Raw genomic sequence first — 55243 nt, forward strand, 5'->3', positions numbered from 1 at the left:
TCCCCCGTGCAGCGGGCGGTGCCGGAGCAGCACCCCCGCACCGAGGCGCCCTCCCGCGCCAACTCCGGTTCCGGCGCTTCCCGTCCCGGCGGGGACGCCCCGTCCGCCCCCGGCGCCGACGCGGCGCCGCACACGCCGGTGCAGCGGGCCGTACCCCGGTCCGGCAGCGCACCGAGCGGCGCCGGCGACCTCCCGGTGCAGCGAGCGGTGCCCCCGGCCACACCCGCCTCCGCCGGTTCCCGCTCCGCCCCCGCGTCCCGCGCCGACCGCGCTACGACCGGCGGCTCCGCACAGCGCGCCTCCTCCGCCCCGGCCAACCCCGCGCCCCGGACCGGCGGCACGCCCACGCCCACGGCGTCCCCCTCACCGGAATCGACCCCGGCGAGCGGCGGCCCGGCGCCCGGGGCACCGGCCCAGCGGAGCACCGCCCCGCAGGACCGCCCCTCCGGCGCCACCGACCGCACGCCGTCGGCACCCGAGCGCACCGCGCCGAGCGGCACCCCGGTCCAGCGAGCCGTCACCCGGCCCGCCCCCGCGGCACCCGCCGCCGCGCCCCCCGCCCCACCGGTCCAGCGTGCCGCGGGCCCCGTCAACCGCGCGCCCGGCAAAGGCAGTACGGCAACACCCGCCGCCGCACGGCCGACGGGCACCGGCGACGGGCCCACCGCGGCCCAGCGGCCGTCCCCGACGCCCCCGCCCGCGAACCGGCAGCCCGAGCCCGCCGCCCGTCCCAGCACCCCGACCGGCGCCCAGCAGCCTCCCGTCCAGCGGAGCGCGGCGGCCTCCGGCAGCCCCACGGCACCCAGAACCGAACAGCCCGCCCAGCCTTCCCAGGCCGTCCCCCCGGTCCAGCGCGCCACGAACACGTCGATACCGTCCGGCACGACGCAACCCCCGGTGCAGCGCGCCCTCGGGACACCGCAGCCGCAGACTTCCGCCGGGGACCCGGCGCCCGCGTCGGCCCCGGGCCCGCGCTCCGCGACGAGTTCCACCGGCCAGGCCGGATCGCCCGGCCCGTCCGCCCCCGCGACGCCGGCCCGGCCCGGGACGACCCCGCCGGTGGCCACCGCCCGCCCGGTGCAGCGCAGCGCCACCACGCGCCGTCCGGGTCTCGGCGCCCCCACCATGGCCAAGCCCGCCGATGCCGTACGCCCGGGCGCGCTCCCCTCCACCGCCCCGCAGGCGCCCGCGCCCCCCGCGGCCCAGGGCCCTTCGGCTCCCTCTCCGTCGGTCCCCGTCTCGCGTCGCTCCTCCCTCGGCGCGCCCCTCACCACGCCGCCCTCGGACACCACCCCGATCACCCCGGCCCCGGCACCGGCCTCGAACGCCCCGCTCACCGGCGGCCGTACGGACCCGCCGGTCCAGCGGGCCGTCGCCCCGCTCGCGCCGCCCATCGTCACGACGACCGCGCCCGTCACCACGACGACCGCGCCGACGTTCACCACGCCCCCTCCGGCCGTGACCGGGGCCGCGCCGATTGTCGCCGCGCCGACGCCGACGCCCTTCCCGACCACCGCCTCCCCGCTCCCCTCCCCGGGCTCCTCGTCCCCGGCCCCGGCACCGGCCGCCCCCGCCCCCTCGTCGCCGTCGCTGCCCGTCGCGGCCGGCCCGACCGTCCAGCGCGCCGCGGCCGGCCGCCCCGTGCCCGCCAAGGCGGTCCCGCTGCGCCGGCCCACGGCGCCCGCGGCCACCGCCACCGCCACGCCGCTCCCCGTGGCACCCCTGACCCCTCCCCCGCCGGCCCCGGCCACCCCGCTGCACGCGCCCGCCCCGCAGCCGGCCCCGGCCACGGACACCACCTCCGCTCCCCCGGTGCAGCGCCTCTTCGGCCTCAGCCGGGGCCGCACCACCCGCACCCTCGCCGCCGCGGCCGCGCACGCCGCGATCCTCCCGCTCAACCGGACCCAGGGATCGTCACAGCAGGCACCGCCGGACGACCCGCCCCCGGCCTACAGCCCCACGCCCCCGCCGAACGACCCGCCCGCCCAGTCGGCCGGTTCCGCCCGGCGTCCGGAGGCGTCGGAGCCGCCGCCCGGATACACGAGCGTCCCGGAGGGCGGGCTCGACCCGAACCAGCTCACCGAGTTCCAGCTCGACGCGCTGGTGAACCGGATCATCGGCCGCGTCACCCGCCTCGTGCGCACCGAACTGCGCATGGACCGTGAACGGATCGGCAGACTGCGCGACCCCCGCTGACCGGCGACCTCCCCAGCACACCCGACAGAAAGGCCCACTCGCGATGTCCCGCAAGGATCCGGGCTCCACGGTTTTCTTCAGCCTCGCCATCGACGGCGAGAGCCTCGGTTACTTCAACGGGTGCGAGGGCCTGTCGTCCCAGGTGGAGATCGAGCAGCGGCAGGAGGGCGGCAACAACGGCTTCGTGTGGCAGCTGCCCACCCGCGTGTCCTTCTCCAACATCCGGCTGACCCGGCCCATCACGCCGGACACCGCCAAGGTCGCCAAGTGGATCTCCTCCGTGCAGACCGGCATCAACCGGCCCACCGCGCAGATCTCGGCGCTGCGCGCGGACGGGTCGCTGGTCGCCCGGTGGGGGCTGATCGACGTACTGCCCGTCAGCTGGCAGGGCCCGAGCCTCGACCCCAACAACCCGGCCGTGGCCAACGAGGTCCTTGAGATAGCCCACCACGGCTTCACCGACTGACGGCGCCGAGGGACTGAGAGGAAGACCCATGGCAAAAGGCAGCAAGGGCGCCGGCAAGAGCCTCGTACGCGCCAACCTCGCCATCCACGAGCCCCCCACCGGCACGAGCACCACGCCCGGTGCGCTGATGCGGACCTTCGGCTTCGAGTTCAACCCGGCCCAACTGTCGCTCACCCAGCGGACCCAGTGGCAGGCGACCCCGACGGCGGCGGTGCGCAAGGCCGCGAAGCCGCAGTTCATGGGCGCCGAGCCGCGGGAGATGACGCTGGAGATCTTCCTGGACTCCTCCACCAAGCCCAACGGCAACACGGTGCTGAAGAAGGTCGAGTCGCTGCTCAAGTGCTGCGAGGTGACCGCCAAGAGCCTCGCCGCCGACCAGCCGTCGCCGCCCTGGGTTGTCTTCGAGTGGGGGTCGTTCTCCACGGCCCGGTTCACCGCGTACGTCGCCTCCATCGAGGCGTCGTACACCCTCTTCGGCACCTCCGGCATCCCCATCCGCGCCACCTGCCAGGTGCACCTGGTCGAGATCCCCGGCCCGACCAAGGGGCAGAACCCGACCTCGGGCGCGCTCACCGCCCAGCGCGTGCACCGGGTCGTCGCGGGCGACTCCCTCCAGTCGCTGGCCTGGCGGGAGTACGGCAGTGCCAACGCGTGGCGCGCGATCGCCGAGGCCAACGGCATCGACGACCCGTCCCGCCTGCCGACGGGCACCGAACTCATGCTGCCCGCCACCGAGGAGGTGCCTCACTGATGGTGCGTCCCGCGTTCTCCAGCATCGTCCAGGTGCGCATCGGTGCGGCGAAACTGCCCGACGACATCGCCCTGATGCTCGTCGACGGCTGGGTCGACCAGGGCATGAACGTGCCCGCGGCCTTCCGCCTCACCTTCCGCGACCCCGACCACCTGGTCCTCGGCAAGCTGGGCGTGAAGTTCGGCACCAGGGTGGTCATCACCCCGGTCGCCGACGGCCAGGGCGTCGGCAAGCCCCTGCTGACCGGCGAGGTCACGGCGATGGAGGCCGACTACGACGGCACCGGCAGCTACACCGTGATCCGCGGCTACGACTTCGGGCACCGCATGGTGCGCCAGCGCCGCGTGGCCGCGTACCGCAACCAGAAGGCCTCCGACATCGCCCGCAAGCTCGCCGCCATGGACGGCGTCTCCATCGGCCGGATCCAGCCGACGAAGGGCACCTACGGGTTCATCAGCCAGTCCAACGTCACCGACTGGGACTTCCTGTCCCGGCTCGCGGACGAGAACAACATGGTGATGTCCGTGGACGCCAAGGGGAAGTTCCGGTTCGTCAAGCCGAACCCGTCGGCCGGTGCGCCCTCCCCGCAGACGGACGGCGACAAGAGCGCCTTCGTCCTCCAGGCCCGCCACGACATCAAGCGGCTGCGGGCCGCGGTGACCGCCGCCGACCAGGTCGGCAAGGTCGAGTCGCGGGGCTGGAACGTCACCACCAAGAAGAAGATCACCGAGGTCGCGCCCGCCACCACCGACCCGGGCATCAGCATCGGCTCCACGCCGGGCGAGGCGGCAGGCAAGTTCAAGACCGCCAAGCTCGTCGAGACCGCCAACCCCTACGACAAGCAGGACGAGGTCCGGCACGCGGCGCAGGCCCTCGCCGCCGACGTCACGTCCTCCTTCGCCGAGCTGGAGATCGCGGTGACGGGCAGCCCCGACCTGCGGCCCGGCGTGCCCGTGGCGCTCAGCGACGTCGGCAAGCCCTTCGAGGGCAAGTACACCGTCACCTCGGTGCGCCACCACTTCGGCGACAGCGAGCCCTACCAGTCCTGGGTCACGGTCAGCGGACGCCAGTGGCGCTCCCTGTACGGGCTGGCCTCGGGCGGCGCCGGTGCCGCGGACCCCGCGAGCGCGCTGCGGCTGCCCAGCGTCGCCAACGCCCTCGTCACCGACGTGCAGGACCCCCTCAAGCAGGGCAGGGTCAAGCTCCAGTTCCCGTGGCTGGACGACACCTACGTCAGCGACTGGGCGCGCAGCGTGCAGCTGGGCGGCAAGGGCGGCGGCGGCGTCTTCCCGATGGACGTCGGCGACGAGGTGCTGGTCGCCTTCGACCGGGGGGCGCTGGACCACCCCTTCGTGATCGGCGGGCTCTACAACGGCCGCGACCTGCCGACCAAGGTCAACGACGTACCGCTGCACGACGGTCTGAAGAAGCAGGCCACCCGGCACACCCTCTCCGACCGCCAGGGCAACCGCGTCGACCTGCTCAGCCAGCGGACCGGCATGCGCAAACAGGGCGTCCGGATCGCCAGCGGCAACGACAAGCTGACCATCAACCTGGACCGCACCAAGACCGAGATCACCGTCGACAGCAAGGGCTCGGTCAGCATCACCGGCAGCCGCTCGGTGTCGGTGGAGGCGGGCATGGACCTCACCCTGGAGGGACGCCGCTCGGTGACGGTGAAGAGCGGCGGACCGCTCCTCCTCCAGGGACGGGGCCTGGTCAACCTCAAGTCGATGGCCGGCACGGTCAACGTGAGCGCGATGGGGGCCCTGCTCATGAACGCGACCGGCGCCATGACGCTCACCGCCACGGGACTCGTGTCGGTCACCTCCGTGGCCAACGTGAACATCAAGGCGATCAAGGTCGACCTCATGGGTGCCGTCTTCGTCAACACCATCAAGTACCCGCTCCCGGCATGACCGGACGCACCGCAAGAGGAAGGCAGGAGGCCCTCTGATGGCCGAACAGTTCGTCGGCTCCGGCTGGTCGTTCCCGCTGCGCATCGGGCCCACCGGCGGCATCGCCCTGGTCAGCGGGGAGCGGGAGATCGAGGAGGCCATGCAACTGGTCCTGGCCACCGCCCCGGGCGAGCGGCCGATGCGCCCCGAGTTCGGCTGCGCCATCCACGACCTCGTCTTCGCGCCGGTCAACGAGCAGACCGCCGGCCGCATCCAGCACGAGGTGTACACCAGCCTGGACCGCTGGGAGCCGCGCATCGAGGTGCACGAGGTCGAGGTCACCACCGGCACCGACCAGAGCGTGCTCTACATCGACGTGCGCTATTCGATCCGCGGCACCAACAACCCGCGCAGCCTGGTCTTCCCGTTCTACGTCATCCCCTCCCACGACGAGCCGGATCTCCCCGACAGTCCGGCCGGCCCCGCCGGCCTTCCCGGCTCTCCCGAAAGCGGCCTCTGATGTCCCTGCCCTCCCCGAACCTCGACGACCGCCGCTTCCAGCAGTTCGTCGACGACGCCAAGCGCTACATCCAGCAGCGCGCACCGGAGTGGACCGACCACAACGTCTCCGACCCCGGCGTCACCCTCGTCGAGACGGTCGCCCACATGGCCGACCAGATCGTCTACCGCCTCAACCGGGTGCCGGAGAAGAACCACCTCGCCTTCCTCGACCTGGTCGGCATCACGCTCTTCCCGCCGTCCGCCGCCCGCACGGAGGTCACCTTCTGGCTGTCCGCGCCGCAGGAGGACACCATCCTGGTGCCGGTCGGCTCCGAGGTCGCCACCCTGCGCACCGAGCGGGACGAGGCGGTCGTGTTCGCCACCGAGGGCGACCTGGCCGTCGTGCCCTGCTCGCTCAGCCGGCTCGCCGTCCAGCACCAGGGCGAGGCCGTCACCGACCGGACCACGGACCTCGCCGAGGGCAAGGACCTGATGTGCTTCGCCGAGGCCCCCCGCCCCGGCGACTGCATGCTCATCGGCCTCACCGCCGCCACCCCGCACTGCGCGCTCGCCCTGGAACTCGACAGCCGCGTCGACGGTGTCGGCGTCGACCCCCGGCAGCCGCCCCTGGTCTGGGAGGCCTGGACGGAGGACGGCTGGCAGCCCTGCGAGGTCGACCGGGACGGCACCGGCGGTCTCAACCGCCCCGGCGACATCGTGCTGCACATCCCCGGCGGGCACGTCCTGTCCCGCAACGGCGGCCACGAGGCGGGCTGGATACGCTGCCGGGTCACCGACCCGCTGCCCGGCCAGCCCTTCTACACCACCTCGCCGACCATCCACGCCGCCGAGGCGTACACCATCGGCGGCACCACCGGCGTCGTGCACGCCGAGTCCATCCTCGACGAGGCACTCGGCGAGTCCACCGGCCTGCCCGGCCAGCGGCTGCGGCTCGAACACTTCCCCGTCGTCGCCGGCGACCCGCCCGTCCTCCTCCAGACCGCCGACGACGACGGCTGGCAGGACTGGCAGGTCGTCCCGCACTTCGCGGGCTCCCGCCCCGACGACCACCACATCACCCTGGACGCCGCCACCGGCGAGATCGCCTTCGGCCCCGCCGTGCGCGAGGCCGACGGCACGCTGCGCCAGTACGGCAGCGTCGCTCCCAAGGGCGCCGTCATCCGCGCCCTGCGCTACCGCACCGGCGGCGGCAGGGCCGGCAACGTGGCCCGCGGCGCCGTACAGGTGCTGCGCACCTCCATCCCGTACGTCTCCGAGGTCGTCAACCGCGAGGCCGCCCGCGGCGGCGTCGACGGCGAGACCGTCGAGGAGGCCAAGCTCCGGGCGCCGATCACCCTGCGCGCCCAGGAGCGCGCCGTGACCCTGCGCGACTACGAGGAACTCGCCCGCCGCGCAGCCCCCGAGACCGCCCGCATCACTTGTCTGGAGGGCGAGGAGGGCGACCACGGCGCCTACGCGGTCCGGGTCCTCGTGGTCCCGCAGGCCGTGCCCGACCCGGGCGGACGGCTCCGCTTCGAGCAGCTCGTCCCCGGCGACGCCCTCCTCGGCCGCATCACCCGCCACCTCGACGAACGCCGCCTCATCGGCACCCGCCTGGCCGTCGGCCCGCCCTACTACCAGGGCGTCACCGTCGTCGCCACGGTGCACGCCTTCCGCGGCGTCGACACCGACCGGGTGCGCCGCCAGGCCCACGACGCCCTCTACCGCCACCTCGATCCGCTCACCGGCGGCGCCGACGGCAGGGGCTGGCCCTTCGGACGGCCCGTGCAGACCGGCGAGGTCTTCGCCGTGCTCCAGCGCGTGCCCGGCGTCGAACTCGTCGACGAGGTCGTCCTGCACCCCGCCGACCCGCTCACCGGCAAGCGCGGCGACCCCACCGACCGCATCGACCTGCAACCGCCCGCGCTGGTCTTCTCCTTCGACCACCGGGTCCGCGTGATCGGGGACGGCGCGTGACGGCCGCCGTGTCGCACCGGGGTTCCGTCGACGGACTCGGCTCCTCGCTGCCCATCGCCACGATGCTGCCGGCCGTCTTCGCCGACGACGACCTCGCGCTGCGCTTCGTCGGCGGGCTCGACGACGTCCTCGCGCCCATCCTCAACGTCCTGGACTGCCTGGACACCTACTTCGACCCCGCCCTCACGCCGGCCGACTTCGCGCAGTGGCTCGGCAGCTGGATCGGCGCCGAGACCGACGGCACCGAACCCGAGCCCATGCTGCGCGCGGCCGTCGCCGCCGCCGCCCGGCTGCACCGCGTACGGGGGACCCGGCAGGGCCTGTCCGAGGCCGTGCGGCTCGCGTTCGGCGTGGAGCCGGACATCAGCGAGAGCGGCGGCGCCGACTGGAACGCCCGTCCCCTCGGCCCGTTCCCCGGGGCTCCCCGCCCCCACCTGCACGTCACCCTCCGGCTGCCCGCACCGAGACCCGGCGACACCCATCGCCTGGACACCCTGGTCGCCGCCGCCCGCCCCGCCCACATGCCCTACACGGTCGAAGTGACCGCCTCCGAAAGGACCCCGGAGAGATGACCACGCAGAACTGCGCCGAGTGCGGGACACCCGCGGAACCGGGCCAGTCCTTCTGCGACGCGTGCGGCGCCGTACTCCGCTGGGACCAGGCCGGCGCCCGCACCGCGCAGCCCGCGACCGCCTCGGCCGCCGGCCGGGACGCCGCCGCACCGCCCGCGGCCCCCGCCGGAGGCGGCCACCAGGCCACGGCGACCGCCCCCGGCGGCGCCGACGCGCCGTCCGGCGAGGCGGAGGACGGCCCGACCGTGCCGCAGCCGCGCCGCGCGGCGAGCGCGCCCGCCCCCGGCACGCCGGACACCGGCGCGGCGGCAGCGGGCACGGCAGGAGCGGGTGCGGCGGCAGCGGGTGCCGCGGGAGCCGGCAGGGCCGCCGACGCGGACGCCGCCCCGGCCGCCTCCACCGCGTCCTCCCCCTCGGCCCCGGCGCCCTCCCGCACCCCCGACACGGACGAGACCGCCCCCACCACCCCGGTGGCACCGGTGCCCGCACCGAACGCGCTCACCGACACCATGTCCGACCGCGCCCGCTCCCTCCTCGTCCCCGTCGCCGACCCGGAGGCGCAGGCTCCGGCGCCGCCCCCCGGCATCGCCCCCGTCCTGCCCGGCCGCCCCGACGCGGACCGGCCCCAGGTCCGCGCCCCCGGCCACGTGGACATCGCCAACGGCCCGCCGTGCCCGTGGTGCTCCACGCCCAACCGCCCCGACCGCCACTACTGCGCGCGCTGCGCCATGCCCCTGATCGCCGGCGGCGACCAGGCCGCCGTACGCGCCCCCTGGTGGCGCAGGCTCTTCGGCGGCACCCGCCGCGAGACCCCCTGGGCCGGCGACCGGCCGCGCCTGCGCCGGGTCTTCGACCGCATCGGCACCTGGATCACCATCGTCGTGGTCGTGACCCTGACCGTCCTCGGCTTCATGTACATCCCGGACGGCTACCAGGCCACCCGCGACCACTTCGCCAAGCGCGCCCCGGTCTCCCCGGACCGGATCACGGCCTCGCACTCCTACGCCGGCCACAAGCCCGAGCTGGTCATCGACCAGCTCAGCAACACCTGGTGGGGTCCGGGCATCTCGCAGTCCGGCAAGGGCGAATGGCTCGAGGCCACCTTCACCGAGCCCACCCGCCTGCTGGACGTCATCATCACGCCCGGCGTCTCCACCCGCGCCGAGAAGAACAAGGAGAGCGCCCTCCCGCACCGCGTGAAGGCGACGATCACCCTGAAGGACGGGTCGACCACCACCCGCGACCTCACCCTGGACCAGGGTGCGGGCGGCCAGCGACGCCCGTTCCGCGTCGGCGAGGTCACCAAGGTCCGCTTCACCATCGAGTCGGCCCACGCGGCCTCCGCGGACAAGCAGGTCGCCATCGCGGAGATCGAGTTCTTCGGCCGGTCCAGCGCCAACCGCTCCTGACCCCCGGCGGGACCCACAGCAGGCCGAAGGCCCCGACACCGCGCGGTGTCGGGGCCTTCGGCCTGCTGCTTCTCCGAGCCCCCTGTCGGATTCGAACCGACGACCTTCGCTTTACAAGAGCGGCGCTCTGACCAGCTGAGCTAAGGAGGCACTCGCGCGACGGCACGCGCGCGCGGGTCGGTCCACTGTACACAGAGCCCGGTGAACGGTGGGATTCGAAAATTTCGGCGAAGTTCACAGGCCCACAGGTACTGACAGACCAGGTGAACGCCGGGTACCGTCCTGAGCCAGCTACACCCGTGTGGACTACACCACCACCTTCCTACAACGGATCGTCCGGCACGTTCCTGCCGGTAGAAGGGGGCCCATTCACCATGGCCACAGTTACGTTCGACAAGGCGACCCGCATCTACCCGGGTTCCACCAAGCCCGCCGTCGACGGTCTCGACATCGCCATCGAGGACGGCGAGTTCCTCGTCCTGGTCGGCCCCTCCGGTTGTGGCAAGTCCACCTCGCTCCGCATGCTCGCGGGGCTCGAGGACGTCAACGGCGGCGCCATCCGCATCGGCGACCGCGACGTGACGCACCTGCCGCCGAAGGACCGGGACATCGCCATGGTGTTCCAGAACTACGCGCTCTACCCGCACATGTCCGTCGCCGACAACATGGGCTTCGCGCTCAAGATCGCCGGCGTCAACAAGGCGGAGATCCGGCAGAAGGTCGAGGAGGCCGCGAAGATCCTCGACCTCACCGAGTACCTGGACCGCAAGCCGAAGGCGCTCTCCGGCGGTCAGCGCCAGCGTGTGGCGATGGGCCGCGCGATCGTGCGTGAGCCGCAGGTGTTCCTCATGGACGAGCCGCTGTCCAACCTGGACGCCAAGCTCCGCGTCTCCACCCGCACCCAGATCGCCTCGCTCCAGCGCCGTCTCGGCATCACCACCGTCTACGTCACCCACGACCAGGTCGAGGCCATGACGATGGGCGACCGCGTGGCGGTCCTCAAGGACGGTCTGCTCCAGCAGGTCGACACCCCGCGGAACATGTACGACAAGCCCGCGAACCTGTTCGTCGCCGGCTTCATCGGCTCCCCGGCCATGAACCTGGTCGAGGTCCCGATCACCGACGGCGGCGTGAAGTTCGGCAACAGCGTCGTCCCGGTCAACCGCGACGCCCTGAAGGCCGCCTCCGACAAGGGCGACCGCACGGTCACCGTCGGCGTCCGCCCCGAGCACTTCGACGTCGTCGAGCTGAACGGCGGCGCGGCCAAGACCCTGACGAAGGACTCCGAGGACGCTCCGGCCGGCATGGCCGTCTCGGTGAACGTCGTGGAGGAGACCGGCGCCGACGGCTACATCTACGGCACGGTCGACGTCGGCGGCGAGTCGAAGGACCTCGTGGTCCGCGTCAGCAGCCGCTCGGTGCCGGAGAAGGGCGCGACGGTCCACGTGGTGCCGCGGCCGGGCGAGTCCCACGTGTTCTCGTCGTCCACGGGCGAGCGCCTCTCCGACTGAACGTTCTCGCGCGGGTGATTTTCACCCGCGTTGACGAAAAGTGCCCCGCGGCCTGCTGCGGGGCACTTTCCGTTGTCGACAAACACCCGGGCAGAACGGACTTTTCACTCCCCGCGCGTCAACCCCCTACCCACTTCGGGGCTTCTCTTCATCCCCCGAAAGGGTGACTAAATGTCGCCAAATCATTACCGGGCGCTACCCTCACTCGCGTGAAGCACTCCGTGAAGCACTCCACCACCCGACAGACGCGACGCGGCCGGGGCCCCGCCCACCGGATCGGCCGCTCTCTCGCCTTCGTCCTGCCCGTCGTCCTGGTGCTCTCCGGGACCCTCGCGGTCACCAGGGTCAACTGGTCCGGGGACCCCTCGGACTCGGTGCTCGCCGCGTCGGAGGCCTCCTCGGCCAAGGCATCCTCCTCCCGGACCGTCGCCCGCGCGCCGCACGAGGTGCTGCGCGACCGGCTGCTGACCGAGCTCCAGGAGGAGGACCCGGGCGTCGCCCTCACCCACCTCCAGGAGGCGGTGAACGAACGCCCGTCGCTGGCCGGCCACTGCGCGTCCATCGCCCGCGCCCTCGGCCGCGCCGCGGTCAAGGTGTACGGGCCGACGCGTGCCCAGTCGTACTCCCGTCCCGTCTGCGACACCGCCTTCGCCTCGGGCGTGCTGGCCGCGCACGGCTGACGAGGCTTCGGGGGCCGGTGGGGCGCCGCGTACAGTTCGGGCATGACCGATCCGAACGCCGCGTCCCGCCGCCCCGTTCAAGCCGTCGTCCTGGCGGGCGGACAGGGTTCCCGGCTGCGCCCGTACACCGACGACCGGCCCAAACCGATGGTCGAGATCCCGGGCACGGGGACTCCGATCATCGGCCACCAGCTCGCCTGGCTCGCCGACGAGGGCGTGACGGACGTCGTGGTCTCCTGCGGCCATCTGGCCGAGGTGCTCCAGAAGTGGCTGGACACCGCCGACCTGCCGCTCTCCGTCACCACGGTCGTCGAGACCGAGCCCCTCGGCCGCGGCGGCGGCCTCAAGTACGCCGCCGCGCACCTGCCGCACCCGGACCAGCCCTGGTACGCCACCAACGGCGACATCTGGACCCGCTTCTCGCTGCGCGACATGGCCGACTTCCACGCCGAGCGGGACGCCGTCGCGACCCTCGCCCTGGCCCGCCCGCGGCTGCCGTGGGGCGCCGTGCAGACGGACGGCTTCGGCCACATCACCGACTTCATCGAGGCCCCGCCGTCGACCTTCGAGATCAACGCCGGGGTGTACGTCTTCTCGTCCGCCTTCGCCGCGATGCTCCCGGAGCGCGGCGACCATGAGCGGACCACGTTCCCCAGGCTGGCCCGTGAGCGCCGGCTGTCCGGCTTCCCGATCCCGCAGGGCTCCTACTGGCGCGCGATCGACACCGCCAAGGACCTGACGGAGGCGGCCCGCGAGCTGGCGGCCCTGAGCGGCCGCTGAGCGCCCCCGCCACGGGCGAACGCCGAGGGGCCCCGCACGGTGATGTGCGGGGCCCCTCGGCGTGTCCACGGGCCCGTGGGCCGCGTTCCGGCCGCTGTCCTACCCCAGGAGGCCGCCCACGAGGCGTCCGCCCGGCTGGCCGGTGGAGGACGAGCCGCCGCCCTCCTCGCTTCCGGAGCCCCCGGTGGAGCCGCCGGTGGTCCCGCCGGAGCCTCCGGAGCCGGTCGAGGTGCCCCCGGCGGTCGGTCCGGCCGAGGTGGTCGGCGCCTGGTTCTGGCCCGCCGGGGACGACTGCCGCGGCGGGGCCTGTCCGCCGGTGTCCTGGGAACGGCTGGGCGTGCCGCCGCCGGTGGTGCCGCTCTCCCGGGTCGCTCCCGGTGTGGTCGCGGCTCCCGTGGACGGGGTGGTGGCCCCGCTGGTCGCGCCCTGGGTGGGCGAGGCGGAGGCCTCCGGGCTCTTCGGCTCGCGCGTGCCGGGCTCCTGCGGGAGCGGGGCGCCGGGCAGTTCGTTGCGCGGGGCCTCGCCGGGGCCGGGGACGACCACGCGGTCGGCGTCCCGGACGGCACCGCCGAGCAGCGAGCCGACCAGGAGGGTCGCACCGGCGACCAGGAAGGTGACGAGGGCGCCGCGGCGCAGGACGTAGCGGCGCAGGTCCCAGATGTCGGCGCGCGGGCCGAGCCGGCGCCAGGCGCTGCCGGCGAGTCTGCCGTCCACGGAGTAGACGGGCGCCCCGGCGATGATCAGCGGCGACCAGGCGGCGAGGTAGATGATGTCGGGCGCGTCGTAGACGGGGACGCTCTTCCAGCTGACGGTGACCAGGAGCGCGGCGGACAGGCCCGCCCCGATGACGGCGCCCACGCGCTGCCAGCAGCCCAGCACGGTCAGGACGCCCACCAGCACCTGGAGGAAGGCGATGACGAGCCCGGCGCCGACCGGGTGCGCCAGGGCGAACTGGCGCAGGGGCTCGGCGACGTCCCAGGGGTGCAGGGTGTTGAGCCACTTCACCATGGAGCCGCGTTCGCCGCCGTCGAAGTAGACGGGGTCGCAGAGCTTGCCCATGCCGGCGTAGATCGAGATGAAGCCCAGGAAGACGCGCAGCGGCAGCAGCACGACGCCGAGGTTCATGCGGCGGCCGGGGAAGTACGCGTGCCGCGCCGGGTCGTCGGAACGGCGCCTGCCGCGCGGCTCGTCCGCGTCCGAGTCGTCGCCGTAGCCGTCGTGGCCCTCGTGGTCTTCGCCCTCTCCGTGGCCGAAGTCCTGGGCGGCGTAGGCGGGTTCGTCGTAGGCGCTGCCGACGGTGCGCATGGCGGGCAGCAGCCGGGTGCCCTCGGGGACGGGGCCGCGCTGGGCGCCGACGAGGGGGGTTTCGAGGGTCTCGGTGGCGGGGCCTCCGTCGTAGCCGTCGTAGTCGTCGTAGCCCAGGGGGCCCCCGCCGAGATCGACCCTGGGGATGACCTGGGTGGCTCCGGCGTCGGCCCCCGGGTCCTCGACGTGGTGCCCGGCTCCCGCCCGCACCGCCTGGAGCAGCCGGTGCGCGCCGGTGTCGTCCGGGTCGGACCGTCCGCTCCACACCACGGCCCGGCGACGGCCCGGGGCGGCGGGGATGCGTGGGGTGGTCTGGGTGGCGCTCAAGTGCTGTGCGATCCGCGGCGACTGGGTCCGCCGGGCGGAGGCACCGAACTGCACGCGGAAGCTCGCGTGGTTGACGATGACCTGGGCCGGATCGCTCGGCACCTTCACCATGCTCAACGCGGGAGCGTCGTCGTATCCCGACGAGCGGTCCCCCGTGGGTGTGCGGGGTGTTCTGGTGTCCACACTCATCTAACCGAGTGATGTGTCGTTAGGACACTGCCTTGACCGCCCGGATCTGTCCGGACCGCGTCAAACCAGCCCGGACCACCCGGAACACCCCGTGTGGGGGACGGCCCCGAACACCCATCCCCCGCCCGAAGCACCGATCACCGGCGTCAGCGGCGTCGCCGCGCCGCCTCGTACAGCACGATCCCCGCCGCCACACCGGCGGCCCCTCTTCTCTGCCGCACTCGCGCGCTGCGCGGCTTCGCACGGCTGCGCCGGCCTCCGACCGGCGGGACACCGTGCCCCGCGCCGACCGGACGTCAGCGGCGTCGCCGCGCCGCCTCGTACAGGACGATCCCCGCTGCCACACCGGCGTTGAGCGACTCGGCGCCACCCGGCATCGGGATCCGCACGCGGAAGTCACAGGTCTCGCCGACCAGGCGGGACAGTCCCTTGCCCTCGCTGCCGACCACGATGACCACGGGCCCGTCCAGGGCCTCCAGGTCGCCGAGTTCGGCCTCGCCGTCGGCGGCGAGACCCACGACCGTGATCCCCGCCTTCTGGTACGACTCCAGCGCGCGCGTGAGGTTGGTGGCGCGGGCGACCGGCGTACGCGCGGCCGTACCGGCGGACGTCTTCCACGCACCGGCCGTCATCCCGGCCGCGCGCCGCTCGGGCACGACGACGCCGTGGCCGCCGAAGGCGGAGACGGAGCGGACGACGGCTCCGAGGTTGCGCGGGTCGGTCACTCCGTCGAGCGCGACGATCAGCGGGTCCGCGCCCTCGTCGTGGGCGGCGGCGACGAGGTCCTCGGGGTGCGCGTACTCGTACGGCGGGACCTGGAGGACGAGACCCTGGTGGTTGAGTCCGTTGGTCATCCGGTCCAGCTCGGGACGCGGCGCCTCCATGAGGTTGATGCCACCGCGCTCGGCGGCGAGCTGGAGCGCCTCGCGCACCCGCTCGTCGTTGTCGATGAACTGCTGGACGTAGAGCGTCGAGGCGGGCACGCCCTCGCGCAGGGCCTCGTAGACGGGGTTGCGGCCGACGACGAGTTCGGACGTCGACCGGCCGCCACCGCGCCGCTGCTGCGGCCGGCCCGTGGCGCGGCGCGCCTTCGCGTTGGCGGCGCGCTGCTTGGCGTGCCCCTTGCGCATCTCGGCGGGAGGCGTCGGCCCCTTGCCCTCCAGGCCCCGGCGCCGCTTGCCGCCGCTGCCGACCTGCGCGCCCTTCTTGCCGGACATGCGGCGGTTGTTCGCGGCCATGAGTTACCTGTCTCCGCTCTCTACGGGAGTGTGCGTGAAGCTTGTGTTCTATGCAGTGTGCCGCCCGGAGGGCCGGGCGGCACAATCGATCTACGGGACGGACCTCGCCGACCGGCCGGGTCAGCGCGACCCGAGACTCCAGCGGGGCCCCTGCGGGCTGTCCTCGATGACCAGCCCGGACTGTCCGAGCTGGTCGCGGATGGCGTCCGCGGTGGCCCAGTCCTTCCGCCCCCGCGCGGCCTCCCGCTGGTCGAGCACCAGGCGTACGAGGCTGTCGACGACGTGCCGCAGGTCCTCGCCCTGCTCCTGCTCCCCCGCCCAGTGCGGGGCCAGCGGGTCGAGACCGAGGACACCGAGCATGGCCCGCACCTCGGCGAGCCGCGCCACGGCGGCGTCCTTGTCGTCGGCGGCCAGCGCGCTGTTGCCCTGCCGGACGGTGGTGTGCACGATGGCGAGCGCCTGCGGGACACCCAGGTCGTCGTCCATCGCCTCGGCGAAGGCGGGCGGCACCTCGGCGGCCGGCTCGACGGTCTGCCCGGCCAGCTCGGTGACCCGCTGCACGAAGCCCTCGATGCGCGCGTACGCCGACTCGGCCTCGCGCAGGGACTCCTCGCTGTACTCGATGGTGGAGCGGTAGTGCGGGGTGCCGAGGTAGTACCGCAGCACGACCGGCCGCCACTGCTTGACCATCTCGGAGACGAGCACGCTGTTGCCGAGCGACTTCGACATCTTCTCGCCGCTCATGGTGACCCAGGCGTTGTGCACCCAGTACCGGGCGAAGGCGTCGCCGAAGCCCTCGGCCTGGGCGATCTCGTTCTCGTGGTGCGGGAAGATCAGGTCGATCCCGCCGCCGTGGATGTCGAACTCGCTGCCCAGGTACTTGTGCGCCATGGCGGAGCACTCCAGGTGCCACCCCGGCCGCCCACGCCCCCACGGCGTCTCCCAGCTCGGCTCCCCGGGCTTGACCGCCTTCCACATGGCGAAGTCCCGCGGGTCCCGCTTGCCGGTCTCGCCCTCGCCGGAGGGCTGGCGCAGGTCGTCGAGGTCCTGGTTGGACAGCGACAGGTACCCGGGCAGGGACCGCACGTCGAAGTAGACGTTGCCCTCGGCCTCGTAGGCGTGCCCGCGCACGATGAGCCCGCGCATCATCTCGACCATCTCGGTGATGTGCCCGGTGGCGCGGGGCTCGTAGGTGGGCGGCAGGCAGCCGAGGGCGTCGTAGGCGTCGTTGAACGCCCGCTCGTTCTCGTACCCGATGGACCACCAGGGGCGGTTCTGCTGGGCTGCCTTCCAGATGATCTTGTCGTCGATGTCGGTGACGTTGCGGATGAACGTGACGTCGTAGCCGCGGTACGCGAACCAGCGGCGCATGATGTCGAAGTTCAGCCCCGACCGGATGTGCCCGATGTGCGGGGCCGCCTGCACGGTGGCACCACACAGGTAGATCGAGACGCAGCCCGGCGTGAGGGGGGCGAAGTCACGGATCTGCCGGGCGCTGGTGTCGTACAGCCGAATAGTCACGAGTCCAGGGTAGTAGGCCCCGAGCAGTGCCACGGGCACACGGCCGACGTTGGTACCCCGCTTCTTGCCCGACCGAGCCGGACGATCGTGGCGAGTCCAGCCTCTTGCCCGACCGACTCGGACGATCGTGGCGAGTCCAGCCTCTTGCCCGACCGAGTCGGGTGGTGGGTGGGCACAGGCCGGGGTCCAGGGGCGGAGCCCCTGGCGGGGCGCGGGGCGGAGCCCCGCACGGTGCGTCAGCCCACCCGGACGACCAGCGCCGTCGCCACCGCCATCAGCCCTTCCCCCCGCCCGGGGAACCCCAGCCCGTCCGTCGTCGCCCCCGACACCGACACCGGCGCCCCCACCACCTCGGACAGCACCTTCTGCGCCTCGTCCCGCCGCTTGCCGATCTTCGGCCGCGCCCCCACCACCTGCACCGCGACGTTCCCGATCCGGAACCCCGCCGCCCGCACGATCCGCGCCGCCTCCGCCAGCAGCGTCACCCCGGACGCCCCGGCCCACTCCGGCCGCCCCGTGCCGAAGTGCTGCCCGAGGTCCCCGAGCCCGGCCGCGGAGAACAGCGCGTTGCACGCCGCGTGTGCGACGACGTCCGCGTCGGAGTGCCCGGCCAGGCCGTCCCCCTCGCCCTCCCACTTCAGCCCGGCGCACCACAGTTCCCGCCCCGCCTCGAAGGCGTGGATGTCCGTACCGATCCCCACCTGCGGCAACACCGGCAGCGCCTCCGCCTCAGAAGCCATCGTTGAGCCTCCTGCGCGCCAGTACCGCCTCCGCGAGGACCAGATCCAGCGGCCGCGTCACCTTGAACGCCTCCTCATGCCCCGGCACGACCACCACGGCCGGCCCCATCCGCTCGACCATGCTCGCGTCGTCCGTGACGTCGTCGGTCACCGTCGCGTGGGCCCGCACCAGCGTCTCCCGGTCGAAGCCCTGCGGCGTCTGCACCGCCCGCAGCAGCGCCCGCTCCGGCGTCGCCACCACGGGCTCCGGCACGCCGGGGACCTCGGCGGGCTCGACCTGCTTGACGGTGTCGGCGAGCGGCACGGCCGGCACCACGGCGGGCGCGCCCTCCCGTACCGCCTCGATCACGGCGTCCACCGTGTCCACGGGGACCAGCGGCCGGGCCGCGTCGTGCACGAGGACGATGCCGTACTCGGGCGGCAGCGCGTCCAGTCCGAGCCGTACGGACTCCTGGCGCGTCTCGCCGCCGGGGACGACGAGGAAGTCCGTCCGCTCGGGCAGCGCGTGCGCGTCCAGCAGGCTCCTGACCTCGGCCGCGCCGTCGGGCGGGGCGACGACCACCACGAGGGAGACCCCGCGGGAGGCGGCCATCGCCCGGACCGCGTGGATGAGCATGGGCGTGCCGCCCAGCGCCCGGAGGGCTTTCGGGGCGCCCGGCCCGAGCCGTACGCCACGGCCGGCGGCCGGAATGACCGCCGCGGTCCTGGCGTTGGCACGGTCGTCGGCGGCCCTGTCGGCCGACGGCGGGACGGGCGAGGGACGCGAATCGTCAGACATCGGTTCCTGTCAGGTTTGTGTGCTCGACCTAGTTGGGTATGGCCTCACCGTGCCGGGCGCGACGCCTTGACCGGACCCTTCCGTGACCCTGGTCGAGTCAGCAGTCCGGGCCCGGCACACCAGGACCCGGGGAAAGCCTCCCGGGAGGAGCGTACGAGGATCATCGGCATCCGGACCTGCGGATGCGCGAATTCACATCCGGGTACGAACATGCCGCAGCGCCCGGCGACGGCAAAGACGTCATCGGGCACCACGGCATTTCAGTGCGCTGAACCGAGCGGGCGGCGGTCCGCGCCTCGCCTCAGGAGGCGAGCACCTCGTCGAGCAGGGCCTCCGCCTTGTCCTCGTTGGTGTTCTCCGCGAGAGCCAGCTCGCTCACCAGAATCTGGCGGGCCTTGGCGAGCATGCGCTTCTCACCTGCGGAGAGTCCGCGCTCGCGCTCACGACGCCACAGATCGCGCACGACTTCCGCGACCTTGATGACGTCGCCGGAGGCGAGCTTCTCCAGGTTTGCCTTGTAGCGACGCGACCAGTTCGTGGGCTCCTCGGCGTACGGCGCGCGCAGCACCTCGAAGACCCGGTCCAGCCCGTCCTGACCAACCACATCACGCACGCCGACGAACTCCGCATTGTCCGCTGGCACACGTACCGTCAGGTCGCCCTGAGCGACCTTCAGCACCAAGTAGGTCTTGTCCACGCCTTTGATCTGGCGAGTTTCGATAGCCTCGATCAGCGCGGCCCCGTGATGGGGATAGACCACGGTGTCGCCAACCTTGAACGTCATGTGACAGGTACCCCTTCCGTGGCTATCCAGGGTAACACGGAAACGGCGGGTTCTGAATGGCGTTTTCGCAGGTCAGGGCATATCTCGGGGCTTGACAACAGCAACAGGAACGTGCTGCGCGAGGCGAGCGGAAGAAAGAATTCGCAGGTCGGAGCGGCTCTCCAGGCCGGGCGAAACAGGCCCGTCACACACAACCGGAGCGCCATCCACCGGGCTGAACATCCCGATATGTCCGGTTCCAGGCGTGCGACTTCCGCTACTCCGTTCGGTGGCCGTGCCGGGGTTCCGGCCGATTCCGGAATTGATCACGAGCCACGCCGATGGGCCCTCGGTGATCAATTTCCGGCGCTCCGCGCATTCCTTCACCGAAATTTCGCGCACCGATCGACAACCCGTATGGCGGACCGGCTCTTATACGAATGGCGGACGGGTGCGAGCCGCAAAGCGGCCCCCGAAGAGGGCCGGGACTGCCGCCTGCCGGGCGAAGCCCGTGGTCCTTCGGGGAGGGTCGGGTGCGGCGGCCCGGGAACGGCTCGGTAGCCTAAGGCCGCTGACAGTCACTTAGGGCGGCTTTATCCGTTGCCGCCACCCCGCTCGAGTCCAAGGAGTTGCCGCCGCCGTGAGCAGCAGCCTTCGACGCGGTGCCCTCGCCGCCGCCGCCATCGCGTTCTCGATCGCCTCGCTCGCCGCGTGCGGTGCCGGTCACAACGCCCAGTCGCTGGAGATCAAGCCGGACAACGCCGCGACGACGGTCGGTGACATCCAGATCCAAAACGCCGTCGTCATCACGCAGCCGGACCTGGAGTCGACGGGCCCGGCGGTGGTCTCCGCCACGCTGTTCAACAACGGCAGGTCGGACCAGACGCTCGAGTCCATCACCGTGGCCGGCACCGACAAGACCGCCGAGCTGAAGCCCGCCGAGGGCCAGAAGGGCGGCCTGACCGTCCCGGCCGGCGGCTCCCTGGTCGTCGGCGGCAAGGACAACGCCGCCGCCGTCCTGCCCAGCAGCCGTGAGGCGGTCCAGGACGGCAACGCGCAGAAGATCACCTTCACCTTCAGCAAGGCCGGTGAGGTGAGCCTGCGCGCCTTCGTCGTGCCCGCCGAGAGCTACTTCTCCGGCTGGGGCCCGAGCGACGTCCCGGCGACGCCCGGCGCGTCCGCACAGCCCTCCGAGGGGGCCTCCGGGGAGCCCTCCGACGGCGAGAACTCGGGCAACCCGGGCGAGCCCACCGGCGAGGCCTCGGGCGAGCCCTCCGGCTCGGCGAGCGAGACCGGAACGGCGACCTCCGGCACCTCCCAGGGCACGGACACCGGCACGGGCACCGACGCCGGCCACTGAGCACCGTACGGACGAAGGGCGGGACCTCCGGGAGGTCCCGCCCTTCGCCGTGTCCCGAGGGACGGCGTCCGGTCTACGGCTCGAACTTGTACCCGAGCCCGCGCACCGTCACGAGGTACCGCGGCGCGCCCGGGTCGGGCTCGATCTTGGCGCGCAGCCGCTTGACGTGGACGTCGAGGGTCTTGGTGTCGCCGACGTAGTCGGCGCCCCACACCCGGTCGATCAGCTGCATGCGGGTGAGGACGCGGCCGGCGTTGCGCAGCAGCATCTCCAGCAGGTCGAACTCCTTGAGCGGCAGGTCGATCTTGGTGCCGCCCACGGTCACCACGTGCCGGTCGACGTCCATGCGGACGGGGCCGGCCTCCAGCGCGGCGGGAGCGACCTCCTCCGGCTCGCCGCGGCGGCGCAGTACGGCGCGGATGCGGGCGACCAGCTCGCGGGAGGAGAAGGGCTTGGTGACGTAGTCGTCGGCCCCTATCTCCAGCCCGACAACCTTGTCGATCTCGCTGTCCTTGGCGGTCACCATGATCACGGGAACGTTCGAACGGCCGCGCAGCTGGCGGCAGACCTCGGTGCCCGGCAGGCCGGGCAGCATCAGGTCGAGGAGGACGAGATCGGCGCCGTTGCGCTCGAACTCGTCGAGTCCGTCGGGGCCGGTGGTCGCGACGGCGACCTCGAAGCCCTCCTTGCGGAGCATGTACGACAGGGCGTCGGAGAAGGACTCCTCGTCCTCGACGACGAGCACACGGGTCACGGAAGGACCTCCGGGGCGGGAAGCGTTTCGTACGGGGATGTTTGGGGGGATGAGGGGGACCGTTCGGCGTCGTCGGTCTCGTCGCTGAGTCCGGCGTGGTCCGGGCGTCGCGCCGCTCGGTCGCGGGACAGGCCCGATTCCGGCAGTCGCAGGGTGAAGGTGGAGCCCTGGCCTTCGGCACTCCACACCGTGACCTCCCCGCCGTGCGAGGCGACCACGTGTTTGACGATGGCGAGACCCAGACCGGTGCCTCCGGTGGCCCGGGAGCGGGCCGGGTCGACGCGGTAGAAGCGTTCGAAGACGCGTTCCTTGTCCCGCTCCGAGATGCCGATGCCCTGGTCGGTCACGGCGATCTCGATCAGGTCGCCGCCGGGGGCGTTGACGCGGCGGGCGGCTATGCCGACGCGGGTGCGGGCGGGCGAGTAGTTGACGGCGTTCTCGACGAGGTTGCCGAGCGCGGCGGCGAGCTGGCCGCGGTTGCCGCGTACATGCAGATCCGCCGTTCCTCCGGCGGCCATGGTGATCTGCTTGCTGCCGGCCGCCTGCCGGCAGCGGTCGATGGCCTCGGCGACCAGCTCGTCCACCCGGACGGGCTCGGCGTCGTCGAGGGGGTCGTCGTTCTGCACCCGGGACAGGTCGATGAGCTCCTGCACCAGGTTGGTGAGCCGGGTGGCCTCGATCTGCATCCGCCCGGCGAACCGTTCCACGGCCTCCGGGTCGTCCGCGGCGTCCATGACGGCCTCGGACAGCAGGGAGAGCGCCCCGACCGGGGTCTTCAGCTCATGACTCACGTTGGCGACGAAGTCGCGCCGTACGGCCTCGATGCGGCGGGCCTCGGTGAGGTCCTCGACCAGCAGGAGCACCAGCCGGGACCCGAGCGGCGCGACGCGCGCGGAGACGGCCAGGGCCTCGCCCCGTCCGTTCCCGCGCCTGGGCAGGTCCAGCTCGACCTGCCGTATCTCCCCGTCCCTCCGGGTGTCCCGGGCCATCTGGAGCATCGGCTCCACGGCGAGCTTGCCGCCCCGGACCAGGCCGAGGGCGTACGCCGCCGAGCTGGCCTTGACCACCCCGTCGGCCTCGTCGAGGACGACGGCGGAGGAGCGGAGCACCGACAGAACGGTGTCCACCCCGGGTGGAAGGACGGGGTCCGTGTGCAGGGAGGTGCGGGTGGGGCGTTTCTGGTCGCGCTCGCTCCAGCGGAACGCCAGCACGGCGATGACGCCGGTGAGTACTCCGGCGATCGCTGCCACTGCGGCGACCGCCGCGTTCACGTCCATGTCTCCAGGTTAGGCATGCCGTACGTCCTCGCCCCAGCCATCGGGGTGCGACCTCGAACACTCGTCGCCCAGAGTTCACCTTGGAGCCAGTGACGGTTCATTTGTGGTGCCGGAAACGGACGCGTACAGGCCGGAACGTGTAAGCGTGGGGGCACGGCGAGGGGTGCGAGCCGGTGCGAGCCATGTGCGAGCCAGTTCTTTGAGCCCCCTAAACGGACGTACGAGAGGGAACCCTGATGCGGGACGCGTACCACGAGGAACTTGATTCGATCGGTGACGGTCTGGTGGAGATGGCCCGGCTGGTCGGGTCGGCCATCGGACGCGCCACGACCGCGATCCTCGACTCCGACCTGAAGCTGGCCGAGGCCGTCATCGAGGGCGATCAGCGGGTCGACGAACTCCAGCACGAGCTGGAGGCCCGGGCGATAACCCTGCTGGCCCGGCAGCAGCCGGTGGCGACTGACCTGCGGATCGTCGTCACCTCGCTGCGGATGTCCGCCGACCTGGAGCGCTCGGGCGACCTGGCCCAGCACGTGGCCAAGCTCGCCCGGCTGCGCTACCCGGAGCGCGCCGTCCCGCACGACCTGCACGCGACCATCCTGGAGATGGGGCAGCTCGCGCAGCGCCTGATGGCGAAGGCCGCCGAGGTGATCATCACCAAGGACGTCGACCTGGCCCTCCAGCTGGAGCAGGACGACGACGCGATGGACCTCCTGCACCGCACGCTCTTCCAGCACCTGATGGACGACCGCTGGAAGCACGGCATCGAGACGGCCGTCGACGTGACGCTGCTGGGCCGCTACTACGAGCGCTACGCCGACCACGCCGTCGCGGTCGCCAAGCGCGTCGTCTACCTGGTCACCGGCGAGCACGCGGACGACCTCCAGGCGGACATCCAGCCGACCACGCAGGTCGAGGGCGCCTGACCCCCACGGGAGCGTACGGGCGGGGCGTACGGACCGGGGCGCGCGGCGAAGCCCCAATGCGCCGTTGATACGGCGGCCGCCCCGGGCGTGCAATGGAGGCGGACACCGGCCTCCAGACGGAGGCGGGCAGCAGCTTCCAGGAGGATCCATGGCCGATTCCCCCAGCACGAAGCCCGACCCCGCCCGGGAACGCCGCACCGAGCGGCCCACCGAGATCCGCGCCCTGCCCCTGATCGCCGCCTGCGGCTGCGGCTCGGGGTGCGGCTGCGGCTGCCAGTCGGGCAATCCCTGCCAGTGCGGCTGACGGCACTGCGATGGTGCGTGGGGCGGCCTGGGATGTGGCCGGCCGCCCCAGGCTTCCCGTGGGTGTCGCGTCGTTCGACTTGAGTACGGGTACTCAGGCTCCGGAGCCGCCTGCGTCCGACCCTGGAAACAGGAAGAAGACGTAGACGCACCCGACACCCGGGGAGATCGAGATCCCATGAAGACCAGCCCGATACGCAACTTCGCCCGCCTCGCCGTCGCCAACCGCGTCTCGGGGATCTACCTCGCCCTGGTCGGCGGCGCGATGGCCGTGGCCGCGTTGGTGCCCCTGTTCGCGGACAGCCCGGACGCGTCCCTGATCTGGGTCTGGCCCGCCCTGTTCACCTTCCCGGCCTTCGGCTTCGTGGCCTGGCTCGGCGAGGGCGGCTGGGGCGGCGACGCGCCCGCGTGGTTCTTCATCGGCGGCATCGTGCTCGCGGCCCTGGTCCAGTCGCTGGCGCTGGGTGCGGTCTGGAACGGCCTGCGGGGCCACCGCGGCAACCTCGGCACGGCGAACTGAAACACGGCCGGGCCGGCGCGACTCGGCTACGTGTACCCGCCCCGCCGGGGGAGATTGTGCTCATCTCTGAGCATCTCCTCCGTGACCATGCCGAGGTTCTTCGTCCGGTGCAGCCTGGCCGACGACTCGGTGCCGGACACGGTCGCCTTCTCCTCCTCCTGGTCCTCCCTGGTGCCGAGGTCCGCGACGTTGATGCCGTGCTTGTTGTGCTGGGCGTGGATCAGCTCATGCCCGTAGACCGCGAAGACGGGGGTATGGGACTCGCCGTCCTTGGCGACCTCGCTGTCCCTGAACTTGTGCGGCACGGAAACGGTGCTGGTGGAGCCGGTGTTGGGCTTCTGCGCGCTCTCCGCGAGAGCCGACGGTCGGTCGTCCGCGTCCGCCTGCGCCGCGAGATCGGTCTTCCCGATCATCTTGACGACCTCGGGGTGATACGGCACGACCTTCACCGTGGGCTTCGTGGAAGCGGAGTCCGAGGCCAGATCGGACACCAGGCCGCGGCCGTGCTGCCTGGAGAGCAACCGGGCGTGACTGGAGAGCATCTCGGTGTCGAACCCCTCCAGGGCCGCCGGGTTGGGGTCGTCTCCGGCAGGGAGCGGCTTCGTCGACGTCGCGATCCCCCGCCCGCTCGCGACCCGCGACCAGGTGTCGGAGAGTTTCTGGGCGCCCTCGGTGTCTCCCGCGGCGAGGTCCATCCCGACGGGCCGCAGCCCGGAGGTCTTCCGCAGGATCCTGACGTACGAGAAGTGCCGCTGCTGGATCTCGTCCAGCAGCGCCTTCAGCCCGCGGTTCCTCGCGTTGTCGGCCTTCCCGGCGGGATCGCCACGGAACTGGCCGTAGATCATGTGCTCGGCCGTGTCCAGGACGGTTCCGAGCTCGTCACAGAGCTTCTGCTTGTCTGCGAGGGATTTGAACGACCAACGGAACGACTCGGCCTGAGCGATCAGCTTGTCCGCCGACGCGAGTGCCTCTTTCGCGAAGTCGTGGAGGTGCTGGACCTCGGGATCCGCGGCGTCCACGGCCGCACTCGCCGCGGGTGCGCGCTGCACCACCGCGAGGGACGGGGCGACGCCGGTGTGCCGCTGTTCTCCGACCGCGCGAGCCACCGCGTCGTTGCCCGCAGCGTGCCCCAACGCGAGCAGCCCCTCGGCCCGCCGGCCCACCGGAGGCACCCGCCGGGCTTCGGCCTCCTGCCCAAGGCCCGCCTTGTCGACCTGCCCCGGCCCCTTCTGCGCCCGCACGTCACTCCCGCGATAGCTGCTACGAACCTGAATTCCAGCGCCGGATCGAGGACGGGCACCAGGGCCGCGAGGGCAGGCCTGGGGGCAGTATCGAGGCCGTCCTCCGACGATCGGTAGTCGGCGGTCGGAGGGTGCGAGACTGGCGCCATGACGGCACCTGGGGCCACGGCCGTGGCGGTCGACGAACTCGAGGAACTCGCGGTGGACGCGCTGCGATGGCTGATCGGTGCGGCACGGGAGGCGCCCGGAGGCGGCCTTACCTGGCCCGACCGCCCCTCGGACGCCGAATCCGAGCCGATGCTCTACAACGGTACGGCCGGCAACATCCCCGTACTCCTGGAGGCGTGGCGCCACTTCGGCGACGACGCGTACGCCGACACCGCCCTGCGCGCGGCCCGGTCCCTCGCCCGCTCCGTGGACGACATCGAGGACGACTCCCTCTACTTCGGCCGCACCGGACTGGCGCTCGTCCTGCGGACCGTGCGGGAGCAGCTCGGCGACGAGGCGTCCGGCACGGCGGCCGACCGCGCGCTGGAACTGGTGCGGACCCGCTTCGACGGGACCCGCTGGGGCGCGCTCTTCGAGCTGATGGGCGGCAACGCGGGCATCGGCCTCGGCGCCCTGCTCGCCGGTGACGCCGACCTGGCCGTCCTGGCCATGGAGCCGTACCTGCGCACCGCGGAGCCCACGCCCGACGGCGTCCAGTGGGCCCACCGCCCGGACACTGAGGCTCGCTTGCACCACGTCTCCCACGGCAGCCTCGGCATCGCCCTGGCGCTGGCCCGGGTGGGCGCGGACACCGGCCGCGCGGACCTGACGGAGCTGGCGCTGGCCGGTGCGGCGGACTTCGTGGCCCGTGACGAAGCGGGCCCGGAGGACCCGGACGGCTTCCTCGTCCGCCACTCCACACCCCAGTTCCTCCCCGACCTGATCGAGCCCTTCAGCTACGGCTGGTGCCACGGCCCCGCCGGCGACGCCCAGGCCTTCCGGCTGCTGCGGGACGTCACCGGCGATCCCGCCTGGTCCGCCCTCGCCGACCGCTGCTGGCACACGGTCACCCACTCCGGCCTGCCCCGGCGGCTGCGCCCCGGCTTCTGGGACAACAACGGCCGCTGCTGCGGCACCGCGGGCGTCCTCGCCCTGGCCTGCGACCGCATCGCCGAGCGGCTCGACCCGTACGCCCCGGACGGCTTCGCCCACCTCCTCGCGACGGACCTGGCCGCACACGCGACCCGGGACGAGGACGGCGCCCGCTGGTCCAACGTCGAGCACCGCGCCACCCCGAGCACGCTGGAACCCCGCGTCGGCTGGGCCATGGGCAACGCGGGCATCGTCCGCGAGCTCCTGCGCTTCGTACGCCTGGCCCGCGGCGGCGACCCGCGCTACGCCTTCACGTGGCCCGACCAGCCCGCCGTACCCGCGTGAGCCGGGCCCCCGATCGCACCGGACCACAACGATCGGGCGCCGCGGGGCCGCCCCTGCCACGGTTGACGCAGGAAGGGAGGCCCCGTGATCTCGGCACTGAACAGACTCATCGACCTCGTCGAGGAGCACCTCACCGAGGAGCTGGACGTACCCGCGCTGGCCGGAACGCTCGGCACGACCGAGTACCACCTGCGCCGGATGTTCTCGTCGCTGGCGGGCATGCCGCTGTCGGAGTACGTGCGCCGGCGCCGCATGACGGTCGCCGCCGCCGACGTCGTACGGGGCGAGGACGACCTGCTGAGCATCGCCGTGCGCCACGGATACGGCTCGACGGAGGCGTTCGGGCGCGCGTTCCGGTCCGTGCACGGCGCCGCCCCGCGCGAGGTACGCCGTGCCGGAGGCCCCCTTCAGTCACAACCGCAGCTCAGGTTCCGCCTGACCGTCGAAGGGAGTACTCCTATGGACACCCGTTTCGCCGACCGCCCCGCGTTCCGCCTGATCGGACACGCGACCCGCGTCCCCCTCATCCACGAGGGCGTCAACCCGCACATCCAGGAGCACATCGCGGCCCTCCCCCCGCAGGAGCACGCCCGCCTGAAGTCCCTGAGCGACACCGACCCTGCGGGCCTCCTCCAGGTCTGCGACGACCTCGCCCCCGACAGCGCGGAGGGCACCGACCTGACCTACCTGCACGGTGTCGCGGTCACCCGGGACACACCGGCCCCCGACGACCTCGACGCCATCGAGGTCCCGGCGGGCATGTGGGCGGTCTTCCGCACCTCGGGCCCCCACCCGGAAGCCCTCCAGACCGCCTGGGCGGCGACGGCGACCGAGTGGTTCCCCTCCAACCCGTGGCGCCTGCGCCCCGGCCCGTCGCTCGTGGCCGTCCTGTCCCGCACGGACGACTTCACCACGGCGACGTGCGAGCTGTGGCTCCCGGTGGAACCGGCGTAGCCACCATCCGCCCGGCCACCGATGAGTTCGGTGGCCGGGCTCGGTCCTACCCCTGACGACGGACGCACGAAGACCTCCCGAACAGGCGGTACGGACGATGGACGCACAATTCACCGCGACCCTGCGGAAGAGCCCCGCCAAAGGCGGCTGGACCTACGTGGTCTGGCCCGAGTCGGCCGCATTCTTCGGCACCCACGGCCTGGTGAAGGTCCGCGGCACGATCGACGGCCACCCCTTCCAGAGCTCCTTCATGGCCCTGGGCGACGGCACCCACAAACTGCCGGTGAAGGCGGAGGTGCGGAAGGCGATCGGGAAGGGGGAGGGGGATGTGGTGACGGTGCGGCTGGTGGAGCGGGTGGGAACGTGACGTAGTGGTTCCAGGTGGGGTGCGGACCGGCCCGGCGGGGGTTCGGCTCGGCCACGACTCGGTCTCGGCGTGGTGAACCGTGGCGCGGTGCGCGACGGGACGCGCGAGCGTGTGACCATGCGATTCGAGCCGAGTTCGCACGTACCGCGCCCACCGGGGGAAGGCGGCCGCACCGAACGGCCTTCGGACACGAAGGGGGACGGGTTCGCGGGAGGCTGCATAAGCCTGATACTGCTGCTCGTCGAAATCCCGATCGGGCTCCTGCTCGGGCTGACCGCGGCCCTGAGCGGCTTGCGCCCTCCGGGCGAGCCGGCCAAGGCACTCCCGATGGACTGGGCTCCCATCCTCCTCTTCGGCGGGTTCACCGTGACCGTGCTTGTGATCGGCGTGCTCTTCGTGCGCTCGGCGCATCCGTTCGCGGGAACGGTCCAGTTGCTCGTGGCAGCCATGGCCTTGGTCGCCACGATCGCCGCTTGGCACGACCAGTACGAGCGCGCACACCCGTCTCCCCCACCGCCGAAGTCCGGTATGCCACACGCTCCTCCGCACCCCGTGACCGACCTGTAGGACCAGCGTCGGCGCCCCGGGGGCGCAGGGCGTTCAGGCGCCGGGAGCGCGGAAGGCGACCTGGCGGCGGGCGGCCTCGTCGATCTCGTCGAGGGTGAGGAGGGGGGTGGCCCGGGTGTGGAGGGCACCGCTGGCCTTCACGGTGAGGCTGACGGCGGCCATGGAGATCGGGTCGGGGAAGTCGACGATGATCACGACGTCGCTCTCCCCGAAGGCGAAGTACATGGCCTCGACCCGCCCGCCGAGGCCGGTGACGACCTGCTCGACCGCGGCGCGACGACCGCTGGCGCCTTCCTTGAGCAGCCCCTTCGTGCCCTCGTGCGTGTAGGTGGCCTGGATGAGGTACTTGGGCATGGTCGGCCTCCTGCGCCTCGCTGGTGCCGGCGCGCGAACGGCACGGCCCGGTGGTCACTGCCGCTGGGCCGGCCTGATGTTCTGGTTGGCGTGCAGGATGTTGTCCGGGTCGTAGGTCCGCTTGACCTGTGCGAGCCGGTCGTAGTGGTCCCGATAGGTGGCTCGGACCCGCTCCTGGCCCTCGCCCGTCCCCATGAAGTTCACGTACGAGCCGCCCATGGAGTACGGGTGCAGCTCCTCCCAGTAGTCGACGCACCATTGCCTGATGGCCTCGGCGTTGGCCGGGTCGGGGTCGACGCCGGCCAGGACGCCGGACCAGACGGCGTCACGGTAGCTCCACGCGGTGTCGTCCGGGCCCACCCGGTGGGCGGCCCCGTCGACGGGGTAGAGGTGCATCAGCGAGAGCGGGGTGGGGAGGTTCTCGCCGTACTTGAGGTGTACGTCCATGGCGGCGTCCGGGATGCGGTCGAAGAAGTCGCCGCGCCAGTACCACTGGTACCCGGAGGGGATCACGTCGTCGAGCATGCCCTGCAACGCGGGGTAGGGCATCGGTGCCGCGAAGTGGAAGGCCGGCGGTCCGGGCTCCCGCACGGCCGTGAGCGTCTCTTCGAAGCGGCTCGGATCACCGGTGTAGCACCACACGACGCCGCACATCTTCCGCCCGTGGATCTCCTCGGGGAACGGTGGGCCGGGCGGGATGACGAAGAGCGAGAAGAATCCGTACACGTCCTCGGGCGCCTGCGGGAGGAAGTCGCGGTACCACGCCAGCACTTCGCGGGTGCGATCGACCGGCCACACGGTGATCGCGCCTCCGACCGTGTCCACCGGGTGGAGCCGGTAGGTGAAGGAGGTCACGATGCCGAAGTTGCCGCCGCCACCGCGCAGGGCCCAGAACAGGTCCGGATGTTCGCTCTCACTCGCGGTGACGAAGCTGCCGTCGGCCAGCACGACGTCTGCGGCCAGCAGGTTGTCCACGGTCAGGCCGTACTTGCGGGTGAGGTAGCCGTGACCGCCGCCGAGCGTCAGCCCTCCGACTCCGGTCATCGAGATGATGCCGGTGGGGGTGGCCAGCCCGAAGGCGTGGGTGGCGTGGTCGAGGTCGCTGAGCCGGCTTCCGCCGCCGGCCTGGGCGGTCCTGGCGACGAGGTCGACGCGTACTCCGCGCATCGGCGAGAGGTCGATGGTGACGCCGCCGTCCACCAGACAGAGGCCGGGTCCGCTGTGTCCGCCACCCCGGACGGCGACCTCCAGTCCGGCGTCACGGACAAAGGTGAGCGCGGACATGACATCAGCGGCATCCCGGCACGGCACGATGGCGGCGGGACGCCTGTCGATCATCGCGTTGTAGACCCTGCGGGCCTGGGAGTACTCAGCGTCCTTCGGACCGATGACGGGCCCGCGCAGGGCGGTCTGCATCGCTTCCAGCGTTGCACTCTGCATGACGTTCTCCTTGGAGGAGGCGAGGGCACCCCGCCGTCCCACCCGGCCTCCGCCTGTCCAGTCGGAGCACCGGCCGCCGATTGCCCATCCGGCCGCCGAAAGGCTGACGTTTCCAGCGTCCCGCCGATTACCAAGCCCTGCAATTCCCAGGGAGCACCAAGGCATGCGAATGCCCCTCCCCCGCGCAGGTGAGGGGCTCGCCAGGGCCGCACGGGCTCACGCGTCGAAGTCGTACTCCAGGATGTACGAAGCGGCGTCCAGGGTCATCTCGTTGACCTCGACCGCGCGGCCGTCGTCCGTGAACGCGGTACGGCAGACAAGGATGACCGGAGTACCCGGGGAGATCTCCAACTGGGCCGCCTCGTCCTTCGACGGCATGCGTGAGCGGACCTCTTCACGGAAGTGCACCGGCTCGTGGCCGAGTTCGGCGAGCCTGGCGTACGTCCCGCCCGGTCCGGTGTCCTCCTCGGTGATCCGGGATCCGGCAACCAGTGACATGGGGAGGTAGCTCGTCGCGAGCAGGACCGGCTTGTCGTCGAGGACGAAGCGCCTGCGCCTCACGCATGCCGAGTCCTCGTCGGCCAGATTCAGGACCGCGCCGACGCGTTCCGGCGGCGCTTCCTCGGACACCGAGATCCGGTCGACCTCAAGTGCGCGGTCCTCGACGTCTGCCGACCAGACGGAGCGACCATTCCCCCACTGGTCGCGGGCCAGTCGGTCGATGCCCCGACGTCGGATGGGGCGGAACTCGCGGACGAAGACACCGGCGCCCTTGCGGGCCTCGGCGAGGCCTTCGTCCCGGAGGACACTCAGGGCCTGCCGAGCCGTCATGCGGGCCACGCCGTACGTGTCCATGAGGTCGTTCTCGCCCGGGAGCCGATCGCCGGGACCGTACTCGCCCGCTTCGATCGCCTCGCGCAGGGAGTCCGCGATGCGCTGGTACTTGGGCCGACGGTCGTCGTCGGTCTTGGCCATCCCGGGACCCTCCTCGCTCGCCTCTCTAGACACCTTAGGCCACGGGTTGGGTGGGCGCTCGCTGCGTGTAGTCGTATGCGCCTCGTCGGGATGACAATCCAGCGCTTCGCTTGACATCTCTAGAGAGGTGGCTTCAGCCTCAATCCTGAGATGTCTAGAGAGGTCTCGTGGCCGTCATGAAGGCGATGACAGTGGGGGAAGTGAGTGCGGATGTTCTTCTTGATCGATCGGTATCCCTGTGAAGAGTCACCACGGCTCGGGATGATGGCATTGCCGCCGACTCCGGAGTCCGTCCCCCGAGCCCGTCGCTGGTTCCGGAGGTTCATCGCCGCATACGAACCACGCTGCCCGATCGACGACTGCGTGCTGATGCTCTCGGAACTCGTGACCAACGCGATTCTCTACGGGAGTACGGAGTACGCGTGGCTCGTACGGGTCGAGTGGTTCCGTGACGGGACCTCCCTGCGCGTAGAGGTGCACAACCCGGGCCTTCCGGCGAACGTACGCCTCCGCCGGCCGGATGCAGGCGACGCCCATGGGCGAGGGCTGCTCCTGGTCGACGCCATCGCCGCGTCCTGGCACTCCGGCCCCAGCCGCCTCGGAGGAACGGCCGTCACCTTCGTGATGGCCGAGGCCTGGCCCCCGTAAAAAGAGCAGCGGACAGACGTCCTCGATGGCGGGGCTTCCACCAGAAGGGGGCCAACTGGCTTTGCGTCGAACCCCGGTAGGCACCTCTGTCAGCGCCCCATCAGTGAGTCCACGCACCCGTAGCCGCGACGACATGCACCTGGCACCATGCCGACATGAGCCCGACATCAGCGCTGGCGCAGCAGACCCTGGCCGAACGCGGCTTCCGCGGATTCGTGCCATTCCGTGAGCTGCCCGACAGCGACGTCCCACCGGTCACGGAATCTACGTGGTGATCCGCCGGGACACCCGGCCTCCGTCGTTCCTCACCGCCAGCCCTGCCGGGCACCTCAAAGGCCGCAACCCGTCCGTCACGGCCGACAGACTCAGCGCCGCCTGGGTGGACGGGGCGACGGTCGTGTACATCGGCAAGGCCGCGGGACGGGACGGTCTGAGACAGCGCCTCGCCGAATACCGCCGCCACGGCGCCGGTCTACTGTCCGGCCACTGGGGTGGTCGCTACATCTGGCAGCTGGCCGACTCGGACGCGCTGCTCGTCGCCTGGCAACCGATGGCCGGGGAGGACGCGGCGGGTCTGCCGCACGATCGGGTGACATCTGAACTGGCTTGCCCTGTGGGTGGGTGGGAAGGATGTCGCTGTGCCCAAGCCTTATCCGGAAGAGTTCCGTAAGGACGTCGTGCGGGTCGCGAGGAACCGCGGGCCGGGTGTGACGGTCGAGCAGGTGGCCACCGACTTCGGGGTGCATCCGATGACGTTGTGGAAGTGGATGCGTCGCGCGGATATCGACGACGGGAGCAAGCCCGGGACGACCAGCCAGGAGAGCGCCGAGCTTCGGGAAGCTCGGCGGCGGATCAAGCTGCTGGAGCAGGAGAACGAGGTTCTGCGGCGGGCCGCGGCCTATCTGTCGCAGGCGCATCTGCCGGGAAAAGGATCTACCCGCTCGTGAAGGAGCTGGCCGGGGACGGGGTGCCCGTCACGGTTGCGTGCCGGGTGCTGAAGCTCGCCAGACAGCCCTACTACCGCTGGCTGGACCAGCCGGTGACCGATGCCGTGCTGGAGGAGGCGTTTCGCGCGAACGCGCTGTTCGACGCGCACCGTGACGACCCGGAGTTCGGCTACCGCTTCCTGGCCGACGAAGCGCGCGGCGCCGGAGAGGTGATGGCGGACCGGACTGCATGGCGGATCTGCCGGGACAACCGCTGGTGGAGCGCGTTCGGCAAGAAGCGCGGCAAGGGCAGGAACGCCGGCCCGCCGGTGCACGACGACCTGGTCCGCCGTGACTTCACCGCAGCCTGTGCGAACCGGCTGTGGCTCGCCGACATCACCGAGCACGCCACCGGGGACGGCAAGCTCTATCTCTGTGCGATCAAAGACGCCTTCAGCAACAGGATCGTGGGCTACTCCATCGGCGAGCGGATGAAGTCTCGCCTGGCCGTGACCGCCCTGGACAACGCCGTGGCCCGGCGTGGAGACGTCGACGGCTGCATTCTGCACAGCGACCGCGGATCGCAGTTCCGCTCCCGGAAGTTCGTCCGGGCCCTCGACCGGCACCGGATGGCCGGATCGATAGGGAGAGTCGGAGCCGCCGGCGACAACGCGGCCATGGAGTCCTTCTTCAGCCTGCTGCATAAGAACGTCCTCGACCGCCGTGTCTGGGCCACCCGCGCAGAACTCCGGACCGCGATCGTGACCTGGATCGAGCGGACCTACCACCGACGCCGCAGACAAGCCTCACTCGGCCGGCTGACCCCCATCGAATTCGAGACCGTCATGACCACGCTGGCCCTGCAGGCCGCGTGACCGAACCTGTCACCCGAACTTGCACCAGACCCGCTCGATCTGGTGCGTTTGTGGTGCAGCGGCGTTGTCAGCGCTCGCCCGTACCCTACGAAGCGTTGGGTCGGTCTGCTGCCGTTCTACGGAGCGCGATCAAGGGGGTGGCTCAGAAGGGGTCCCCCGAGCCACGTCGGTCCGGGACTTCGTGAAGCTCCGACACCACCCTGACGTGCACGCTTTCCAAGTCTGTTGGTGGGGCGGTGGGCGTCGTACGCGGCCGTTCACCTGGGTTCATGGGTGGCCCGATCGCGGCCCGTCTCTGCGTCTAGGCCTCGTCTGAACGGCCGTGAACGGAGCTGAATGAGACGGAAACTGAGACGGTCTGGGATACAGAGTCTTACTCGATGACGTCGGCCCGCCCTCGCACCTGGTCGTCCAGCTTGCCTTCCTCGAGGTCGCTCAACGCGGTCGCGTACCCGGCCATGACCGCCTCGTGTATGACGTCGTGGAGGTCGACCGGGATCGTGCTGAAGACGCCGGAGCAGATGTTCGCGGCTGCGTCGTGCGCGGCTTGGTAATGCGCTTCGCGGATGCCGACGTCCAAGGCGTTGACGAGGCTTCGTAGGTCTTCCTTATTGTCTTCGCTCACGTCGCCGTCACTACCCTCGTGCAGAGGTCAAGAACCATGCGTGGGCCTCAGCCGAAGACAGTCAGCCACAGCGGCGGGGCAGCCGGCTGACAGGGCGCGCGTCTGTCCCCCTGCACCATTCCCCGGTGTCAGCCACGCTGCCATGCTGTCGACCAGAGCAAGCCGCGACAGCGGACGCCCGATCGCTATCCTCTGCCGTGCACGTGAGCCAAGGTGCCATGCGCGTGGGTCAGCCGGAACGTTGATCACTGAAGATTGCTCCTGCCATCGTTAATCAGCGCAGGAGAAGACTCCAACGAGAGTGCCTGTCAGAGCAGTCGCGAGAGTGAGAACCGCAGTGAACGCAGCGGCAGCTCGCGTCAGAGCAGCCGGGTAAGTGGCACCGTCCAAGCGGGCGAGCTTGCCCGTCCCTGCGGCGGCCAGCAGCGCGAGGACAACCACCAGCGCAGCGGTGAACAGGACAATGACGAGAGCGGGCACGACAAGCTCCTTGCAGTCGGTGAGGTGCTGACGTGCTCGAAGGTCGCGGAAGAGAGGTTCGCCAGGGCGTGATCGGACGATGATGAACACCGGCGAACACACCAACTCGGGGGTTGGATAGGTGCAGGACGAGCAGGAGGACCGGGACCGTGCCGCGGCGCTCATCGCGCTACGCAAGAGACTGAGCGACGGGCTGGCCCGCGTACGTCTGACCAAGACCCAACTCGCTGCCCAGGCAGGATTGAGCCGCACGACCGTGCAACTGGCCTTTCAATCAGATGCCCCTATCCCACCCTCGGCCGAGACGGTCGCAGCCCTGGCCCGCGTACTGCGCCTTCCGGACAACGAACTGCTGGCCCTGCGGCGGACCGCTGCCGGAGACAGCGCCCCAGTCCGTGCACAGGGTCAGGGGCCGGGCAAGATGATTAGCGAGTGGAACCCTCACGATTTGGAGGTCCACCCCGCCGGCCCGGCCGTCCGCGGACACGCGATTGGTGGCATGCGGGAGCGAGTAATGCCCGGCTACGTGTTCCGAGCCCATGACCGCGTCCTGGCAGAGATAGTGCAGGAGGCCGCTCAGGGCCAAAGCCGGATGGTGGTCCTGGTCGGATCGTCCTCGACTGGCAAAACCAGGTCTTGCTGGGAAGCCGTCCAACCACTCGCTAAAGAGAGATGGCGGTTGTGGCACCCCTTTGACCCGACACGAGCCGAGGCCATACTCGACGGTCTCGAACATGTAATGCCCCGCACAGTGGTATGGCTCAACGAGGCACAGCACTACCTCGGCCACCCCCGAATGGGCGAGCGAGTCGCGGCTGCTATCCATGCCCTACTCACCCAACCCGGACGCGGACCAGTGTTGGTTTTGGGCACCCTCTGGCCCAACTTCGCCAACGAGTACGCAACCCCGCCAACATCTGGCAAGGAAGATCCACACAGCCGAACGCGGGAACTGCTCGCTGGACGGACCCTAACCGTCCCAGAAGCCTTCGACCAGGAAGCGCTGCGCATGGCATCCATCCTCGCCAAAGGCGGCGACAGGCTGCTGGCCGAAGCCCTCACTCGAGCCACGAACGGGCGGGTCACGCAGGACCTTGCTGGCGCCCCCGAATTGCTGCACCGCTACGCGAACGCCACCGCGGCGGCCAAGGCCGTGCTGAATGCGGCGATGGACGCACGCCGCCTCGGGGCGAAGCTGCATTTCCCGCAAGCCTTCCTCATTGACGCAGCTGTCGACTACCTCAGTGATCAGGACTTCGACGAGCTCACCGAGGACTGGGCGCAATCGGTGTTTGCGGACCTCACTCGCCTTGTGCATGGCAAGCAGGCGCCACTGCGGCGCACCGGCGATCGCCCGAAGCGTCGGCCTCCTGCTAGCCCGAGGCGATCCACTGTCCGTGTCCCAGAAGCGGCGACGATGTTCCGACTCGCCGACTATCTCGAACAGCACGGCCGCAACACCCGCCAGGCCCAGTGCCCGCCAGCCTCGTTCTGGCACGCTGCGTACACCCACCTCACCGACCCCGATATTCTCTGCAGAATTGCCGATGAAGCCCAGTCCCGACATCGCTTGCAGTGGGCCCATTATCTCTATCATCGGGCTGCCGACGCCGGCAGCAAAGACGCTTTCTGCAGCCTGGCGTGGATACGCGAGAACTCCGGGGATCACAATGCTGCCGAGGAGTTGGCTCGGCAGGCCGGCAGGATCGGCGACGCTCGCGCCCTGATCGAATTCGGGTGGTCAAGGGAGCTGTCTGGGGACGATGACAGCGCCGAAGCCTTATATCAACAGGCCTTCGCCAGTGGTGACGTCCGCGGCTTGACCAGCCTGGCTTTGATGCGACAGAAGGTTGGGGACCACGACGGCGCCGAGACACTGGCCCGGCAAGCCACCGAAGCCGGCGACACCTATGCCCTTGCCCATCTGGCAACCATGCGGGAGATGTCCGGGGACTACGAGAGCGCCCAGGCACTTCGCGAGGAACATGGGATTCAGGACGAACGCGAAGCCTTTACCCGGAGTGCGTCCGGGCTTGCCGTTGTCTGGAGCCTCCTGAGGCTGCTTGCGAAATCCGGTGATCTTGATGTGGCCGAGCCCCACGCCTGGGAGGCTGCCGCAGCAGGCGAGGATCAGATCTTGGTCGATTTGGTGTCGATACAGACGGAGTCCGGGGACTATGACGTCGCAAGCGCCCTCGCGCTGCGGGCCGCCGACGCGGGCTACGCCAGGCCTCTGCTCAAGCTGGCGCAGATGCGGGAAGAGGCCGGGGACCACGCCAGTGCTGAAGCCCTCTACTGGCACGCCGCCAGCGCCGGTAAGGCATATGCCCTGGCTGAACTGGCGCGGTTACGGCGGGAGTCCGGCGACCTCGACAGCGCGCGAGCCCTCGCCCTGCGGGCCGCGGACGCGGGCTACGCCAGCCCCTTGGTCGAATTGGCACGGATGCAGGAAGAGGCCGGGGACCACGATGACGCCGAATCCCTGTACCGGCACGCCACCGACGCGGGTGAAGACGGGGAGTTTCTTAGCGGGCATCTTAGAGACCGCTGGCCCTATGGGCTGGATCCGGACGGCACGCCAACACCCCCCTGGTCCTGATCGGACCTCGCCACGCGGTCCGATAGACTGCAGTGAGTATGTCAATGTGGTGAGCGAGTGAGCATGCGCCTGACCCAGTGAGACTGGGCCCGGCCTTCGATCACGGCAGTATCACAGGCCAGCGGGTTGATCACGCTGCGCTCCCAGAATTCGAGCCTGCGACACCCGCTTTAGGAGTTCGATACTCCTTGGCACTGCCAGGGAGCCGCCTCACCCCGCCGGCCGTGCAGGACCGCCCAGGAGTGCTGGCGTCCGGGGTCGTTGATGTCACCTATGGATGTCAGAACGGTGCAACCACGTGCGCTCGCTGGCACGATGCTCCTGTGGTTGACCTGGAGCGCATCAAGGCGAAGAGCGTGGCGTACTTCCGATCCCTTGATGAGGGGTCCACCCTGCGACACCACTTCCGCCACGCCGACGAGGACGGCGGCTTGTGGTACTTCGAGGCAGTCTCCGACCGTGGTGAGTTGATCGCCATCAAGCAGGCCGAGCTGACTCCGGCTGGCCGACTCCACCGGTACAGCTGGGAGCACCTGGAGGACGAGCACGGCTTCCTGATAGACCAGGCGCTCGCCCCGGAAGAAGACCCGCTGGAAGCCATCCCGGCCGAAGAGTTCCAGCGTGTGTGGGCTCAGTGACCGGAGTGGACAACCACTGCAGGAGAGAGGCTGGGTGATCTGCGGGCTGAACTGCTGCTTCACCGGCCTAGGAAGAGAGCGGGTGCTCGACCGCAGGAGCACTGGTGTTGACCGTGGCTGACCCCTGCATCTGGCACGGTTGTGGCACGAACCTCAGCCGACGACAGTCAGCCACGATGGCGGGCGCGCCGACCGGTCAGGCGCGCGTGTGTCTCGCTTCACCCCCACCGGCCTTAACCACGCTGCCAGTGCTGTCGACCGAGACAAACCACGAAGGCCGACGCATACTAACCGCGCTTGAGTCCTCAACTTGTGAAGCCGCGATCGCCTGAAGCCTGTAGGGGACTTACCTCTCTGTCGACTTTCGGAGATCGGCAAGATCTTCTCGAGCTAGCTTGACATGGGGGTGAGAATTACCTAACACTTTTTCTGCCTGGGCGAGGTAATCTTCATAAACGGAGATCGCCCGCTCCGGATCCCTGATCTCCCCATACGCATATGCAAGATTGCTTTGAATTATGAGAGTGTAAGGGTCTTCTTCGCCCAGCGATCTCACGGCCAGGGCGAGCACTTCTTGCAGCATTGTAAGTGCTGTTGCAACGTCACCCTCTTTCATGTACGCGCATGCTAGGTTGGTCCGAGCGATGAGTGCATCCGTGTGGGTGACCCCCAGTACGCGATCGGCATGAGCGACGACTTCTTCATAAAGAGGGATGGCACGCTTCCGGTCGCCGATTGCTTCATAGGCGCCGGCGAGGTTATTCCGCGTGTTCAAGGTGTCCGGGTGGAATTGCCCCAGGGATTTCACGGTTTGCCTTAGCGTCTCTTCATAAAGAGCGACTGATCGGCGAAGATCGCCACTCTCCTGGTAAGCGTAAGCGAGGTTGTTGCGCACTGCCAGCGTGTCGCGATGCGTCTTCCCCAAATCCCTCTCGCGCCGAGAAAGGCTAGCTTCATAAAGTGGGATTGATTTATTCGTATCTCCGCACATCGTGTAAGCGTATGCCAGGTTGTTGTAGACAGATAGAGTAGTGGGGTGGTCTTCCCCCAGTACTTGCTCACACGCAGTCCTGCTGCTTTCCCAGATGGATATTGCGTCAGCCAATTTCCCAGCAGCTACGTAAGTACCAGCGAGGTTATTGCAGGCTGTCAAGGTGCCCGGATCGGCTTCGCCCATCTCTTGCGTGAGTCGATTTCGCACGATTTCCCAAAGCGGTATGGCGCGAGAATTCTGCTTGCATTCGTGGAAATAGTCACCGAAATCACAAAAGAGATAAATTAAGGTTGCAGATTTGTGGCTAGGTGGCGTATTTTCGGCGAGGGCTACTACGTGTGGAGCCAGGGAATCCCATGTAGGGTTACTCACGGCCTCGGTGAACTCTGAAGAATTTGCGGCTTCAGTCAAAATCCACTCAGCTTCTGTGAGCCCAAAAGGCACTTCGTCTTCGCAAGATTGAATCATGACGCGTTGACGCAGCACGGTCTGCAGAAGCCGATGAACGCTCACGGTCTGCTGGTTTAAATAAACCATGCTATAAGCGCGCAGGATGCCCAGAGCCTCATCTAGCTCAATGGCGTCAGGGGTGAGGGGTGTTAGCAGGGTACGCGTACACTGATCTGGGGCGATCCAGGCTAGGGTATGCAGAATGGTTACTGCCAACTCATTGCGGGCGGCGATGGCCTCCAGGGTTAGGTCCCAAATGCGGGCGATGGTCCGCTCAGGATCGATGCCATCGGCGGCTCTGTCTAGCATTAGCCCGAGCCGTTGGCGGTAGGTGACAAAATCAATGCCAGTTTGGTATAGGTACGCGCCAGCCTGTTCTAGAGCCAACGGCAGGTACCCCAGGTCTGCGGCTAGGTCTCCCGCTTCTTGCCGCTGTTGGTCTGTAGGAGGCTGGCCGCCCAGGGCCAGAGTGCAGAGCAGCTCAACCGAGGCATCCGGAGCGAGGACATCTAGAGGAAAGGTAGGCGCAATGCTGTGCCATCCGACGGCTATACGGCTGGTGGCCAGGTGATGTCCGCCGTTTAGAGTGCCCAAGTATGGGCGCAGGTGCTCAGGTTTTTCGACGTTGTCGTAGACGAGCAGCCAATCAGGGTGCCACTGCAACCAGGTGATCGCCCAGTTCGTGCGCTGATCCGGTTGAGCGGTGGCCGCCCACTGTGGATGCAGTCGGACTGCCAGGGCTGCTAGGGAGGCGTCGATCTGTTCGGGAGAGGCGGCAGTGATCCACCACACCAGGCTGTAACTGCCACGGTAGCGATGGGCGTAGTGCAGGGCCAAGGTACTCTTGCCGATTCCGCCCAGGCCGTGCACGGCCTGGGCCTGGGTAACGGCTGCTTCACCTTGCCGAGCTAGAGCCACACGCAGTCGCTCCAACTCCATGCTCCGGCCCACGAACACGCCGTGGGCCGGACTTGGCAGATAGCCAGCGCCCAGCGGCACCTGGATATCCTTGGCTGCCTGCACCTCCGCAGCAGACAACACCACCTGGTGAACCTGGTTGTTGTCGCCGGTCACTGCGATGTTGATACTCCGCCCAGCGATTGACCGTTCACCCGAGGCGGCGGTCTGCCCTGGCTCCCTCGATGGCGATGCTGCGTTCACTTGGTGACCTGGTTGTGATCACCGGTCACCACGACGTCGATGCGCTGGGCGGCGACTGCCCGTGTCCCGGATGCGGTGTTGGTCACTGGCCCGACAGTGGGTAGCAAGGCGGTCACCTGTTGCAACAATTCGTCCTCCCGCAGCGCCCGCTTGATCTGTTGGCGCAGTGCAGCGGCAGCGTCCTCGTCCTCCAAGGCAGCTGCGGCCTCCTGCACGGCCTCCTCGAACGCAGCCTGTTCTGGCTCGTCGCGGCGGCGCCACAGCAGATGCAAAATACGGCGCCCGACATTGGCCGTGGCATCTACCGCCGCACTCTCCGTCCTGACCAGCACCGCGCCCCCGTATGCAGCCAGCGCTGCTGAGAGGTACGGCCAGGCCTGCTGCACCACCGGTACGATCTCGGTACTCATCTCCGCCTCACCTCGCCCCTTTCCCCCGCGTCGCGGTTGACTCAGTGTATGGATTCGCTAACCGCTTGTGGGTGGAGTCTTCAAAGCCCGCCTCCAAGGCCCGTCATCTCGAAGCATTGATGGCGGTACGCCGCCCGGACGCAGCGGTATCACGCGGTGATGGAGGTCGCCGCAGGGGTTCCGGTCACTCAAGTCGCCGCCCGGTATGGGGTGTCGAGGCAGTCGGTGCACTCCTGGGTGCGCAAGTACAAGCAGTCGGATTTGCCGGGGCTGACGGACCGGTCGCACCGGCCGGACTCGTGTCCGCACCGGACAGCGCGTCCAGCTCGGCCGCGGCTATGCCCACCAGGTCGTCACCGTCCACTTGGACGAGACATCGATCCGGGTCTTCCACGGCCAGGATCTGATCACCACCGTCCCGCGTGTCACCAGGAAGGAGGTGGTGGTCCGCAAGTCCGGCGAACACAACCGCCGGAAGATCGTCTAGGGAAGACGTCAAGCATCACCCGACGCCAACCTGTCAATCATCAGCTGGGACTCGACACTTCGTCTGCGATGCGCCACAGCGGCGCCTCGTACTGCTTCGGGCGGCTGGCAATGAGGAGCTGACGCAACTCGTCGCGCTGTGCACCACGGAGACTCAGGGCTTCGGTGACGCGGCGAAACGTTGTGTGGGTGGCCCCGCGGGTCCGTGCTTCGGCCTCGAACTGGTCTAGTTGCCGACGGATCGTGGCCGGGTCCAGATTCGTCGGCTGCTGCTCGTCGAGCCAGAGGGCCTTGTTGCGCTCATAGTCGATCTCTGAGTACCCGCAGACCTCGCGGCTTTACGCCTCAGCTTCCTCCAGGTCGATAGTGGACATGATGGCTCGGGCCAACCGGTTGCGGCTCAGAGCGTCGTCCAAGTCGACTTCGTGCACGGCCGGGCTCTCGTCCGTGAGTAGTACGGGAAGTCCCGCGTCTCGGATTTCGCATGTGCCGCGTACGCCTCGGGCCGTCGCCGCGAGGAGGCCCGTTGCTTCGGACGGGTGCCACTCAAGGACAGTGCTAACGGCGGTCGTGTCCTCCGCAGTGAGGGCGTGGACAACGGGGCCCAGCGCGCCGGTCATAGCCTCCGGCGGGAGTTCGCCGTCCAGACCCGGCCCTGCTACGAGGAGCCGCACAGGTTCGTTCAACTGGCAGCAAGCCGCCAGCGTCAGCGCGTCGGCCAGCGAGCTCTTCAGCGCCGGCTCGTCGCCCTGCGCGAGGATGTCTCCGCCCACGTCCAAGAGATCGATTGATGCCGGCTGTACGTGGTCAACGAGTGATTCGAGGTGTCGGGTAAGGCCGACGGCCCCCTGGTGTGGGTCGAGCAGTGCGAAGGTGGCCGGGAGCTCCGCTGCGAGTCTGGGGAGGGTGGAGCCTGCGGGTTCGATCGGGCGGGCCTGCGCCCGCACGGACCAGACGTCTGGCGTGAGACGTTCTAGGCCGGTGAAGTCAGCGGGGCGCCGCGGGCCCGGTAGGGGGTCGATCAGGAGGCGGTCCCACGCGTAGGTAAGGATCACCGCCTGGTCCTCGTCACCGTAGGGAGTGGCGTGAAGCATGGCGGCGGCGACTGCGTCGCCCCCTCCTCCTGCTGCGACGATCAACCGCGTCATGCGATCAGCCTACGGGTTCCCAGATCTCCATGCTGGCGTCCCTCGGAACCATGCCCGAGCTAGCCCGTCAGCTGTCCGGCCTGGGCGGCTGCACGCACCCCGTGCGCCGCGACGGCCACCGCACCGAACACGCGGTGGACCGGACAACCGGCGAGATCGGCCGCGTCCTGCACCACCTTGACTCCTCGGCCCTGCCCGCCGGCCAACTCCTCGTCCGCTGCAACAACCGTCGTGCGACCCGGTGCGCGGCCTGCGCCGAGACGTACCGTCGCGACACCTACCACCTGATCACCGCCGGACTCCGCGGCGGCAAGGGCACACCTCAACAGGTCGCAACGCATCCGCGCGTCTTCGCCACCTTCACCGCGCCCAGCTTCGGCCCGGTCCACAACCGCCCGTCGGGCGGTCGGCGCCGCCGCTGCGGCGTCCGGCATGACGAAGGCGCCGTGGTCCTGGGCACGCCCCTCGACGCCGACACCTACGGCTACGAAGCGGCCGTGCTGTGGAACGCGCACGCTGGTGCCCTCTGGCGACGCTTCTCGATCTACCTCCGCCGAGAGGTCGCCAAGCGCGCCGGGCTCACCCAACGGGCCTTCCGGGACCACGCCCGGGTCTCCTTCGCGAAAGTGGCCGAGTACCAGAAGCGCGGAGCGGTCCACTTCCATGCCGTCATCCGCATTGACGGCCCCGACGGTGGCGAATCGCCGCCTCCGATCTGGGCCACGGCCGAGCTGATGACCGACGCCATCCAGGTCGCTGCCGGCGCTGCTCGCGTGGAGGGTCCAGAGGTCGACGGGCGGCCCCACACCTTCACCTTCGGACGGCAGCTCGACGTCCGCACGATCCGGTCTGCCGACTTCGACGGCGGCCAGGCGCTGACCGATCGGGCCGTCGCCGCGTACATCGCCAAGTACGCAACCAAGGGGGCCGAGACGGCCACGGGAACCCTGGACCGGCCCATCCGCTTCCTGGCCGAGCTGGCACAGGCCCGCATCACCCAGCACGCCCGCCAGTGATCCGCACCGCATGGACCCTGGGCGCTCGCCCCGAGCTGGCAGAACTGCGCTTACGGGCCTGGGCTCACATGCTCGGCTTCCGCGGCCACTTCTCCACAAAGTCCCGCCGCTACTCGACCACCCTCGGCGCCCTCCGCGACGCTCGCGCCGACTGGCGGCGTGCCCAAGCAGCTCCGCCCGTCCCGCAGGACGGAGAAACCACTCTCGTCCTCGCCCACTGGGTCTTCGCCGGGACCGGCCTCTCCCACGCCGAAGCCTGGCTTGCCACGTCACTCGAACCTGCCCCCGGCACGGAAGGAGAGCCCACCCATGGGTAGTCGTCGCCTCACCGTCATGGAAGCGCCCTCCGAGCCGCCTCGTCTGCCGTCTCGGTACCTGACTCCTGACGACCTGGTGGCGATGTTCAAGCTACCCAGCGTCGAGACCGCCTACCAGTGGCGCCGCAAGCGCACCGGTCCTCCTGGCTTCCGCGTCGGCCGACACCTGCGCTACGACCCTGCGGACGTCCAGGCCTGGGTCGAGTCCCTGCGGCAAGGGGCTGCCGCCTGATGGCCGGGCACATCCAGGACCGCTGGTACCGGACCGCGACCGGCCCGGACGGGAAGGTGCGCAAGGTCAAGACCGAGCGCTATGGATCCGGCCTCCGCTACCGCGCTCGCTACGTCGGCCCGGACGGTACGGAGAAGTCCAAGAGCTTCCCCGACCGTCAGAAGCGGCTCGCTGATCAGTGGCTGGCGCACATCGAGGCGGACATGGCGCGCGGGCAGTACATCGACCCGCGCGCCGCCCGGATCACGTTCCGGCAGTACGCCGAAAGCTGGGTCACCACGCGGGGCGCCGACCCGAACACCCAAGCTTCGATGGAGTCGCAGTTACGGCTGCACGCCTTCCCCTACGTCGGCTCACGTCCGCTCGGCTCCTTCCAGCCGGCGCACATCCGGGACTGGGTGCGGCAGTTGCAGGAGAACGGCGTCCGGGGGTCGTACGCCCGGACGATCTACTCCAACGTGCGCGCGGCGCTCAGCGCGGCCGTGGATGACGGCCACCTTGCCCGCAACCCGTGTGCCGCCCGGTCCGTCCGACCGCCGACCGTCGACAACAAGCGCGTTGTGCCCTGGACGCCCGAGCGGGTCTTCGCCGTCCGGGCAGCCATGCCCGAGCGCTACCAAGCCATGGTCGACCTGGGCGGCGGCTGTGGGCTCCGCCAGGGCGAGATTCTGGGCGTGGCTGTCGACGCCATCGGCTTCGACTCGGACACGCTTCACGTGGTCCAGCAACTGAAGCTGAGTCGCAGCAAGGCCGTGTTCGCGCCGCCGAAGGGCGGCAAGCTGCGGGACGTGCCGCTTCCCGGCCCTGTTGCCGACGCGCTTCGGGAGCACATGAAGCGGTTCCCGCCGGTCGAGATCACCTTGCCGTGGAAGGTGGCCGACGGTCCTCCGGTGACCAAGCGGCTCATCTTCACCGGGCCACGCGGCGGGCACGTCTGGCGTACGTCACTCAACGAGGAGGCATGGAAACCGGCGCTCGCCGCGGCCGGCGTCATCCCCGTGCCTGTGCGGGGCCGACCGTACGCCGAGTCGCGCGAGAACGGCATGCACGCGCTACGGCACTTCTACGCCTCGGTGCTCCTGGACGCGGGGGAGAACATCAAGGCCCTAGCCGAGTACCTGGGCCACTCGGATCCGGGCCTGACGCTCCGCGTGTACGCGCACCTGATGCCGTCCAGCCAGGAGCGCACCCGTAAGGCGATCGTTGCCGGATTTGCGTGAAGCAAGCACCGCTTCACAGATGTCAGATCCTCGCCACACGTGATTGTGTCGCCGCCGCAACTTTTCCGAAGCTGAGATTTGGAATCACCACACGTGATTGTGTCGCCGCAACTTTTCCGAAGCTGAGATTTGGAATCACCACACGTGATTGTGTCGCCGCAACTTTTCCGAAGCTGAGATTTGGAATCACCACACGTGATTGTGTCGCTCTCCGCGACATCACTACAGCCAACGCGCCCTTGGTGTCCACCCACCTGGTGCTTCTCAGTCACTGGGGTGCCGGTGGGGGGGCGTGGTCGAACAGGCTGCTCCTGTCCAGCCGAGGCACCTACGGTTTTTCGTAGGTGGGTGGCGGCTCAGACACTCGGAGGCTGCTCACCGCACCGACCGGGCGACCTTCTAAAGCTGGAAGCATACGACCCTTCGGCGGTTTTAGCTGCGAGTTTGTTGCGTTCCTCAATAGGCCGCTAAAGTCCATCATGCCGTCGACAGAAGAAGAGGGGCCGCTCACTGGCATGAGCGACCCCTCGCCCCGTCAGCACGCTTACCCACCAGTGAGATAGGAGAAGTAATGCACCCTACGGAGAAGACCATCGTGCCACGACGTGGACTGCGTATCGACCTCATCCCTCGTGAGCTGCCTCTGGGCCTCATCGGCCTTGGCGGGACAGCGCTCGCGCTGTGGGTCGGCGCCGAACCTGCCGCCGTCCTCCCTCTGGCCTTTCTCGTGTCGGTTCGACTGACACTCCACCGCATCTAAGCGCGACGGCCCAGAGACGGCCCAAGCACACAGAAGAGCCCCCTCCTGACAGAAAAACCGCAGGTAGGGGGCTTCTTCCGGCACGCCTACTTCTTCTTGCCCTGGTTCTTGACCGCCTCGATCGCGGCCGCCGCCGCGTCCGGGTCCAGGTACGTGCCGCCCGGGTTCAGCGGCTTGAACTCGGCGTCGAGTTCGTAGGACAGCGGGATGCCCGTCGGGATGTTCAGGCCCGCGATGTCGGCGTCCGAGATGCCGTCGAGGTGCTTGACGAGGGCGCGCAGGGAGTTGCCGTGGGCGGCGACCAGGACCGTGCGGCCGGTGAGGAGGTCGGGGACGATCGCGTCGAACCAGTACGGGAGCATGCGGACGACGACGTCCTTCAGGCACTCCGTCTGCGGGCGCAGCTCCGGCGGGAGGGTCGCGTAGCGGGCGTCGTCGAACTGGGAGTACTCGGCGTCGCGGTCCAGCGGGGGCGGCGGGGTGTCGTAGGAGCGGCGCCACAGCATGAACTGCTCCTCGCCGAACTCCGCGAGCGTCTGCGCCTTGTCCTTGCCCTGGAGGGCACCGTAGTGGCGCTCGTTGAGGCGCCAGTGGCGGTGGACCGGGATCCAGTGGCGGTCGGCGGCCTCCAGCGCGAGCTGGGCCGTGCGGATCGCGCGCTTCTGGACGGACGTGTGCAGCACGTCGGGCAGCAGGCCGGCGTCCTTGAGCAGCTCGCCGCCGCGCGTCGCCTCCTTCTCGCCCTTCGGGGTGAGGTTGACGTCCACCCAGCCGGTGAACAGGTTCTTCTCGTTCCACTCGCTCTCGCCGTGGCGGAGGAGGATCAGCTTGTACGGTGCGTCGGCCATGGCTCCGAGCGTAATCGAACCCTCCGGACACCCGCGCGGGGCGCCCGGTGGGCGGACGGTTGACGGGAAGTGTTAATCCGGTGGCCTCCGGCGACCCCGAGTTCGTAAGTTGTGCGTGCCGCTCCAGCCGCTTACACATCCACGGGGGTCCCATGTCCGTCGCCGGTCTCAGACGTGCCGCACGGGAGACCGTCTCCGGGCTCCCCCGCGAGTTCTGGTGGCTGTGGACCAGCACCCTGGTCAACCGGCTCGGTGCCTTCGTCGCCACCTTCATGGCGCTGTACCTGACCATCGACCGCGGCTACTCCGCCTCGTACGCCGGCCTGGTCGCCGCCCTGCACGGGCTCGGCGGGGTCGTGTCCTCGGTGGGCGCCGGGGTGATGACCGACCGGCTCGGGCGGCGGCCCACGCTGCTGGTCGCGCAGACGTCGACCGCCCTGTCCGTCGCCGCGCTCGGCTTCGTGCACCACCCCGCCGCCATCGCCGCCGTCGCGTTCGTGGTCGGCATGGCCAGCAACGCCTCCCGGCCGGCCGTGCAGGCGATGATGGCGGACATCGTGCGGCCCGAGGACCGTATCCGGGCCTTCTCGCTCAACTACTGGGCGATCAACCTCGGCTTCGCGATCTCCTCGATGGCGGCCGGGTTCATCGCCGAGGTCAGCTACCTCGCCGGATTCATGATCGAGGCGGGGATGACCCTGGTCTGCGCCGTCCTCGTCTTCGTGAAGCTGCCCGAGTCACGGCCGCAGCCGCAGGGCGGCGCCGACGCCTCCGGCAACGAGGCGGCCGTCTCGCTCGGGACCGTGCTGCGCGACGGGCGGTACATGAGCGTCGTCGGGCTGTCGTTCCTGGTCGCCGTGATCTTCCAGCAGGGGTACCTGGGGCTGCCGGTCGCCATGGGCGAGGCCGGGTTCACGCCCGCGGACTTCGGCATGGCGATCGCCGTCAACGGCGTCCTGATCGTCGTACTCCAGATTCCCGTCACCCGGTTCATCGAGCACCGCGATCCGCGGCTGCTGCTCGTCGCCTCGTCCCTGCTGGCCGGGTACGGCTTCGGGCTCACCGCCTTCGCCGGGTCGGTCGGCGTCTTCGCGCTCACCGTGTGCGTGTGGACGCTCGCCGAGATCGTCAACGCGCCGACGCAGACCGGGCTCGTCGTCCGCCTCTCCCCGGTGCACGGGCGCGGCCGCTACCAGGGCATGTACACCATGTCCTGGGCCGTCGCCTCGCTCGTCGCCCCGCTGATGTCCGGTTTCGTCATCGACCGCTGGGGCGCCGAGTGGCTGTGGGGCATCTGCGCCGTCGTCGGCACGGTGGCGGCGGCCGGGTACTGGGCGCTGATGCGGGGGCTGCCGACGGAGGAGGCGGAGGTGGCCGCGGCCACGACCACGGCCGGCACGCCTTCGCCCGCGAAGCCCGAGACCGAGGTCAGCACCGCCTGACCCGGCACCGGGCGCCCCAGCAGGCCCGCCCTCACGGATGCATCCGCGCCCCCTTCAGCACCTTGTCCACCGCGTTCTTCGGCCCGTACACCGCGAGCCCCACCAGGTCCAGGTCCGCCGTGGGCACGGCCCGTACCGCCGCGCGGTTGTCGCGGTCGTTGCCCGTGGCGAAGAGGTCGGACGTGAAGAGCGCGCGGGGCAGGGCGCGCGACAGCACGCGCGCGTGGGCGTTCGTCAGCGTCTCCTTCGTGCCCTCGAAGACCAGCACCGGCTGGCGGAACATCGGCAGGTAGCCGACGGCGTCGGCGTCCTCGTACGGCTCCCCGATCACCTCGGGGAACTCCTTGCCCAGGCCGCTGACCAGGAAGGCCGTGACGTTCAGGCGCTGCCACGTCTCCAGGTCCTCGCGGAGCAGGACGGCGATCTTGGTGTCGAAGCGGACGGGGGCCTCGGCCTCGGGAGCCTCAGGGGCTGCATCGTGCGTGCTCATACGGTGAGACTGCCGACCCGCACCCCGCCAGGTCTTGTACGTTTTTTGCATGGACGGCCGGCGGAACGACCAGCGGAGCGTGTCCGCGTGGCGACCCCGCGTCCCGGGCGTCGTCGAGGTCTTCCACGCCCACTACACCGAGTACGCCTACCCGATGCACGTGCACGACGCGTGGACGCTGCTGATCGTCGACGCCGGCGCCGTGCGGTACGACCTGGACCGGCACGAGCACGGCACCCCGCACGACACGGTGTCGCTGCTGCCGCCGCACGTGCCGCACAACGGCTCACCCGCGACGCCGGACGGCTTCCGCAAGCGGGTCCTGTACCTGGACGCCTCCCGGCTGGGCGACGAGCTGATCGGGCCGGCCGTCGACGCCCCGGACCTGCGTGATCCGCTGCTGCGCCGCCGGGTCGGGCAGCTGCACACCGCGCTCGCCCTGCCCGGCGACGAGCTGGAGGCGGAGAGCCGGCTGACATTCGTCGGCGAGCGGCTGCGGTCCCACCTGGTGCCCCGGCACGAGGCGGGCGTGGAGCGCCGGGACCCCGGCCTCGCCCGGCGGCTGCGGGAGCTGCTGGACGAACGGGTCGTCGAGGGCATCGGGCTGGCGGAGGCGGCGGCGCTGGTGCCGGCCCATCCGGCCCACCTGGTACGGGCGTTCAGCGGCGCCTACGGCATCGCGCCGCACCAGTACCTGATGTCCCGGCGGGTGGACCGGGCCCGGCGGCTGCTGCTGGCGGGACAGGCCCCGGCGGACGTGTCCGGCGCCACCGGCTTCTACGACCAGGCCCATCTGACCCGGCACTTCAAGCGTCTGGTGGGGGTCACCCCGGGGCGCTACCGCGGGAGCGGCGCCCGCTGAGACGGCGTCACTTGCCGCCGCGCTCGATCAGGTGCTGGAACGCCTCCAGGTTCCGCGTCGACTCCCCGCGCGCGGTGCGCCACTCGTACTCCTTGCGGATGGCGGACGCGAAGCCCAGCTCCAGCAGGGTGTTGAAGGCGCCGTCGGCGGCCTCCAGGACCTGTCCGAGGAGCCGGTCGATCTCGTCGGCGGTGACGGCGGCCAGGGGGAGTTTCGCGGTGACGTAGACGTCGCCGAGGCGGTCGACGGCGTAACCGACGCCGTAGAGCTTGAGGTTGCGCTCCAGCAGCCAGCGGTGGACGGCCGGTTCGTTCTCGTCGGGGTGGCGGATGACGAACGCGTTGAGGGAGAGCGAGTGGCGGCCCAGGAGGAGGGAGACGGTCGTCGACAGCTTGCGGGTGCCCGGGAGTTTGACGACGTAGTTGCCGGGTTCCGGGCTCTCCCATTCGACGTCGGCGTCCTTGAGCGCCCCCTCGATCACCTCTGCCGTCGTCCCGCGCGCGTCAGCCATGGTGCGAGCGTACGCGACGGCGGTGGGACTGGATCGCGGCCGTGTAGACGTCGGCCGTGGCGGCGGCGGCGCTCTCCCAGCCGAAGGACTGGGCGTGCCGGGCCGCGGCGTCACCCATCTTCGGCGTCAGTTCCGGGTTGTCGGCGAAGTCGCGCAGTACGCGCGCGTACGCGGCGGGGTCGTGGCCCTGCACGAGACGGCCGGTGATCCCGTCCCGCACGGCGACCGGCAGGCCGCCGACCGACGCGGCGAGCACCGGCGTGCCGGCCGCCTGGGCCTCTATGGCGACCAGGCCGAAGGACTCGCTGTACGACGGCATGACCAGCACGGACGCGGCCCGGAACCAGTCGGCGAGCTGCTCCTGCCCGACGGGCGGCCTAAAGCGCACGACGTCGGCGATGCCGAGCCGCGCGGCAAGCTTCTGCAGGCCCTCCGGCTTGGCGAGACCGCTGCCGCTGGGGCCGCCGACGACGGGGACGACGATGCGGGAGCGCAGCTCGGGGCGTTCGTCGAGGAGCACGGCGACGGCGCGCAGCAGTACGTCCGGTGCCTTGAGGGGCTGTATGCGGCCCGCGAAGAGCGGGATCAGCGCGTCCTGGGGCAGGCCGAGGCGGGCGCGGGCGGCGGCGCGGGCGTTGCCGCTGCGGTCCGGGCCGGGGACGGCGCCCTTGGGGAAGGGGCGGAAGCGGTCGAGGTTCACGCCGGGGTGGACGACGGCGACCTTGGCGGGGTCCGCGGCGTAGTGGCGGACGAGTTCGTCGGCCTCCTCCGCGGTGTTGGCGATGAGGCGGTCGGAGGCGGAGACGATCTGGGTCTCGCCGATGACGCGGGCGGCCGGTTCGGGGGTGTCGCCGTCGGCCAGATTGGCGTTCTTGACCTTGGCCATGGTGTGCATGGCGTGCACGAGGGGGGCGCCCCAGCGCTGGGCGGCGAGCCAGCCGACGTGGCCGGAGAGCCAGTAGTGGGAGTGGACCAGGTCGTAGTGGCCGGGGCGGTGTCCGGCCCATGCCTGCATGACGCCGTGGGTGAAGGCGCAGAGCTGGGCGGGCAGTTCCTCCTTGGCCAGTCCCTCGTAGGGGCCCGCGTCGACGTGCCGGACGAGGACGCCGGGGGCGAGCTGGACGGACGGCGGGAGTCCCCCGGCCGTGGCGCGCGTGAAGATCTCGACCTCGATGTTGATCGCGGCGAGGCGCTGCGCCAGCTCCACGATGTACACGTTCATGCCGCCGGCGTCGCCGGTGCCGGGCTGGTGGAGCGGTGAGGTGTGCACGGAGAGCATGGCGACGCGGCGGGGCCTGCGCAGCAGCCGGAGCCGCGGGGAGGCCGCCGGTGAGCGGCGCCCGAGCATGCTGACGTACTGGCTCACGAGCCATTCCTCCTCGCTGCGGGCATGCCGGTCGGAGGACACACGCCGCCCTCCAAGGGGGTGGAACACCGGACGGCCGTGCTCCATTTCCGGTTTCCCGGCCTTTGCCGAATCATTACCGGCTGTCGCTCAACCGTTCGAGCGCCGGGCGCGTGCCACGCCTCGGATTACACCCGGGACCCCGCTGCCCTACGTACGCAGCGCCCCGACCCCCCGCGCCCAGGCCGCCCCCAGGTCCGCGTCGGCGGGAAACCTGCCGTGGATCTCGAGTACCACCATCCCGTGGGCGAACGCCCAGAACGAGCGGGCCAGGTCCTGGTCCCCGCCGCAGACCCGCATCAGCGGCGCCGCGGCCCGGTCCTCCAGGCCGGCCGGGAGGGACGCGCGGGGCAGCGGGCGCTCGGTCATCAGGCAGTACAGGTGGGGGTGGGCCAGCGCGTAGGCCCGGTACGCCTCCGCCAGCGCCGCCGGCGAGCCGGGTTCCTCCGCCTCCGCGGTCTCCATGGCCTCGCCCGCCTCGGTGAGCGCCTGGACGATCAGCTCGGTCTCGACCGCCTCCTTGTCGGGGAAGTGCTTGTACAGGGAGGGGGCCTTGATGCCGAGGCGGTCGGCGACGGCCCGCAGGGTGAGCGCGGCGGGCCCGGCCTCCTCCAGGAGCGTGCGGGCGGCCGCGGCGATCTCCCGGGCCCGGGGGGACAGGCGGTCAGCCACGCTGGTAGCCCTCCTTGGTGCGCAGTCCGTAACCGAAGGCGCGATCGTACGAGATGTGCGCGAGCCACCCGCACAGCGCCGCGAACGCGGGCGCCCAGGTCACCGGCGTCATGATGTGGAGCACCATGAGCGCGAGCGGGATCAGGGCGCGGTGGGCGGCGTTGTAGTACGGCACCGCGCGGGGCGTCAGCCGCCCCTTCTCCATGCGGGGCGCGTCGGACAGGCCGACGAGGAACGTCAGGTCGGGCGCCAGGAAGAAGGCGAAGGCGAGCAGGCCCGCGACCCAGCCGTGATCGACCGCCTCCAGGACGGCGAACACCGACCAGAAGAGGGCGCCCAGCAGCCACGCGGTGCGGCCGACGACGGTGCGAGCGGTGACCGCGCGGGCGGTGCGTGCTGGTGCGACCGTGCTCATGAGTGCCTCCCGGGGAGCGAGCGAGCTAACGTCGTTAGCCCTGCCCGAACAGTAAGGCTAACGACGTTAGCCAGTCAACCCCCGGCCGCCCGGAACCACACCCCCGCCCGGCCGCATACCCTCGTACGCATGCCACCTCCCCGCGCCCCCCGCCCCCTGGGCACGGTCACGCGCGGGACCACCAACCCGAACCGCCTGCGCCGCATGGACCGCTGGATCACGGCCACGCACGGCGCCGAACTGCGCCGCGCCGCCGACCCCGTCGCCGTCGACCTCGGCTACGGCGCCGCCCCCTGGACGGCCGTCGAGCTGCTGCACCGCCTGCGCACCGTCGCCCCGCACGCGCGCGTGGTGGGCGTCGAGATCGACCCGGCCCGGGTGGCGGCGGCCGAACCGTACGCACGCGCGGGGCTCGTCTTCCGGCACGGCGGCTTCGAGGTGCCCGTCTCCCCGGCCCCGTCGCTGATCCGCGCGGCGAACGTGCTGCGCCAGTACGACGAGGACGAGGTCGCCACCGTCTGGCGGCGGCTGTGCGCGCGGCTCGCTCCGGCCTCCGAGCACTCGCGCGGAGGGCTTCTGGTCGAGGGCACCTGCGACGAGATCGGGCGCCGGCACGTGTGGGTGGCGCTGGGCCCCGAGGGTCCGCGCACGGTCACGCTCGCGACCCGCCTCGGCTCCCTGGACCGCCCCTCCGACCTGGCCGAGCGGCTGCCGAAGGCGCTCATCCACCGCAACGTCCCCGGCGAGCCCGTGCACGCCTTCCTGCGCGACTTCGACCGCGCCTGGGCCGCCGCCGCGCCCTACGCCTCCTACGGCGCCCGCCAGCGCTGGATGCGCGCGGTGCGGGACCTGACGGCCGACTGGCCGGTGACGGACGGACCGGCGCGCTGGCGCCAGGGCGAAGTGACGGTGCGCTGGGAGGCGTTGGCGCCGCGCGGCTGAACCCGCCGGACGGCGAGGGCCGGTCGGGCCGGGGACACGGGCCCGGCGGGAACGATCTCCGTGCGGCGTTCGTCACACACCGGGGGGAATCGTCGTACGGCGCGGCAGAAGAGGGGAAGCAGGAGGGAAGCGCGGCCTCTGTCGCTTTCCGCGCCGGCATGGCACGATCCCCCGAGCGCTATGTTACTGACGGTTAACCAGCTTGGGGGCGACGGATGCGTACGGGGAAGCATGGCTTGATGACCGCTGCCGTGACCGTGGTCTGCGCGGTCACCGTGCTCGCGGCACCGGGCACCGCGTTCGCGGACCCCGGCCCCACACCGTCACGGGGCACGCCCAGCGCCTCCCCCGCCCCGGACCCCGGGCGCGCCAAGGACCTGGAGGCCGTGCGCAAGAAGCTCGACTCGCTCTACCGCGCGGCCGCCGTGGCCACGGACGAGTACAACGCCGCCGAGGAGAAGGCCGAGAAGCAGAACGCCGAGATCGTCGAGCTGGCCAAGAAGATCGTCAAGGGCCAGGAGAAGCTGGACCGCCTCAAGGACCGCGCCGGGGCCGCGGCCCGCGCCCAGTACCGCACCGGCGGCCTGCCCGACGAGGCCAAGCTGA

General features: G+C 70.5%; 53 protein-coding genes, 1 tRNA gene and 3 pseudogenes (2 of these 57 cut by a window edge). 32 read left to right on the plus strand and 25 right to left on the minus strand.

Going from position 1 to position 55243, the window contains the following annotated elements:
- Positions 1-1097, minus strand: the 5' portion of a protein-coding gene (locus ACZ67M_RS31270) for a DNA polymerase III subunit gamma/tau domain-containing protein (RefSeq protein ID WP_469853739.1). 1159 nt of this gene lie to the left of the window's left edge; the window shows 1097 of its 2256 coding nt (coding positions 1-1097); the start codon lies at positions 1095-1097; the stop codon falls past the left edge of the window.
- Between ACZ67M_RS31270 and ACZ67M_RS31275 the strand changes: the two genes are divergently transcribed.
- The 8 genes from ACZ67M_RS31275 to ACZ67M_RS31310 are packed head-to-tail and all read left to right on the plus strand — an operon-like array spanning position 1060 to position 9770.
- Positions 1060-2196, plus strand: a complete 1137-nt coding sequence (locus ACZ67M_RS31275) for a hypothetical protein (RefSeq protein ID WP_469853740.1) — start codon at positions 1060-1062, stop codon at positions 2194-2196. The genes ACZ67M_RS31270 and ACZ67M_RS31275 overlap by 38 nt on opposite strands.
- Before the next feature lie 43 nt (positions 2197-2239).
- Positions 2240-2662, plus strand: coding sequence for a phage tail protein (locus ACZ67M_RS31280; RefSeq protein WP_161328098.1), 423 nt, complete (start codon positions 2240-2242; stop codon positions 2660-2662).
- A gap of 28 nt (positions 2663-2690) precedes the next feature.
- Entirely contained in the window at positions 2691-3413 is a 723-nt protein-coding gene (locus ACZ67M_RS31285) for a CIS tube protein (protein ID WP_125495521.1), read from the plus strand.
- Positions 3413-5332, plus strand: a complete 1920-nt coding sequence (locus ACZ67M_RS31290) for a VgrG-related protein (RefSeq protein ID WP_361366523.1) — start codon at positions 3413-3415, stop codon at positions 5330-5332. Before ACZ67M_RS31285 ends, ACZ67M_RS31290 begins: the two co-directional genes overlap by 1 nt.
- Before the next feature lie 37 nt (positions 5333-5369).
- Positions 5370-5831: a GPW/gp25 family protein gene (locus ACZ67M_RS31295; protein ID WP_125495519.1), complete on the plus strand. Its 462-nt coding sequence runs from the start codon at positions 5370-5372 to the stop codon at positions 5829-5831.
- On the plus strand, positions 5831-7789 hold the full coding sequence (locus ACZ67M_RS31300) for a putative baseplate assembly protein (RefSeq protein WP_361366519.1): 1959 nt from the start codon (positions 5831-5833) through the stop codon (positions 7787-7789). The genes ACZ67M_RS31295 and ACZ67M_RS31300 overlap by 1 nt, the downstream gene beginning before the upstream one ends.
- An 8-nt stretch (positions 7790-7797) precedes the next feature.
- Positions 7798-8361: a phage tail protein gene (locus ACZ67M_RS31305; RefSeq protein ID WP_385804090.1), complete on the plus strand. Its 564-nt coding sequence runs from the start codon at positions 7798-7800 to the stop codon at positions 8359-8361.
- Positions 8358-9770 (plus strand): zinc ribbon domain-containing protein, encoded by a 1413-nt coding sequence (locus tag ACZ67M_RS31310; RefSeq protein ID WP_450738461.1) that lies wholly within the window; start codon positions 8358-8360, stop codon positions 9768-9770. The genes ACZ67M_RS31305 and ACZ67M_RS31310 overlap by 4 nt, the downstream gene beginning before the upstream one ends.
- Positions 9771-9846: 76 nt before the next feature.
- Here the strand turns inward: ACZ67M_RS31310 and ACZ67M_RS31315 are convergent.
- Positions 9847-9920: transfer RNA gene (locus tag ACZ67M_RS31315), tRNA-Thr, on the minus strand.
- A 224-nt stretch (positions 9921-10144) separates the two neighbouring features.
- Here ACZ67M_RS31315 and msiK point away from each other — a divergent pair.
- The 3 genes from msiK (at position 10145) to ACZ67M_RS31330 (ending at position 12741) form a co-directional block, all read left to right on the plus strand.
- Positions 10145-11281 (plus strand): diacetylchitobiose ABC transporter ATP-binding protein MsiK, encoded by a 1137-nt coding sequence (gene msiK / locus ACZ67M_RS31320; RefSeq protein ID WP_122621067.1) that lies wholly within the window; start codon positions 10145-10147, stop codon positions 11279-11281.
- A 221-nt stretch (positions 11282-11502) separates the two neighbouring features.
- On the plus strand, positions 11503-11961 hold the full coding sequence (locus tag ACZ67M_RS31325; protein WP_161326221.1) for a hypothetical protein: 459 nt from the start codon (positions 11503-11505) through the stop codon (positions 11959-11961).
- A gap of 42 nt (positions 11962-12003) precedes the next feature.
- A complete protein-coding gene (locus tag ACZ67M_RS31330) occupies positions 12004-12741 on the plus strand; it encodes a nucleotidyltransferase family protein (RefSeq protein ID WP_122621068.1) in 738 nt (245 codons plus the stop codon).
- Between the two features lie 99 nt (positions 12742-12840).
- Here the strand turns inward: ACZ67M_RS31330 and ACZ67M_RS31335 are convergent, their stop codons facing one another.
- The 6 genes from ACZ67M_RS31335 to ACZ67M_RS31360 form a co-directional block, all read right to left on the minus strand.
- Complete coding sequence (locus tag ACZ67M_RS31335; protein WP_361366510.1) at positions 12841-14562, minus strand: DoxX family protein; 1722 nt, start codon at positions 14560-14562, stop codon at positions 12841-12843.
- A gap of 296 nt (positions 14563-14858) precedes the next feature.
- Positions 14859-15800: a 23S rRNA (guanosine(2251)-2'-O)-methyltransferase RlmB gene (gene rlmB, locus ACZ67M_RS31340; RefSeq protein WP_361366507.1), complete on the minus strand. Its 942-nt coding sequence runs from the start codon at positions 15798-15800 to the stop codon at positions 14859-14861.
- A gap of 120 nt (positions 15801-15920) precedes the next feature.
- Complete coding sequence (gene cysS / locus ACZ67M_RS31345) at positions 15921-17321, minus strand: cysteine--tRNA ligase (RefSeq protein WP_469853741.1); 1401 nt, start codon at positions 17319-17321, stop codon at positions 15921-15923.
- 236 nt (positions 17322-17557) lie between these two features.
- Positions 17558-18061, minus strand: coding sequence for a 2-C-methyl-D-erythritol 2,4-cyclodiphosphate synthase (ispF, locus tag ACZ67M_RS31350; protein ID WP_469853742.1), 504 nt, complete (start codon positions 18059-18061; stop codon positions 17558-17560).
- Positions 18051-18839 (minus strand): 2-C-methyl-D-erythritol 4-phosphate cytidylyltransferase, encoded by a 789-nt coding sequence (gene ispD / locus ACZ67M_RS31355; RefSeq protein ID WP_361366502.1) that lies wholly within the window; start codon positions 18837-18839, stop codon positions 18051-18053. The genes ispF and ispD overlap by 11 nt, the downstream gene beginning before the upstream one ends.
- A 301-nt stretch (positions 18840-19140) precedes the next feature.
- Positions 19141-19623 (minus strand): CarD family transcriptional regulator, encoded by a 483-nt coding sequence (locus tag ACZ67M_RS31360; protein WP_003953493.1) that lies wholly within the window; start codon positions 19621-19623, stop codon positions 19141-19143.
- A gap of 619 nt (positions 19624-20242) precedes the next feature.
- On the opposite strand from ACZ67M_RS31360, the gene ACZ67M_RS31365 reads away from it, so the two are divergent.
- Entirely contained in the window at positions 20243-20962 is a 720-nt protein-coding gene (locus tag ACZ67M_RS31365; RefSeq protein ID WP_469853743.1) for a copper chaperone PCu(A)C domain-containing protein, read from the plus strand.
- A 73-nt stretch (positions 20963-21035) separates the two neighbouring features.
- Here ACZ67M_RS31365 and phoP read toward each other — a convergent pair whose 3' ends face one another.
- On the minus strand, positions 21036-21707 hold the full coding sequence (gene phoP, locus ACZ67M_RS31370) for a two-component system response regulator PhoP (protein ID WP_465270534.1): 672 nt from the start codon (positions 21705-21707) through the stop codon (positions 21036-21038).
- A gap of 5 nt (positions 21708-21712) precedes the next feature.
- The gene (phoR, locus tag ACZ67M_RS31375; RefSeq protein ID WP_361366496.1) at positions 21713-22993 is read right to left on the minus strand and encodes a two-component system sensor histidine kinase PhoR; all 1281 of its coding nucleotides are present in this window, start codon (positions 22991-22993) and stop codon (positions 21713-21715) included.
- A gap of 236 nt (positions 22994-23229) precedes the next feature.
- On the opposite strand from phoR, the gene phoU reads away from it, so the two are divergent.
- The 3 genes from phoU to ACZ67M_RS31390 all read left to right on the plus strand — a co-directional run bounded on the left by phoU (position 23230) and on the right by ACZ67M_RS31390 (position 24742).
- A complete protein-coding gene (phoU, locus tag ACZ67M_RS31380) occupies positions 23230-23919 on the plus strand; it encodes a phosphate signaling complex protein PhoU (RefSeq protein WP_161326571.1) in 690 nt (229 codons plus the stop codon).
- A 148-nt stretch (positions 23920-24067) separates the two neighbouring features.
- Positions 24068-24223, plus strand: coding sequence for a hypothetical protein (locus tag ACZ67M_RS31385; protein ID WP_163016399.1), 156 nt, complete (start codon positions 24068-24070; stop codon positions 24221-24223).
- Between the two features lie 177 nt (positions 24224-24400).
- The gene (locus ACZ67M_RS31390; protein ID WP_469853744.1) at positions 24401-24742 is read left to right on the plus strand and encodes an SCO4225 family membrane protein; all 342 of its coding nucleotides are present in this window, start codon (positions 24401-24403) and stop codon (positions 24740-24742) included.
- 26 nt (positions 24743-24768) lie between these two features.
- On the opposite strand, the gene ACZ67M_RS31395 is transcribed toward ACZ67M_RS31390, so the two are convergent.
- Positions 24769-25983 (minus strand): M91 family zinc metallopeptidase, encoded by a 1215-nt coding sequence (locus ACZ67M_RS31395; RefSeq protein WP_469853745.1) that lies wholly within the window; start codon positions 25981-25983, stop codon positions 24769-24771.
- Positions 25984-26130: 147 nt separating this feature from the next.
- Between ACZ67M_RS31395 and ACZ67M_RS31400 the strand changes: the two genes are divergently transcribed.
- The 4 genes from ACZ67M_RS31400 to ACZ67M_RS31415 all read left to right on the plus strand — a co-directional run bounded on the left by ACZ67M_RS31400 (position 26131) and on the right by ACZ67M_RS31415 (position 29296).
- Complete coding sequence (locus tag ACZ67M_RS31400; RefSeq protein ID WP_469853746.1) at positions 26131-27408, plus strand: lanthionine synthetase LanC family protein; 1278 nt, start codon at positions 26131-26133, stop codon at positions 27406-27408.
- 84 nt (positions 27409-27492) lie between these two features.
- Positions 27493-28362: an AraC family transcriptional regulator gene (locus ACZ67M_RS31405; RefSeq protein WP_469853747.1), complete on the plus strand. Its 870-nt coding sequence runs from the start codon at positions 27493-27495 to the stop codon at positions 28360-28362.
- 97 nt (positions 28363-28459) lie between these two features.
- The gene (locus ACZ67M_RS31410; RefSeq protein ID WP_361366481.1) at positions 28460-28729 is read left to right on the plus strand and encodes a DUF1905 domain-containing protein; all 270 of its coding nucleotides are present in this window, start codon (positions 28460-28462) and stop codon (positions 28727-28729) included.
- 117 nt (positions 28730-28846) lie between these two features.
- Positions 28847-29296, plus strand: coding sequence for a DUF6234 family protein (locus ACZ67M_RS31415; protein WP_469853748.1), 450 nt, complete (start codon positions 28847-28849; stop codon positions 29294-29296).
- Positions 29297-29329: 33 nt separating this feature from the next.
- Here the strand turns inward: ACZ67M_RS31415 and ACZ67M_RS31420 are convergent, their stop codons facing one another.
- From ACZ67M_RS31420 to ACZ67M_RS31430, 3 genes are all read right to left on the minus strand, one after another.
- A complete protein-coding gene (locus ACZ67M_RS31420) occupies positions 29330-29650 on the minus strand; it encodes a GYD domain-containing protein (protein WP_385801070.1) in 321 nt (106 codons plus the stop codon).
- A 54-nt stretch (positions 29651-29704) separates the two neighbouring features.
- Entirely contained in the window at positions 29705-31090 is a 1386-nt protein-coding gene (locus ACZ67M_RS31425; RefSeq protein WP_469853749.1) for an FAD-binding oxidoreductase, read from the minus strand.
- Between the two features lie 216 nt (positions 31091-31306).
- On the minus strand, positions 31307-32065 hold the full coding sequence (locus tag ACZ67M_RS31430) for a GntR family transcriptional regulator (RefSeq protein WP_469853750.1): 759 nt from the start codon (positions 32063-32065) through the stop codon (positions 31307-31309).
- A 210-nt stretch (positions 32066-32275) separates the two neighbouring features.
- On the opposite strand from ACZ67M_RS31430, the gene ACZ67M_RS31435 reads away from it, so the two are divergent.
- Positions 32276-32713, plus strand: coding sequence for an ATP-binding protein (locus ACZ67M_RS31435; RefSeq protein WP_469853751.1), 438 nt, complete (start codon positions 32276-32278; stop codon positions 32711-32713).
- Positions 32714-33351: 638 nt separating this feature from the next.
- Positions 33352-34514 (plus strand): IS3 family transposase gene (locus ACZ67M_RS31440; RefSeq protein WP_469853752.1). Its coding sequence is split into 2 segments (ribosomal slippage): positions 33352-33636 and positions 33639-34514, totalling 1161 coding nucleotides; the frame shifts between segments, so codons are not numbered across the junction.
- 373 nt (positions 34515-34887) lie between these two features.
- Here the strand turns inward: ACZ67M_RS31440 and ACZ67M_RS31445 are convergent.
- Positions 34888-35139, minus strand: a complete 252-nt coding sequence (locus ACZ67M_RS31445) for a hypothetical protein (protein ID WP_469853753.1) — start codon at positions 35137-35139, stop codon at positions 34888-34890.
- A 1489-nt stretch (positions 35140-36628) separates the two neighbouring features.
- Between ACZ67M_RS31445 and ACZ67M_RS31450 the strand changes: the two genes are divergently transcribed.
- Positions 36629-38218, plus strand: coding sequence for a tetratricopeptide repeat protein (locus ACZ67M_RS31450; protein ID WP_469853754.1), 1590 nt, complete (start codon positions 36629-36631; stop codon positions 38216-38218).
- A gap of 323 nt (positions 38219-38541) precedes the next feature.
- Positions 38542-38856, plus strand: a complete 315-nt coding sequence (locus tag ACZ67M_RS31455; protein ID WP_469853755.1) for a hypothetical protein — start codon at positions 38542-38544, stop codon at positions 38854-38856.
- 346 nt (positions 38857-39202) lie between these two features.
- Here ACZ67M_RS31455 and ACZ67M_RS31460 read toward each other — a convergent pair whose 3' ends face one another.
- Positions 39203-41374, minus strand: a complete 2172-nt coding sequence (locus ACZ67M_RS31460; RefSeq protein WP_469853756.1) for a tetratricopeptide repeat protein — start codon at positions 41372-41374, stop codon at positions 39203-39205.
- Positions 41375-41457: 83 nt separating this feature from the next.
- Complete coding sequence (locus tag ACZ67M_RS31465; protein ID WP_469853757.1) at positions 41458-41871, minus strand: hypothetical protein; 414 nt, start codon at positions 41869-41871, stop codon at positions 41458-41460.
- Between the two features lie 147 nt (positions 41872-42018).
- Between ACZ67M_RS31465 and ACZ67M_RS31470 the strand changes: the two are divergent.
- A pseudogene (locus ACZ67M_RS31470) lies at positions 42019-42153 on the plus strand (helix-turn-helix domain-containing protein); the annotation flags it as partial.
- An 82-nt stretch (positions 42154-42235) separates the two neighbouring features.
- Positions 42236-42358: a hypothetical protein gene (locus tag ACZ67M_RS31475; protein ID WP_469853758.1), complete on the plus strand. Its 123-nt coding sequence runs from the start codon at positions 42236-42238 to the stop codon at positions 42356-42358.
- Between the two features lie 40 nt (positions 42359-42398).
- On the opposite strand, the pseudogene ACZ67M_RS31480 reads toward ACZ67M_RS31475, so the two are convergent.
- Positions 42399-43451, minus strand: a pseudogene (locus ACZ67M_RS31480) (DUF1152 domain-containing protein).
- 104 nt (positions 43452-43555) lie between these two features.
- Here ACZ67M_RS31480 and ACZ67M_RS31485 point away from each other — a divergent pair.
- From ACZ67M_RS31485 to ACZ67M_RS31495, 3 genes and pseudogenes are all read left to right on the plus strand, one after another.
- Positions 43556-44733: pseudogene (locus tag ACZ67M_RS31485) on the plus strand (replication initiator); the annotation flags it as partial.
- Between the two features lie 97 nt (positions 44734-44830).
- Complete coding sequence (locus tag ACZ67M_RS31490) at positions 44831-45070, plus strand: helix-turn-helix transcriptional regulator (RefSeq protein WP_469853759.1); 240 nt, start codon at positions 44831-44833, stop codon at positions 45068-45070.
- Positions 45070-46290: a tyrosine-type recombinase/integrase gene (locus ACZ67M_RS31495; protein ID WP_469853760.1), complete on the plus strand. Its 1221-nt coding sequence runs from the start codon at positions 45070-45072 to the stop codon at positions 46288-46290. Before ACZ67M_RS31490 ends, ACZ67M_RS31495 begins: the two co-directional genes overlap by 1 nt.
- Positions 46291-46312: 22 nt before the next feature.
- On the opposite strand, the gene ACZ67M_RS31500 is transcribed toward ACZ67M_RS31495, so the two are convergent.
- Together ACZ67M_RS31500 and ACZ67M_RS31505 are read right to left on the minus strand one after the other, a co-directional pair.
- Complete coding sequence (locus ACZ67M_RS31500; protein ID WP_469853761.1) at positions 46313-46540, minus strand: hypothetical protein; 228 nt, start codon at positions 46538-46540, stop codon at positions 46313-46315.
- Between the two features lie 596 nt (positions 46541-47136).
- Positions 47137-47898 carry a phosphoglyceromutase gene (locus ACZ67M_RS31505; RefSeq protein ID WP_122621099.1) on the minus strand — a complete coding sequence of 254 codons (762 nt, stop codon included), beginning with the start codon at positions 47896-47898 and terminating at the stop codon, positions 47137-47139.
- Positions 47899-48050: 152 nt separating this feature from the next.
- Between ACZ67M_RS31505 and ACZ67M_RS31510 the strand changes: the two genes are divergently transcribed.
- Positions 48051-49340 carry an MDR family MFS transporter gene (locus tag ACZ67M_RS31510; protein ID WP_392102404.1) on the plus strand — a complete coding sequence of 430 codons (1290 nt, stop codon included), beginning with the start codon at positions 48051-48053 and terminating at the stop codon, positions 49338-49340.
- A gap of 31 nt (positions 49341-49371) precedes the next feature.
- On the opposite strand, the gene ACZ67M_RS31515 is transcribed toward ACZ67M_RS31510, so the two are convergent.
- A complete protein-coding gene (locus tag ACZ67M_RS31515) occupies positions 49372-49830 on the minus strand; it encodes a DUF2000 family protein (RefSeq protein WP_385801039.1) in 459 nt (152 codons plus the stop codon).
- Positions 49831-49879: 49 nt separating this feature from the next.
- Here ACZ67M_RS31515 and ACZ67M_RS31520 point away from each other — a divergent pair, with 49 nt between their 5' ends.
- Positions 49880-50692 (plus strand): AraC family transcriptional regulator, encoded by an 813-nt coding sequence (locus ACZ67M_RS31520; protein WP_469853762.1) that lies wholly within the window; start codon positions 49880-49882, stop codon positions 50690-50692.
- 7 nt (positions 50693-50699) lie between these two features.
- On the opposite strand, the gene ACZ67M_RS31525 is transcribed toward ACZ67M_RS31520, so the two are convergent.
- From ACZ67M_RS31525 to ACZ67M_RS31540, 4 genes are all read right to left on the minus strand, one after another.
- Positions 50700-51203, minus strand: coding sequence for a type III secretion system chaperone family protein (locus tag ACZ67M_RS31525; RefSeq protein ID WP_122621103.1), 504 nt, complete (start codon positions 51201-51203; stop codon positions 50700-50702).
- Positions 51196-52569 carry a D-inositol-3-phosphate glycosyltransferase gene (mshA, locus tag ACZ67M_RS31530; RefSeq protein WP_385801035.1) on the minus strand — a complete coding sequence of 458 codons (1374 nt, stop codon included), beginning with the start codon at positions 52567-52569 and terminating at the stop codon, positions 51196-51198. Before mshA ends, ACZ67M_RS31525 begins: the two co-directional genes overlap by 8 nt.
- 189 nt (positions 52570-52758) lie before the next feature.
- Positions 52759-53280: a TetR/AcrR family transcriptional regulator gene (locus ACZ67M_RS31535; protein ID WP_392015996.1), complete on the minus strand. Its 522-nt coding sequence runs from the start codon at positions 53278-53280 to the stop codon at positions 52759-52761.
- Positions 53273-53695, minus strand: coding sequence for a DUF4260 family protein (locus ACZ67M_RS31540; protein ID WP_469853763.1), 423 nt, complete (start codon positions 53693-53695; stop codon positions 53273-53275). The genes ACZ67M_RS31535 and ACZ67M_RS31540 overlap by 8 nt, the downstream gene beginning before the upstream one ends.
- 129 nt (positions 53696-53824) lie before the next feature.
- Here ACZ67M_RS31540 and ACZ67M_RS31545 point away from each other — a divergent pair, with 129 nt between their 5' ends.
- Both ACZ67M_RS31545 and ACZ67M_RS31550 read left to right on the plus strand, forming a co-directional pair.
- Entirely contained in the window at positions 53825-54637 is an 813-nt protein-coding gene (locus ACZ67M_RS31545; RefSeq protein ID WP_469853764.1) for a class I SAM-dependent methyltransferase, read from the plus strand.
- A gap of 215 nt (positions 54638-54852) precedes the next feature.
- Positions 54853-55243: the start of a C40 family peptidase gene (locus tag ACZ67M_RS31550; RefSeq protein ID WP_469853765.1), read on the plus strand. Its footprint extends 713 nt past the window's final position; only the first 391 of its 1104 coding nucleotides appear in the window; it begins with the start codon at positions 54853-54855; its stop codon lies off the right edge, out of view.

This window comes from Streptomyces sp. NPDC107500 (genome assembly GCF_055582785.1).

What these genes read in the sequence shown, in the direction of transcription:
- ACZ67M_RS31280 (WP_161328098.1), top strand. Translation starts at nt 2,240, where the DNA reads ATGTCCCGCAAGGATCCGGGCTCCACGGTTTTCTTCAGCCTCGCCATC.
- ACZ67M_RS31285 (WP_125495521.1), top strand. Translation starts at nt 2,691, where the DNA reads ATGGCAAAAGGCAGCAAGGGCGCCGGCAAGAGCCTCGTACGCGCCAAC.
- ACZ67M_RS31290 (WP_361366523.1), top strand. Translation starts at nt 3,413, where the DNA reads ATGGTGCGTCCCGCGTTCTCCAGCATCGTCCAGGTGCGCATCGGTGCG.
- ACZ67M_RS31295 (WP_125495519.1), top strand. Translation starts at nt 5,370, where the DNA reads ATGGCCGAACAGTTCGTCGGCTCCGGCTGGTCGTTCCCGCTGCGCATC.
- ACZ67M_RS31300 (WP_361366519.1), top strand. Translation starts at nt 5,831, where the DNA reads ATGTCCCTGCCCTCCCCGAACCTCGACGACCGCCGCTTCCAGCAGTTC.
- ACZ67M_RS31310 (WP_450738461.1), top strand. Translation starts at nt 8,358, where the DNA reads ATGACCACGCAGAACTGCGCCGAGTGCGGGACACCCGCGGAACCGGGC.
- msiK (WP_122621067.1), top strand. Translation starts at nt 10,145, where the DNA reads ATGGCCACAGTTACGTTCGACAAGGCGACCCGCATCTACCCGGGTTCC.
- ACZ67M_RS31330 (WP_122621068.1), top strand. Translation starts at nt 12,004, where the DNA reads ATGACCGATCCGAACGCCGCGTCCCGCCGCCCCGTTCAAGCCGTCGTC.
- ACZ67M_RS31335 (WP_361366510.1), bottom strand. Translation starts at nt 14,562, where the DNA reads ATGAGTGTGGACACCAGAACACCCCGCACACCCACGGGGGACCGCTCG.
- rlmB (WP_361366507.1), bottom strand. Translation starts at nt 15,800, where the DNA reads ATGGCCGCGAACAACCGCCGCATGTCCGGCAAGAAGGGCGCGCAGGTC.
- ispF (WP_469853742.1), bottom strand. Translation starts at nt 18,061, where the DNA reads ATGGCTTCTGAGGCGGAGGCGCTGCCGGTGTTGCCGCAGGTGGGGATC.
- ispD (WP_361366502.1), bottom strand. Translation starts at nt 18,839, where the DNA reads ATGTCTGACGATTCGCGTCCCTCGCCCGTCCCGCCGTCGGCCGACAGG.
- ACZ67M_RS31360 (WP_003953493.1), bottom strand. Translation starts at nt 19,623, where the DNA reads ATGACGTTCAAGGTTGGCGACACCGTGGTCTATCCCCATCACGGGGCC.
- phoR (WP_361366496.1), bottom strand. Translation starts at nt 22,993, where the DNA reads ATGGACGTGAACGCGGCGGTCGCCGCAGTGGCAGCGATCGCCGGAGTA.
- phoU (WP_161326571.1), top strand. Translation starts at nt 23,230, where the DNA reads ATGCGGGACGCGTACCACGAGGAACTTGATTCGATCGGTGACGGTCTG.
- ACZ67M_RS31385 (WP_163016399.1), top strand. Translation starts at nt 24,068, where the DNA reads ATGGCCGATTCCCCCAGCACGAAGCCCGACCCCGCCCGGGAACGCCGC.
- ACZ67M_RS31390 (WP_469853744.1), top strand. Translation starts at nt 24,401, where the DNA reads ATGAAGACCAGCCCGATACGCAACTTCGCCCGCCTCGCCGTCGCCAAC.
- ACZ67M_RS31400 (WP_469853746.1), top strand. Translation starts at nt 26,131, where the DNA reads ATGACGGCACCTGGGGCCACGGCCGTGGCGGTCGACGAACTCGAGGAA.
- ACZ67M_RS31410 (WP_361366481.1), top strand. Translation starts at nt 28,460, where the DNA reads ATGGACGCACAATTCACCGCGACCCTGCGGAAGAGCCCCGCCAAAGGC.
- ACZ67M_RS31415 (WP_469853748.1), top strand. Translation starts at nt 28,847, where the DNA reads ATGCGATTCGAGCCGAGTTCGCACGTACCGCGCCCACCGGGGGAAGGC.
- ACZ67M_RS31420 (WP_385801070.1), bottom strand. Translation starts at nt 29,650, where the DNA reads ATGCCCAAGTACCTCATCCAGGCCACCTACACGCACGAGGGCACGAAG.
- ACZ67M_RS31425 (WP_469853749.1), bottom strand. Translation starts at nt 31,090, where the DNA reads ATGCAGAGTGCAACGCTGGAAGCGATGCAGACCGCCCTGCGCGGGCCC.
- ACZ67M_RS31430 (WP_469853750.1), bottom strand. Translation starts at nt 32,065, where the DNA reads ATGGCCAAGACCGACGACGACCGTCGGCCCAAGTACCAGCGCATCGCG.
- ACZ67M_RS31435 (WP_469853751.1), top strand. Translation starts at nt 32,276, where the DNA reads ATGTTCTTCTTGATCGATCGGTATCCCTGTGAAGAGTCACCACGGCTC.
- ACZ67M_RS31450 (WP_469853754.1), top strand. Translation starts at nt 36,629, where the DNA reads ATGGCATCCATCCTCGCCAAAGGCGGCGACAGGCTGCTGGCCGAAGCC.
- ACZ67M_RS31465 (WP_469853757.1), bottom strand. Translation starts at nt 41,871, where the DNA reads ATGAGTACCGAGATCGTACCGGTGGTGCAGCAGGCCTGGCCGTACCTC.
- ACZ67M_RS31490 (WP_469853759.1), top strand. Translation starts at nt 44,831, where the DNA reads ATGGGTAGTCGTCGCCTCACCGTCATGGAAGCGCCCTCCGAGCCGCCT.
- ACZ67M_RS31495 (WP_469853760.1), top strand. Translation starts at nt 45,070, where the DNA reads ATGGCCGGGCACATCCAGGACCGCTGGTACCGGACCGCGACCGGCCCG.
- ACZ67M_RS31505 (WP_122621099.1), bottom strand. Translation starts at nt 47,898, where the DNA reads ATGGCCGACGCACCGTACAAGCTGATCCTCCTCCGCCACGGCGAGAGC.
- ACZ67M_RS31510 (WP_392102404.1), top strand. Translation starts at nt 48,051, where the DNA reads ATGTCCGTCGCCGGTCTCAGACGTGCCGCACGGGAGACCGTCTCCGGG.
- ACZ67M_RS31515 (WP_385801039.1), bottom strand. Translation starts at nt 49,830, where the DNA reads ATGAGCACGCACGATGCAGCCCCTGAGGCTCCCGAGGCCGAGGCCCCC.
- ACZ67M_RS31520 (WP_469853762.1), top strand. Translation starts at nt 49,880, where the DNA reads ATGGACGGCCGGCGGAACGACCAGCGGAGCGTGTCCGCGTGGCGACCC.
- ACZ67M_RS31525 (WP_122621103.1), bottom strand. Translation starts at nt 51,203, where the DNA reads ATGGCTGACGCGCGCGGGACGACGGCAGAGGTGATCGAGGGGGCGCTC.
- ACZ67M_RS31540 (WP_469853763.1), bottom strand. Translation starts at nt 53,695, where the DNA reads ATGAGCACGGTCGCACCAGCACGCACCGCCCGCGCGGTCACCGCTCGC.
- ACZ67M_RS31545 (WP_469853764.1), top strand. Translation starts at nt 53,825, where the DNA reads ATGCCACCTCCCCGCGCCCCCCGCCCCCTGGGCACGGTCACGCGCGGG.